This window comes from Planotetraspora kaengkrachanensis, from assembly GCF_016862895.1.
Lineage (GTDB): Bacteria > Actinomycetota > Actinomycetes > Streptosporangiales > Streptosporangiaceae > Planotetraspora > Planotetraspora kaengkrachanensis.
The window spans coordinates 1-57,671 of sequence record NZ_BONV01000007.1 but is presented as its reverse complement, the minus strand read 5'-3'; the positions used below and the strand labels follow the sequence as shown (position 1 = coordinate 57,671).

Sequence of the window (57,671 nt, the reverse complement as noted above, 5' to 3'; positions counted from 1 at the left end):
CGCCGTCGTCACGGATTCCACCGCGTATCTGGGCGCGGCGGAGACGGCCGTTCAGGGCATCGCCGTCGTCACGCTGCGGGTCGCCTATGACGGCAGGATCATCGAGGACCGGACGCCGATCGACACGGCCGTCGTGGCCGACGCCCTGCGCGGCGGCGCCACCACGTCGCGGCCCGCGCCGCAGCTGTTCGCTGACGCCTACGGGCAGGCGGCCGCGCAGGGGGCGACGGGCGTCGTCTCCGTCCACTTGTCCGGTGAGTTGTCGGGCACGGTGGACTCCGCCCTCGTCTCCGCGCGGGAGGCGCCGATCCCCGTCGAGGTGATCGACAGCCGGTCCATCGCCATGGGGCTCGGATTCCCCGTGCTGGCAGCGGCACAGGCGGCCGGGCGGGGAGCGGCCCTCGCCGAGGTCGCGTCCGCGGCGCGGCGTTGTGCCGACCTCACGCGGACGTTCTTCTACGTCGACACGCTCGAACACCTCCGGCGGAGCGGCCGCATCGGCGCCGCCGCCAATCTCGTGGGCTCCGCTCTGGCGATCAAGCCGCTCATGCGCCTCGGCGACGGCCCGCTCACCGTTCTGGAGAAGGTCCGTACGGCGAGCCGCGCGATAGCCCGCCTCGAGGATTTGGCGGTCGAGGCGGCCGCCGACACACCGGTGAACGTGGCGGTGCAGCACCTGATGGCCGCCGCCCGGGCCGACGCGCTCGCGGAGCGCCTGAGCGCGCGGTTGCCCGGACTCGTCCGCATGATGGTCGTCGAGGTCGGGCCGGCGCTGGGCGCCCATGTCGGCCCCGGCCTGCTCGGCGTGACGATCTCCCCGGTGACCGGCTGAACGGCCCGCGTTTCCACAGCTTTCGCGTCATCCACAGAGCGCCGTTCCGATGGGGGCGGACGCGTCGCGGCGACCTAGCGTCTCCCGGGTGCGAACCACGCAGCAGGCGGCCCAACGCGTCGCGGTAGAGGCTCGTCTGCGCCGTCTGACGGCATCGGCGGAGTCCGGGCCGCCTGCTGCCCGGCAGCCCGCCCTTCCCGGTCCGCCGCCGTCGTTCGGGTCACCCCACGAGGCCCGTCACGTGGCTCGTACGGCTGCCGCGGGGCGTGAGCCGTACGAACCGGTCCTGCCCGAGGAGGAATCGCCTGCCGTGGACTCACTCGGGGCGCGGATGCGGGGCCGCTTGGCGGGCGCGGTTCCGGCGCTCGATCCGGGGGTGCCGGGCCTGCGCGTGCTCGTCGTCCTGGGCACGCTCGCGGCGATCGTGGCGGGCGTCCTCGCATGGCGTGCGCGACCGGTGGCCGAGCCGCTGGCGCCTCCCATGCCGGTGGGCGCCGCCTCGGCTGTCGCGGCGATCCCGTCTCCTTCGCCGACGGTGAGCGTCGTCGTGTACGTGACGGGCAAGGTGCGGCGACCGGGGGTGTTGTCACTGGCGACGGGGTCAAGGGTCGCCGACGCCATCGACGCCGCAGGCGGGATCCGGCCGGGTGCGAAACCGGGCGCCCTGAATCTCGCGCGGCGTCTTGTGGACGGCGAGCAGATTATGGTGGGCGCTCCCACCCCGGCGACTCCCGGAGACGGCGGGCCGGCCGGCTCGGGCGGGGGTGGCCTCATCAGCCTCAATTCGGCGACGGCGGATCAGCTCAACGGCCTGCCGGGCGTCGGTGACGTGCTCACCGAACGGATCATCGAGTTCCGCGAGGCGAACGGCGGCTTCCAGAGCGTCGAACAACTCCGTGAGGTTTCCGGGTTCGGGGAAAAACGGTTCGCCGAGATCAAGGACAAGGTCGCCCTGTGACGGCCGGAGCCGCGCATCACGGAGCCCGGCCGGAGCCTGAGACGGGGACGTCGCACGCGCTGCCGTTGGCCGCGCCCGCCCTGGCGTCCTGGGCGGTGGCGATCGTCCTGCTGGGATGCCCGGCCGTGGCCGGTGTGCTGACGGCGGTCACCGCCGCCGTCGCCGCGGCGGTGTGCTGGGCCGCGCGCCCGTCCAGGCCACCGCGTGCACGCGTTCACACGCCCTCCAGGGCGCGAACGCCCGGGGTACGGCGGTGGGCCGGGAGCGCGAGGTCTCCGGGCGCCAGGAACGTGGTGGTGGGGACCCTCGCGTGCCTGTCGGCCACCGCCGCGGTCGTGGCCTTCAAGGTCCAGGCCGTCACCAGCGGCCCGGTGCCCGAACTGGCGGCGCGGCACGCCTCGGTGACCGCCGACGTCGTGATCACCGACGACCCCCGTGTGCGGCCCCACCGCGGTGGAGTCGTCCGGCGGGACAGCGTCGTGGTCGAGGCGCGCACGGTGTCGGTGACCTCCGCCACGGAGCGTTTCGCCGTGGCCGTGCCGATCGTGATCTTCGGCTCGGGGGAGGGGTGGAGCACGCTGCTGCCCAGCCAGGAGGTGAGGGTCCGGGGACGGCTCGGGCCTGCGGATGAGGGTGAGCCGACCGCCGCGGTCCTGCTCGTCCGGGGGAGGCCGGAGCCCCTCGCCGATCCGTCGGCCGCGCAGACCGCGGCGGGGGAGTTGCGCGCCGGCCTCAGGGAGGCGAGCGACGTGCTGCCGCCCGGCCAGCGGGGGCTGCTTCCCGGCCTGGTGGTGGGCGACGTGTCCCGGATGGACGACCAGATCAAGCAGGACTTCACCGCGGCCGGGCTCAGCCACCTGACCGCGGTCTCGGGAGCGAACCTCGCGCTGATCGCTGGAGCCGTCCTCGCCCTCGCGAGGATCGCGGGACTACCGCTTCCCCTCCGCGCTCTTCTCATGATCGTCGCGATGCTCGGGTTCGCCGTGGTCGCGAGGCCGTCGCCCAGCGTGCTGAGGGCGCTTGTCATGGGATCGATCGCCGCTGTCGCGCTCGGCGCCGGCCGGCCGAAGGACGGGGTGGCCGTGTTGTCCGCCACCGTGCTCGGCCTGATCCTCTTCGATCCGGGACTCGCCAGGCAGTACGGCTTCGCCCTCTCGGTCTTCGCGACCGGCGGCATCCTGGTGCTCGCTCCGCGCTGGCGCGAACGGCTGGCGGAGCGTATGCCGATGCTCGCGGCGGAGGCGGTCGCGGTGCCCGCCGCGGCGCAGGCGGCCGTGACACCTGTGCTGGTGCTCATGTCCGGCAGGCTCGACCTCGTGGCCGTCCCGGCGAACTTGCTCGCGGGGCCGGCCGTCGCGCCGGCCACCGTGCTCGGCTTCGCCGCTGCGGTCGTCGCCCCGCTGAGCATGGGAGCGGCCCAGATCCTGGTCCGTCCCGCGGGCTGGGCCGCCGGCTGGATCATCGTCGTCGCCGAGCACGCCGCCGCGGTTCCCATGGCGACGATCGGCTGGCCCGCCGGGCCCGCGGGCCTCGTGCTGCTGGCGGCCGCCGCCGTGACGGTGTGGGCGGTGATGAGGCGACGGGCCTACCGGCGGGCGGGGCTCGCCGTGCTGGCCGGCGCCCTGGTCGCCGTCCTGGTCGCGGGGCCCGTGAGCTCGCCGTGGCCGCCGCCCGGCTGGTTGCTCGTCGCCTGCGACGTGGGCCAGGGTGACGCGCTGGCCGTGTCCGCGGGCCCCGGCAGGGCCATAGTGATCGACACGGGACCCGAGCCAGGACCGGTCGACCGATGCCTGCGTGATCTCGACGTCCGGCAGGTGCCGCTGATGGTGCTCACGCATCCCCATCTCGACCACGTGGGGGGCCTGGAGGGGGCCATGCGGGGCCGGGCGGTGGGCGCCGTGCTGGTGAGCCCCGGGCGCGTCCCCGAGCGGGAGAGCGCCCGAGTCTCCTCGCGGTTGCGGACGAGGGGAGTCCCCGAGTGGGTGACGCCTCCGGGGACGCGGTGGCGGTTCGGGGACACGGAGATCACCGTCGTCGCCCCGTCCTCGGCCGCCCCTCGGCAGGGGCCGGGGGAGGGCGCCGTCGCCAACAACGCCAGCGTCGTGCTGCTCGTCCGCTGGCTCACACCGGCGGGAAGGCTCATCGGGTCCGCGTTGCTCGCTGGAGACCTCGAGACCGAGTCGCAGGCCGTCCTGGCACGTGCCGGAGTCCCGTCCGTCGACGTTCTCAAGGTCCCCCACCACGGATCGCGGCGGCAGGATCCGGCGTTCCTGGCCGCCACCCGGGCGCGGGCCGCGCTGATCAGCGTCGGCGCCGTCAACGACTACGGTCATCCGGCCCCGCTGACGACGCACCGGCTCGGCATGCTCGGCATGCGGGTCTACCGCACCGACCTGTCCGGCGACCTCGCGGTGACCTCCCAGGAGGGCAGGCTCGGGATCGTGCCGAGGAAGGGATGAGGTCCGTGCTCCGGCGGATGTGCCACGCCCGGGCCGGCGTGGCATGCTGCCAGACATGGCGAATCCAGCTCCCGTGACCCTTGTCGTCGGCGACGAGGAGTTCCTCGTGGACCGCGCCGTCGGGGCCGTCGTCTCCGCGGTGCGCGGCGCCGATCCCGAGGCCGAGGTGCACGACCTCGTGGGAGGGAAGGTCGAGGTCGGGGAGCTGACCCGGCTCGCCTCGCCGTCCCTCTTCGAGGACCGGTCCGTCGTCGTGATCCGGTCGGCCCAGGATCTCCAGAAGGACGTCGTCGCCGAGATCGTGAAGTACACCGCGCACCCGGCGGACGACACCGTGCTGATCCTCGCCCACCCCGGCGGGGTCAAGGGGAAGGCCCTCGTCGACGGCGTCAAGAAGGCGGGCGCCGAGGTCGTCACGGTGGCCAAGCCGACCAAGCCGGGAGAACGGCTGGACTTCATCAAGGCCGAGGTGAAGCGGCACGGCCGGACGATCGCCCCCGCCGCCGCCCAGACTCTGCTCGACGCCGTGGGCAGCGACCTGCGTGAACTGGCCGCCGCCTGCGGCCAGCTGGCGTTCGACACCTCGGGGAAGACGATCGACGAGGCCGCGGTCGCCCGCTACCACCGCGGCAGGGCCGAGGTCACCGGGTTCGCCATCTCCGACCTCGCCATCGAGGGACGGCTCGGCGAGGCGCTTGAGCAGCTCCGCTGGGCCGTGGCCACCGGGGTGGCGCCGGTGCTGATCGTCAGCGCCCTCGCCGGCGGCCTCCGCTCCCTGGCGAAGGTGGGAGGCGCGCCCCGCAACCTGCGTGGAGCCCAGCTCGCCGGGCATGTCGGGATGCCACCCTGGAAGGTCGACCGGGTCAAGCGCCAGCTGAGCGGATGGGGACCAGAGGGCATCTCCATCGCCATGCAGGCGGTCGCGTCGGCCGACGAGCAGGTCAAGGGCGCCGGCACGGATCCGGCGTACGCGCTGGAACATGCCGTCCAGGTCATCGTCGCCAGCCGCACCGGCCGCTGAGCCCTGGACCGCTGAGCCCTGGACCGCTGCGCCGCTGGACCGCTGCGCCGTTGAACAGCCGAACCGCTGAGCCGCCGAACCCGCCGTCCGGCGACCGGGCTCACGCCTGCGGAGCCGAAGGAGAGCCGGGCTCCTCGACCTGGAGCAGCATCCGCTTCAGCAGAGCGGCCAGCACCTCCTGATCGGCGCGGGTGAGAACGCCGACCATGTCGTCCTCGGCCTCGCCGCGCACGCCCATGGCCTTCAGCCACGTCGCGCGCCCCTCGTCGGTGAGCTCGACGTCCACCCGCCGGCGGTCCTCCTCGCTGCGCACCCGCCGTACGAGGCCGGCCTTCTCCAGCGTGTCGAGCCTGCCCGTCATGCCCGCCGGGGACAGCTTGAGCTCCGCCGCGAGCTCGGAAGGGGTGGCCCCGCCGCCCTCTCCTCGGGACGCGAGCCGGTGCAGGGTCTCGAACTCGAAGTCCTGCAGGCCCACCATCGCCAGCGCGGCGTCCTTGCCGCGGGACAGGTGCCTCACCAGGAACTGCATCCGGGTGACGATCGCCTCCACCCGCTCGTCGAAGGGGGCCTTGCCGCGCCAGCGGGCAATGTGCCGGTCCACCGAGTCGTCCACGCGTCGATCATACGTCACGATATATTTTGTTGACGAATTATTCGATGACGAATTAATTTCAGGACCATGATTGCTCGACTACTCATCGGCCGGGCGGTCGCCGCTCTGGCCACCGCGCTCATCCCCACCGGGCTGACGCTCGCCGTCATCCGGGCCACGGGCTCGGCCGTCGATCTCGGCATCGTCCTCGCCGCCGAAACGATTCCGATGGTGCTGCTGTTGCCGATCGGCGGGGTGCTGGCGGACCGGCTGCCGCCGAGACGCGTGATCCTCGTCGCGGACCTCGCGCGATGCGCGACCCAGACGGTGATCGGCGCGAGGCTTCTCCTCGGTGATCCCTCGGTCGGCGAGATCGCCGGACTCGCCGCGCTGACCGGCGTGGCCGTGGCGTTCGGCATTCCGGCCGTGTCACCACTGGTCGTGGGGGTGGCCCCGCCCGAGGGGAGGCTCCAGCTCAACGCGCGGCTGGGAATGGTCAACGGATTCGCCCAGATCGGCGGACCCGCCCTCGCCGGAGGGCTCACCCTCTGGGCCGGAGCGGGCTGGTCGTTCGTGATCACGGGGGTGCTGTTCGCCGGCTCGGCTCTCACCTTGGGCGGGATCGTCACGTCCGTGCCCAGTGGTACCCGGCGGCGCTTCCTGACCGACCTGCATGAGGGCTGGCGCGAGGCCAGGCGCCACCGGTGGTTCCTCACCAGCGTGCTCGGTCACGGCGTTTGGCACCTCTGCGCGGGATTCCTGCTCACCCTCGGCCCCGTCATCGCCGTGCGCAGCCTGGGCGGGGAGTCCGCGTGGATCGTCATCGCCCAGGCCGGCACCGTGGCGACGGTCGCGGGCGTGCTCCTCACGCCGAGGCTTCCGATCGCCCGGCCGCTGGCTGTGACCAGCGCCTCAGCCGCTCTCTATGCCGTCCCGCTGGCCGCACTGTCGATTCCGGCGCCGCTCGTCGTGGTCGCGTGCGCCTACTTCGTCGCGATGTTCGGCCTCGGCCTGCTGATCCCGCTGTGGGAAACCATCATGCAGCAGCGGATCCCGCAGGAGGCGCTCGGCCGGGTCGGGTCGTTCGACGCGCTGATCTCGTTCGTGGCGCGCCCACTCGGCCTCGCCGTCGCGGCTCCGCTCGCCGCCTGGACGGGGACCGCGATCCCGCTGCTCACCGCCGCGGTGCTCGTCGCCACGGCCAACCTGGCCGTCCTCGCCCTGCCCGACGTCCGCGCCCGTACGGATCACGAGGGCGGGCCCGCGGACGTCCCCGCCCAGCCGGATGCGGCCGTCCCGAAACGGCCGCGAACCGGTCGTGAAGCAGCCGTGCCCGGAACGGCGGCGAACCGCTCGTGAAGCCGTTCCCGGAAGGGCAGTGAACCGGAGTGACGCCCTACATGGCGGCCTGGGGCACGGCCTCCTCGAGCACGCCGTCACGCAGTTCGAGCACCCGGTCCGCCAGCGCGATCAGGGCGAGGTCGTGCGTCGCGACGATCGCGGTGACCCCCTCGCTCCGCACGAGGGCGCGGATCAGCTCCATGATCTGGCGGGCCGTCTGGGAGTCCAGCTGCCCGGTCGGCTCGTCGGCGATCAGTACGCGCGGCCGGTTGGCCAGTGCCCGGGCGATCGCCACCCGCTGCTGCTGGCCGCCGGACAGCTCATAGGGCCGCTGGTTGACGTGATCGGCCAGGCCCACCAGGGACAGCAGCACCCGGACCCGCTCCTCGCGGTCCCGCGGCGCCGCCTTCGCCAGCCGGAGCGGCACGCCCACGTTCTCGGCCGCCGACAACACCGGCACCAGGCCGAAGGTCTGGAAGACGAACCCGACCACGTCCCGGCGCAGCTCCACCAGCCCCGACTCCGCCATGTCCGTGACGGAGCGGCCCGCGATGGAGACCCGTCCCGCGTCCGGCCGGTCCAGCCCGCCCACCAGGTTGAGAAGGGTGGTCTTGCCCGAGCCTGACCGGCCCCTGATGGCGATCAGCTCGCCGGGGAACGCCTCGAACGAGACGTCCTTCAGCGCGGCGACCTCCCTGGGGCCCTTCTGGTAGGTCTTGCGCAGACCCTCTACGACGACCAGCGGCTCAGTCATTCGGCTCATCCTCGCGATCGGCCGGCCACACACCGATGTGGTCCCGTTCGAGTTCCAGGCGGACCCGGCGCTCCATCTCCAGTTCGGTCATGAAGTCGCGGGGCAACTGCAGCCGGCCGGCGCGGTCGAGCACGGCGTACTCCTCCGCGATCACTCCGCCGTCCTGCGACGTGCGGCGCAGGGTCTCGCTCGACGTGCGCCCGTCGCGGATGCCGATGGTCCGGTCCACCTGCTCCGACACCGTCGGGTCGTGCGTCACGATGACGCAGGTGACGCCCAGCTCCCGGTTGGCGCCGCGCAGTGCGGCGAAGACCTCCTCGGAGGTGTCGCTGTCGAGCTCTCCCGTCGGCTCGTCGGCGAGGATCACCTCGGGGGAGTTGGCCAGGGCCACGGCGATGGCGACCCGCTGCTGCTGGCCCCCGGACAGCTCGCCGGGCCGCCGGGCCGCGCAGTCGGCGACGCCGAGAAGCTCGAGCAGGTCGCCCGCCCGCGACTTGTCGGCCCGGCGTCCGGCCAGCTTCATCGGGAGCGTCACGTTCTCCCGCGCGGTCAGGTACGGCAGGAGGTTGCGGGCCGTCTGCTGCCAGATGAATCCCACGATGGAGCGGCGGAACCGCAGCCGGTCGCGGGAGGTCATCGACAGCAGGTCCATGCCGGCGACGCGGGCGAGGCCCGCGGTCGGGATGTCGAGCCCGGAGAGCACGTTGAGGAGGGTGGACTTGCCCGAGCCGGAAGCGCCCACGATGGCGACCAGCTCACCCTTGTCGATCAGCAGGTCGAGGCCCTGCAGGGCGACCACCTCGACGGAGGCGCTGCGATCGGAGCCGCGGGACGAGCCTTCCGTCTTGTAGATGCGGACCAGGTTGTCGCACAGGATGTGCGCGTTCGCGCCGAAGGCGGGACTTGTGGCTCCCGCCTGAGCCTCAAGATCGGCCAGACTTGGCATGACCACCTCCAAGGTAGGAGCCTACGAGGGCGATGAGGACGACGCAGACCGCGAACACCAGCGCGGGCGTCTGAGAGGCGAGTGACGGGGTGCCGGGCGGCAGCCCGGCGTAGGCGGCGAGATCGACGCCGCCTCCGAGCAGTTTGGGCAGGCCGAGGCCCAGGGCGATTCCCGCGCAGGTCGTCAGCACGAGCAGCGGGGCCACCTCCAGGAGGGTGAGGAACCTCGTCTGCCGTCCGGTCACGCCGAGCACGGCCAGCAGCGCGTGGGCCCGGCTCCGCTCCGGCGCCCGGGACACGAAGGCGATGGCCACGCCGATCAGCGCGTACACGGCCAGGGCGAGGGTGATCACCTTCAGGCCGGTGAGCAGGGCGGCCGCGAGCGGCTCGGCGGAGACGGCGGCGAACTCGCCGTCCACGGTCCTGACCACCGCGCCGCTCGGGATCCCGGTCTTGACGGCCGCTCTGACCGCGTCGGCGTCGCCCCGGACGAGCAGGGTGTTGGCCTTTCCCTTCACGGGGGGAACCACGATGAGCTCCTGCCCCGCGACGTCCACGCCGGGGAACGACGCGACGGTTCCCTTGGGCACCACGGAGATGTGCGTCGGCCAGGCGACGTCGAAGCTCTCCATGCCCGACAGGTTGCGGCTGACGAGCGCTCCGGAGTCCGGCGCCCGCGGCAGGGTCAGCGGGCTGCCGGCGACCAGTCGGCGGTAGGCCTCCAGGTCGACGGCGACCAGGGTCGCCGGCCGCCCGCCGAAGCCCACCTCGGCCGTGGTCCCGCCCACAGAGGCCGGCACCACCGCGTCGACGCCTGGTGTCCGCTGGATCTTGTCCACCACGCCGGCGGGGATGTTCCGGTCCACCTCCACCCGGATCTCCGCGCCGATCCGCTGCCACGCGGCCTGCCGCTGTGCGGCGTCGATGCCCTGGACGGTGGCCGCGCCGTACGCGCCGATGGACAGGGCGGGAACCAGCGTCAGCACCGGCAGGGCCACACTCGCCGCCGCACGCGCCGCCATGGTCAGGCCCAGGTACGGCGAGGCGGTGCGGCCGCGCGCTGTCAGTCCGACCAGCGCCCGCAGCGGCAGGGGATAGACCCGCAGCGTCACGATCGCGACGGCGAGCGCGAGGAGCATGGGGGCGAACGCGAGGAGCGGGTCGCCGGTGCCGAGTCCTCGGCTGCGCAGCAGTTGCACGCCTCCCACGCCCAGCGCGACCACGAGCACCTCGAAGGCGATCCGCCGCGGGGAGGGGCGTGCCGCCACGATGTCGTCCCTGCGCTGGTCCAGCGGCTTGCGGTGCGCGCCGGCCACCCAGGCGGCGCAGAAGGCGACGGCCGCCGCGGCGAGCAACGCGGGCCCGATGTGGACGATCGGCGTGACGGGGCCCGGCACGGCGTAGGAGATCAGGTAGCCGGCGAGAGCCGCGGGCACGGCCATGAGGGCGGCTGCTCCGGTGGCCATGAGGACGACCTGGCGGAGTGAGGCGCCGCGGGCGCGCATCAGCGTGAGATCGCCGCGCACGCGTTCGGTGAGCAGGCGTACGGCCAGGGCGTTCGTGCCGACGCAGACCACGATGAGGGCGCCGAGGAGCACCGACATGAGCGCCCGCGTCAGGGAGAGCCTGTCCAGGAACTGCGTCATGAGCCGGTCGAGGTTGGTGGACAGGGAGACGCCGGCGCCGTCGTCGGTGACGCGATGGCCGAAGTCGGTGACCCCGGCGCGTACGGCTTCCGCGTTGCGGGCCGTGACCGCTTCGGGTTTCAGGGTCATGGACCACCGGTAGACGGGCCGGGTGTGCGAGGAGGCCAGGCTGTCGCCGTCGGTGAGGCCCGCGAGGTACATCTGCTCTTCCATCGCCCCGCGAGGAAGGTCCTTGATGACGCGGCCGAGCGCGTCGTAGTGGGCCCAGAACGCCTTGGCACCGGTGATCGGCTCGTAGAGCCCGGTGACCCTCGCGGTGAGGCCGTCGAGCCGCAGGACGTCGCCCACCTTGATGCCGACTTGCGCGGCCACGGACGACGCGAAGGCGACGTCGAACCTCGTCCCCTTCTTGGGGCCCGGCGGTCTGCCCTTGACGTAGCGGACGGCGGAGTCGGAGGAGGAGACCCACAGGAGAGTCAGGTGGTGATTGCGCTTGTTCCAGATCTGCCTGCGCTCGGACTCGATGCTGACCAGCTTCTCGTCGCTCGTCACCTGCCGCAACGCGGGTGGGAGCGCGGCGCGCCATTCCCCGTCCTTGGCGACGGCCTGCTGGGCGGTCTCCAGCGGCTGGGCCCAGTAGCTCGTGCTCAGGCTGACGGTGAGCGACGTGAGCTGCGGAGGATTGCTCGACAGCAACCGGTGGGCGGCCTCGTCGTAGGAGGCCTCCAGCATCCGGGGAAGGGCGGCGATGAGCAGGGACACGCTCAGCACCAGCACGGACAGCAGCGCCGCCACGCCCTTGTGGGCGTTCAGCAGCCTGATCATCGGTCCTCCCCGGATCGCAGCACGCCGCCTGGTCCCCGCCGGTGCAGCGACCGCGCGAGCCCGCCGACCACCACCAGGAGACTCACCATGATCGCCAGGATGAGAACGGCCACGGTCGGCCACGGGATGTCCAGCAGCACCGGGGGCGTGACGGCGGTCGCCTGCCCGGTCAGCACGATGGCCGGCACCACGACCGCGGCGACGACCCCCGCGAGGAGGACTCCGCCCGCCAGCGAAAGCGCGATGACGAACGACTGCTCGACCACCAGCAGGGCGATCATCTGCCTGAACGTCACGCCGAGTGCCCGGAGCAGGGCGAACTCCGCCCGGCGCTCTCTGGCCGACACCGCCGCGTTGACGAGGAAACCCAGGAGTGCGAAGGCGAGTGCGGCGGCGAAGCCGAGCGTCAGCGCCCCCTGGAGCCCGGCGGCCAGCGGGTCGCCGCCGAGCTGCCGGTCGAGCGCGGCCAGATCGGTCACGGTCTCCTCGGGGTCGGCTCCCAGTGCGGCCACCGCACGTGAGGTGTCGTGATCCTTGACGGAGATCCACCATTCCGTTGGCTCCCCGGGGACCTTCGCCGTCCGCAACGCCGACAGGTCGGCGAGCACGGCGGGGGTACCGGCGGCCGTGCCGGGCATGGCGGCGGTCGTCCCCACCACGTGGACGGGGAGCGCCTGGGAGCCGATCGTGATCGTCCTGAGGTCGGCCAGGCCGGAGGTGACCACGACAGGAAGGGCGGTGCCCGGCTGTGAGAGCCGCGAGGTCAGCGCGGCGAGCGGGGTCGCCGACAGGTCGGGCCGGAGCAGCATGATCGTGCCGAGCTTCGCGGCGTCCGCGCCGAGAAGCGTGACGTCTGCCCCGCCCATGGACGCCACGCTCCGGTGGACGGCGGCCACGGCGGTCACCCCGGGCAACGTCTTGTAGGTCGACTCCCTGCCGTCGCCTCCCGGAGGGACGGCCACGCGGAGGTCGGCCCCGGCCAGATGCCGCGCCTGGTCGTCCTGGGACAACCGCCAGGTCGAGCCCGTGGCCAGCGAGAGCACCCCGATGGCGACCGCCATGGTCAGCAGCAGGGTGGGGCCGGAGTATCTGGTCGGGCGACGGCTCACCTGACGCGACCCGAGAGCCGACGCGAGCCCGGTGCCGCGTGCGGTGAATCGCTCGACGAGGGCCGAGATCGGGCTGAGCAGACGCAGGCCGAGCATTCCCCCGCACAGCAGCGCGAGCGCCGGCCCCGCCACGATCAGCGGGTCGATCCCCAGGCCGCCGCCCGCTGTCGAGGTCACCGGGGCTCCGTAGTGGCGCATCTGCCAGATCGCGAGACCGGCCAGCACCAGCAGGACCACGTCGGCGCCGGCTCTCTGCAGGATCCCCTGACGCGCTCCGCGGCCGCGCGATCCGCTTTCCTCGACGTAGGTGCGGCGGGTGCTCCTGATGGCGGGCAGTGCAAGGAGGACGGCACACGCCAGCGCCACCAGCACGGAGACCGCGAACATGGCCGCCGTCGACGGCGGCGAGAGCCGTACGTCGGTCGCGCTGGTCAGCTGGAGCAGGGCGGGGGCGAGGAACGGCGCCGCGACGGCACAGGGCAGTGCGACAAGCAGCGCCTCAGCCCCGGCGAGTACGGCGAGGCGGACCGAGCCGCCGCCTCGCGACCGGAGCAGCGCGACCTCCATCCCCCGGTGGTCGGACAGCAGGCGGGCGGTGAGCGTCAGCGCGTAGGCCGCGAGGACCAGCAGTTGCAGGACCGGGACGAGCATCGTCGACCTGGCCACCAGTGCGGCCCGGTCGAGCTGGGTGAGCATCCCTGGCAGGACGCTCGAGAAGACGCAGTCCGGGCAGTCGGTCCTGACTCCCGGCTCGATCGCGGCGACCGACCCGGCGAAGGAGCTCAGGCGCTCCCGCGGAAGGCCGCCCAGATCGGGTACGGCGTGCCAGTTCGCGGAGACCGACGTCGTGAACCGGTCGAGGAAGGTGCCTGCGGACACGACGAGCGGGCCGTAGGTGGTGTAGTCGGCGTTCTGGACGCCGGTCACGAGCAACTCGTCGCCGACGCCGTCGGCGCCGTACAGGTCGCCGGGGCGGAACACTCCCGTGATCTGCACCGTGACCCGCCGGCCGTCGAGCCGCCCCACGACGCTGAGCCGGTCGCCCGCCGTCAGGCTCATCGCGCGCGCCGCGGCCTCGGAGATCGCCGCCTGGACGATCCGGCTCGACGCGCCGCCTTCCACCGGCCACTTCCCGCTCAGAAGCGTGGCATTCCGGTCGAGGCCCTCATACGTGGCGAACCGGGTCAGTTCGGGGCGTTCGGCCTTCTCTTGGCCCGGCATGGCGTAGGAGTCGGAAAGCGCGCTCGACGTCATCTGAACGGGCACGCCGCCGAAGTGATCGGCGACCTGCTTGCGGACGAGCCCGTCGATCCGGGGGAAGTCACGCGCCGTGACGGATGTGGTGACCGTGACCGCGCGAGTGGCCACCGGGGCGGTCTCCATGGCCCGGCGGACGCCGTCCTCGGTCACGGAGACCGCGTAGACCATGAGCGCGACGAGGGTGGTGGTCGCGAGCAGGACCGAGCCGAGCGCGGCGACCAGCAGCAGTGGCTCGCTCAGCGCGCGCCGGATGACCATCGGTGTTCGCCCCCGCATAACCGTCCCTGTGCGCGCCGGAATCCAGAGCTTGTCACTTTAGGGACTCGGAAGGGGCGGCGGATGATCAGTAATCGAGCCGATACGGTGCGGGGATGCCGTTGTGATATCGAAATCGAGACACGAACCGGACATTCCCTGTCCGTCTTCGCGGGACAAGGCGGAGCGGTGATCCGCCTCGCGGGCTCAGCTGGAGCGGGAACGCCAAAACGCCGCATCCCGAACCGGGATGCGGCGTGGACGTCCGTCGCGGAGCGCTACTTGGCAGCCTGCAGAGCGGCGGCGCGCTTGGCGATGGCCGACTTGCGGTTGGCGGCCTGGTTCTTGTGGATGACGCCCTTGCTGACGGCCTTGTCGAGCTGACGGGAGGCGGCCTGGAGGGCAGCCACCGTCGCATCGACGTCGCCCTGGTCCGCGGCCTCGCGGAACTTGCGTACCGCCGTCTTCAGGGACGACTTGACGGCCTTGTTGCGCAGCCGGGCCTTCTCGTTCTGCCTGTTGCGCTTGATCTGGGACTTGATGTTCGCCACGAAGAAGCCTCGGTGAAGTCTTGGTCGGATGGGGCGCGCGGGCTCGAGAGAGGGCGCGCCACACGCAGAGAAACAGAGTATCAACAGGCCTGCTCGGCGCTCAAATCGCGCATGAAGCATGGCCTGCGTCTGAATCGTACCCTGCCCCGGCGTGACGGGGGCTGAAGCCGGCATCCGCGATTCCGGATCGGCCATGATCGCGGCAGCCGTCCGTCCGGGACGGACCTAGGCGTGAACCACGGCCGGGCCGACCGGATGCCGTCTATCCGGGCCTATCAGGGCCTATTCGGGCCGGACCCAGGTCGTCTCGTACTCCTTCCAGTCCTCCTCCGTGGCCGCGAAGTCCACATACAGGGCGAGGCCCAGGTTGGATCGAGGGCCGTCCTCGGTGAGGGCGAGCCTGACGCCGTCGGCGGCGGACCCGACACTCTCGGCGAAGTCGCTCAGGGCGACGAGGTGGTCGTGGTAGGCGGGCGCGCCGATCAGGACGGTCTTGTTCTCGGGCACCAGGCCCATGGCCAGTTTCGTCTGCCGTACGACGTGGCCGCCGTAGAGCGACGGCAGGGGGGTCCAGGAGTCGTAAGTCATGATCGCGACCTGGTCGGTGAGGTCCGCGACCTGCCGGAAGTATCCGGGTGTCCAGTACTTGTCGTGGCCGATGGCGAGGCGGAGGGGGAACCGCATGCCGGGCAAGGGCTCGATCTGCTGCGTGGCCGCCGACAGGAGTTTGGCGCCGATGGCCCCGCGGGTCTGGGTCAGCACGTCAAGGAAGGACTGATCGCCGTCGGAAACGGGCTCGAAGTCGTAGTGGACGCCGTCGAATCCGAGATCGGCCAGCGCCTTCGCCCCGGCGACGACCCTCGCCCGGGTCGCCGGGTCGGCGAGGTTCAGGGTGCCGCCGGAGCCGTCTCCCACGACCTGGCCGAGCCAGGCGGACACCCGTACGCCGGGCAGCTTCTCCTTCCACCACTTCAGGAAGTCCGCCGCGCCGGGGTATTTGTCGGCGCGGAGCGTGCCGTCGGCCTCGAAGGGGCCGCTGTGCACGTAGACGTCCCGGATCCCGCTCTGCCGTAATCGGAGGGCCAGCGCGTCGACGTCGGCGGCGGTCTTCCTGCCGTCCACCCAGGCGTGCCCCATCCACAGGGCGTCGTGCCCCGTCGTCCTCGCCCACGCCGCCGGAGAGCCGGCGAACTCGATCCGCAGCGCGGCCGCCGCGATCACCCCCAGGGCCAGCAGAACGGCCAGGACGATCACCGCCCAGCGGGTAACGCGCCTGATGGTCCCTCTGATGGTCAAGGCAAGCATCCGGACATGCCACCATGGAGGGTGGCTGCTTCGCCAGCCCCGACCGGAGAGCGCGCTGAGCGTGAGGCGAGGCGGTTCGGCCGATCGGGCCACACCCACCTTTGTTGAACCTTGTTGAAACGGACTTCGGTGCGCACCCAGCCTGGCCAGACCGACCCCGCGTTGATCCGCAACTTCTGCATCATCGCGCATATCGACCATGGCAAGTCGACTCTCGCCGACCGGATGCTCCAGCTCACCGGCGTGGTCGACGACAGGTCCATGCGCGCGCAGTATCTCGACCGGATGGACATCGAGCGCGAGCGCGGCATCACGATCAAGTCGCAGGCCGTCCGGCTCCCGTGGGACGGCCACGTGCTCAACATGATCGACACCCCCGGCCACGTCGACTTCACCTACGAGGTGTCGCGGTCGCTGGAGGCGTGTGAGGGCGCGATCCTGCTGGTCGACGCCGCCCAGGGCATCGAGGCGCAGACGCTGGCCAACCTCTACCTGGCCATGAACGCCGACCTGCACATCATCCCGGTGCTCAACAAGATCGACCTGCCCGCCGCGCAGCCGGACAAGTACGCCGAGGAGATCGCCGGGCTGATCGGCTGTGAACCCGGCGACGTCATGCGGGTGTCGGGCAAGACCGGCGTCGGGGTCAAGGAGCTGCTCGACCACGTCGTGGAGCACGTGCCCGCGCCGGTGGGCGAGGCGAACCGGGCGTCGCGTGCGCTGATCTTCGACTCGGTCTACGACACCTACCGCGGCGTGGTGACCTACGTCCGCGTCATCGACGGGCACCTGTCCAAGCGCGAGCGGGTCCTCATGATGTCCACCGCGGCCCAGCACGAACTGCTGGAGATCGGCGTGATCTCGCCGGAGGCCGTGCCGTCCGACAAGGGCCTCGGCGTCGGCGAGGTCGGCTACCTGATCACCGGGGTGAAGGACGTCCGCCAGTCGCGCGTCGGCGACACGGTCACCAGCGCGACGAAGCCCGCGACCGACCCGCTCGGCGGCTACGACCACCCGAAGCCGATGGTCTACTCGGGCCTGTATCCGATCGACGGCGACGACTACCCCGAGCTCCGTGAGGCCCTCGACAAGCTCAGGCTGAACGACGCCGCGCTGGTCTACGAGCCGGAGACCTCCGCGGCGCTGGGCTTCGGCTTCCGCTGCGGCTTCCTCGGCCTGCTCCACATGGAGATCGTCCGTGAGCGGCTGGAGCGGGAGTTCAACCTCTCCCTGATCTCCACCTCGCCCAACGTGATCTACCGCGTGCTGATGGAGGACGGGCGGGAGCTGGTGGTCACCAACCCCTCCGAGTTCCCCGGAGGGAAGATCGCCGAGATCCACGAGCCGGTCGTGAAGGCCACCGTGCTGGCCCCCTCCGAGTTCATCGGCGCCATCATGGAGCTCTGCCAGGGCCGCCGCGGCCAACTCCAGGGCATGGACTACCTGTCCGAGGACCGGGTCGAGATCCGTTACACGCTCCCGCTCGGCGAGATCATCTTCGACTTCTTCGACCAGCTGAAGTCGAAGACGCGCGGATACGCCTCGCTCGACTACGAGCCGTTGGGCGAGCAGGAGGCCGATCTCGTCAAGGTCGACATCCTCCTGCAGGGTGAGCCCGTCGACGCCTTCAGCGCCATCGTCCACAGGGAGAAGGCCTACGCGTACGGCGTCGAGATGGCCAAGAAGCTCAAGGACCTCATCCCGCGCCAGCAGTTCGAGGTGCCCATCCAGGCCGCCATCGGCGCCCGGGTGATCGCCCGGGAGAACATCCGGGCCATGCGCAAGGACGTCCTCGCCAAGTGCTACGGCGGTGACATCAGCCGTAAGCGCAAGCTGCTGGAGAAGCAGAAGGAAGGCAAGAAGCGCATGAAGATGGTCGGCCGGGTCGAGGTGCCCCAGGAGGCCTTCGTCGCGGCGCTGTCCACAGACTCCAGCGCGGACAAGGCCAAGAAGTAACGCGCCGGCGGAACCCGGCACGATCGGACGGCCGGTGGTCGGCCGGCCGGCCCCGGTTGCTCCCGTCGGCCGCACCGGCGTGGTGACGTCGGCCGTGGCGCCGGGTGGTCACGCCGGCACCTCAAGGTGCACACGGAACACGCCGTCGCGTTCGCCCGCCTCCAGGCGGCCTCCGATCAGCTCGGCCCGCTCCCGCATGCCCGCCATTCCGTAACCGCTGCCGGGCGTACCCGGCGACGCGGCCAGCTCGTTGGTCACATCGAGCGAACACGACGCCGGGCCGAAGGTGAGCCGGACGTCCGGGGCGACGCCGGGTGCGTGCCGCCGTACGTTGGTGAGCGCCTCCTGGGCCGTACGGATGATCGCGAGCTCGGCCTCCGGATCGAGGCGGCGGGTCTCGCCCGCCATCGTGAGCTCGCAGCCCACCCCCGTCGCGGCCTGGAACTCCCCGGTCAGGGCGGAGACCGCCTCGGCCAGCGGAGGGACGTCCCCACGCAGTGCCGTGATCGCCCGGCGCGTCTCCTCCAGCCCCTGCTTGGCCATGTCCCTTGCCAGCTCCACCCGCTGCAGCGCCTCGCCGGCCCGGTCGGCGCGCAACAGGAGCCTGGCCCCTTCCAGGTGGAGGAGCTGGGCCGACAACGAGTGCGCGAGGATGTCGTGGATGTCCCTGGCGATGCGCGTGCGCTCCGCGAGGACGGCCTCCCGATCCTCGGCCGCGCGTGCCGCGAGGGTCGTCCGCCGCACGTAGGCGATCAGGTAGATGACCACACTGAAGGCGATCACCGCCCACGAGGCCTCCCGGCCCTGCGCCAGGTCGCCCACGGTGATCACGGCCAGCGCGGCCCCGGTGACCGGCAGGGAGTGGGCGGGCGGCAGTCGTACGGCGACGACGCCGATTGACACGAACACAGCGGTCAGCGCGGGGCCGTTGGGCGCGTTGATCTGGAGTGCGACTGCCAGGGCGACCATCGCGTACGCCGTCAGGAGCACGACGGGCAACGGGCGGGCGCGCCGCCAGAGGGACAGGAACACCAGTATCACGAAGGCGGCCGCGAGTAGTCCGTGGATCACGTGCAGCCAGGTGAACGCGGGTTCCGGCCGGTCGCGCACCACGGCGAGCGTGAACGCCGCCACGGCCGCGAGCCGCAACGCGGACATCATGCCGCGGGCCTGTTTCACCCCTCGACGTTAACCGCGAGCGCGGAGTCCATCGATCGTGCGCGGTGGGCGACCACCACGGCCTGGACGACGAGGGAGAGCCCGAGGAAGATCAGGATCGAACCCGTCTCGAAGGCCACCCCGGCGGCGCTTCCCACGGCCACGAAGCCGAAGCGCGCCGCGATCGCGACCAGCCAGGCGAGGATCGTCCATGCCGTGCCCCTGCGCCACAGCGTGCCCCGGGTGTCACGCCAGACCCGCATCGTGTAGGCGCGGACGATGCCGAGCGCGGCGCCGACGAGCAGTTCCGCCGTGAGCAGCGCGATGCTCATCGAGGCGTGCGCGGAGTCGACGAGATGTCCCTGGAGGACGCCGATGACGACGAGCACGAACGGCAGGGTGAGCGCGCGCCCCTCGTTGACGGGACGGACGCGCATCTGGCGGTAGACGGCGAGGGCGAGAATGGCGAGGGCCAGCACGGCGGCGAGCAGTTCGTTCATGGGACCCGACGTTATGGAGGGTCCGGGTGCCGGCGGATCGGAGCACGGGTGGAGATCCCAGGCTCCACCCGTGGGTGGGGATTCACACCCGGCTCGCGGAAAACCCGCTGGTCGTGGAGATGAGGATTCACTAGCGTCAGGATCATGCACATCGTCTCGGTTAACGTGGGCCGTGCCGTCTCCGCCGAATGGGCGGGCAGGCTCCGGCGGACCGCCATCGACAAGAGGCCGGCCGAGGGCCGCGTCGCCGTCCACGTGAACGGCCTGGCGGGGGACGAGCGGGCCGACCTCGTCAATCACGGGCACCCCGACCAGGCGGTCTACGCGTACGCGCGGGAGGACCACGACTGGTGGCAGGCCGAACTGGGCGGGGAGCGGGGCAACGGCTCGTTCGGGGAGAACCTCACGACGTGGGGAGCCGACGTGACGGACGCGCTCATCGGGGAGCGGTGGCGGATCGGGACCGCCGTGATCGAGGTGACGGCGCCCCGGGTCCCCTGCGTGACGTTCCGCGGGTGGATGGGGGAGCCCGGCTGGGTGAGGCGCTTCACCCGGGCCGCCCGTCCAGGCGCGTACTTCCGGGTCGTCGAACAGGGCGAGTTGGGCGCGGGCGACGCGATCGAGGTGATCGACTGGCCTCGTGACGGGGTGACGATCCGCGAGGCGTTCGCCGCCTATCACGGGGACAGGGACCTGATGCTCAGGCTCCTCGCCCATCCCGGTCACAGCGAGAAGTGGGACTGGATCGCGGAGCGGGTGCTCAAGAGCGGGTCGTGACACGGGAAAGGGGGCCGGAGCTCGACCCAGGAGCTCCGGCCCCCTCCCTCACCCGTCCGTGCTGCGGCGGACGGGCCCACCCCCGCAGGTGGTTCGGGGATCAGCGCAGCACGGAGTACAGCGCCGAGGTGAGGGACGCCTTGGCGTCGTCCTGGTCGATGGACCACAACATCGAGCCGCCGAGCCCCTTGAGCCTGATGTAGGCGGCCTTCTCGACCATGACGGCCGGGTCGTCGTAGGACCAGAACTCGTTGCCGTCGTAGAGCCAGAGCGTGCCGGTCAGCAGGTCGCGGTAGCGCTTGCCCGGCTTGTTCACGAGGTTCTTGTAGTCGTCGCTGCCGGGTGCCCAGGTGCCCGGGGCGGGTCCGGTCGCCGGAGCGTAGAGGCCGTTGCCCTTGGACGTCACGCCGGTCCAGCCCTGACCGTACGCGGGGACTCCCACGACGATCTTCTTGGCGGGAGCTCCGCGGCTCATGTAGTCGCGGACCGTCTGATCGACGCTGTAGCGGACGGGGTTGGGGTCACGCCGGTCGGTGAACAGATTGCCGTTGTGCCCGGTCTGGAGCTCCCACGAGCCGCGCAGGTCGTAGCCCTGGATGGTGGCGAAGTCGAGCTGGCTGAAGACCTTCTTGACCTCGAAGCCGGCGTCGATCTTGGTGGCCGCCGCGGGGAGGAAGGCGGTGAGCTCCGACTTCCGGTCGGCCGCCTTCATCTGGCGGCGCAGCTCGGTGAGGAAGAGCGTGAAGTTCTGCTTGTCCTCCGGGCGGATGATGTTGCCGTCGTTGCCGGAGGAGCCTGGCCACTCCCAGTCGAGGTCGATGCCGTCGAACACGCCGGCTCCCGCGCCTGCGGGCAGGTCGGGGAGGTTGCCCTTCATCCACAGGTCGACGCAGGAGGCGGCCAGCTTGGCCCGCGACGCGGGGGTGAGGACGGCGTCGGAGAAGTACTTGGATCCGGTCCAGCCGCCGAGCGAGATCAGGACCTTGAGGCCGGGGTGCTCGGCCTTGAGCTTCCTGAGCTGGTTGAGGTTGCCCTTGAGCGGCTGGGCGTCGGCGTCGGCGACGCCGTCCACGCTCTGCTCGGCGGGCACCGGACGCTGCCAGTCGGCCCAAGGGTCGGCGGAGTAACACGTGCCCTCGGGCCCCACGAACCCGAACGCGTAGTTGATGTGGGTGAGCTTGGCGGCGGCGCCGCTGGTCTCGAGATCCTTGACGTGGTAGTTCCGCCCGTAGATGCCCCACTGGATGAAGTAGGCGACCCGCTTGTAGCGGTCGCTCTTGCCTGTCTGGGCCTGGGCCGCGGGCGGCACCGCGACGGCCGCGAGGCCGACGGCGACCGTCGCGACGAGGAGGTTCTTCAGGAATCGGCGCACGTTGTGTCTCCTGCTGTCGTGTGGCACAACTATTAGGAAACTTTCTTGTAAATTGTCGCCGATCGTAGACCGGGGTGATCGGGCCGTCAATGGCTTCGCGGCGGCCGAGTTCGGCGGGACCCGCGTCGCGCGCGTGGCGTGGCGCCCACGGCGTCGTCGGCATGGCGGGACTGGCGGCAGACTGGAGGTGTGCCTTCCGCTCTTCCCGACGGCGATCCCGTCCCCGCGTCCGGCGGCCTGCCGCAGTCGGCGCTCGACGGGCTCGGTTCACGTCAGTTCGGCTTCTACGTGCATGTCCCGTTCTGCGCCACGCGGTGCGGCTACTGCGACTTCAACACCTACACCGCCGCCGAGCTCGGCCAGGGGGCGTCACAGCGCGACTACGCCGCGACGGCGATCGACGAGGTGCGGCTCGCCAGGCGCGTGCTCGGGGATGCCGCCCTGCCCGTGGAGACCGTGTTCTTCGGCGGGGGAACGCCGACCCTGCTGCCCGCGGCCGACCTCGTGCGGCTGCTCCGTGCGATCGACGACGAATTCGGCCTCGCGCCCGGCGCCGAGGTGACCACCGAGGCCAATCCCGAGTCGGTCGACCAGGCCTACCTGGAGGAACTCCGGGAGGGCGGCTTCACCCGGATGAGCTTCGGCATGCAGAGCGCCAGCGAGCACGTGCTCAGGGTGCTCGACCGCAGGCACACCCGGGGCCGGCCGGAGCAGGCCGTACGGGAGGCGAGGAAGGCCGGGTTCGACCACGTCAACCTGGACCTGATCTACAGCACGCCGGGGGAGACCGACGACGACTGGCGCGACTCGCTGGCGGCGGCCCTGGCGGCCGAACCCGACCACGTCTCGGCCTACTCGCTGATCGTCGAGGACGGCACCCGGCTGGCCGCGCGGATCCGCCGCGGCGAACTGCCGATGCCCGACGACGACGTGGCTGCCGACCGTTACCTCATCGCGGAGGAGATGCTCTCGGCCGCCGGTCTGGAGTGGTACGAGGTCTCCAACTGGGCGGCCGAACAGGACGCCCGCTGCCGCCACAACCTGCTCTACTGGACCGGCGGTGACTGGTGGGGCGTCGGCCCCGGAGCGCACAGCCACGTCGGCGGCACCCGCTGGTGGAACGTCAAGCATCCGGCGGCGTACGCGTCCCGCCTGGCCTCTGGGACCTCTCCCGGGCACGCCAGGGAGGAGCTGACCGCCGAGGACCGTGCGGTCGAGCGGATCATGCTGGAGCTCCGGCTCGCGTCCGGCTTCCCGCTGTCCGATCTGCCCCCGCAGGCGCGTACGGCGTGCGCCAGGGCGCTGGGGGACGGCCTGCTCGAGGTGGAGCCGTTCAAGCGGGGGCAGGCCGTGCTCACCCTGCGCGGACGGCTGCTCGCCGACGCCCTGGTCCGGGACCTGACGCCGTAGCCGGTGCGTGCATGATCACAGATGGTTTCTGTGCAGGTCGGGCAGGCTGTCGCCGAAGGCGTGCATGATCACCGCGAGGGTTTGCGCCGGTCGGGCGCCATGTCGCCGAAGGCGTGCATGATCACGGCGAGGGTTCGCGCCGGTCGGGCCGCCTCCGGCCGAAGGTGTGCATGATCACGCGGGGGGTTGGGCGGTGACGAAGTCGATCAGCTCTTCGACGCGTCCGAGGAGCTGAGGCTCGAGGTCGGCGAAGGTCTCGACCCGCCCGAGGATGTGCCGCCACGCCTCCTGCGGGTCCATCCGCCAGCCCAGGGCGGCGATCACGCCTTCCTTCCACGGGATCCCGCGAGGGACGTCCGGCCACTCCTCGATGCCGAGGGCCGCCGGCTTGACCGCCTGCCAGATGTCCACGTACGGGTGTCCCACGATCAGCACGTGGTCCCCGGTCACCTGGGCCGCGATCCTGCTCTCCTTGGAGCTCGGCACGAGATGGTCGACCAGCACCCCCAGGCGCCTGCCGGGTTCTGGGGCGAACTCCGCCACGATGGCGGGCAGATCGTCGACGCCTTCGAGGAACTCGACCACCACGCCTTCCACGCGAAGGTCGTGGCCCCAGATCTTCTCGACGAGGGAGGCGTCGTGCACGCCCTCGACGTAGATCCTGCTCTCCCTCGCCACCTTGGCGCGCAGGCCCTCCACCGCGATGGAGCCGGAGGCGCTCCGCCTCGCGCCCTGGGGCGCGGCGGCGGGCCGCACCAGCGTCACCGGCTTGCCGTCAAGGAGGAACCCGGCGGGGGCGAGGGGGAAGACGCGCCGCCGCCCGAACCGGTCCTCCAGTGTCACGGCCTCCTTGTCACAGGCCACGACGGCGCCGCAGAAGCGGCCTTCCGCGTCCTCGACGACGAGGTCGGGTTCCGCGGGGACCTTGGGGATCTGCCCCCGCCGGGGGCGCCGCCAGTCTCCGGAAAGCACGTCCTGCCCGTACATGCCGGGAACGCTAGCAAACGGCGGGCGTGCGCGGCGTGCGGTCGCGGGTGCTCCGGATCACGGGGCGCGGATCACGGGGCGCGCAACGAGATGCCGCGATCGGGCTCGGACCTCAGGAAGCGGGTATTTCAGTCTTGTGGCATAAGGGCGATCACCTGGTGGTCTGTCCATGGCATCGTCTGTGTTATCGCACCCCGTGAGCCGTGGCCGTACACTTGGCACTCGGGAACACAGAGTGCCAGAGCCCGTGTTCCTCGCACAGGGAGGTGACACATTGCTCGACGACCGCAAGCTGGCCGTGCTGCGTGCCATCGTCGAAGACTACGTGTCCACCAATGAGCCGGTGGGCTCCAAGGCCCTTGCCGACAGGCACAATCTCGGCGTCTCACCTGCGACGATCCGCAACGACATGGCCGCGCTCGAGGAGCAGGGGTACATCCACCAGCCCCACACGAGCGCGGGCAGGGTGCCGACGGACAAGGGGTATCGCCTGTTCGTCGACCGTCTCTCACAGGTGAAGCCGCTGTCGGGCGCCGAACGCCGGGCGATCGAGACGTTCCTCGCGGGAGCGGTGGACCTCGACGAGATCGTCATGCGCACCGTGCGCCTGCTGGCACAGCTCACCCGTCAGGTCGCGGTGGTGCAGTATCCGTCGCTGACCAGGTCGACGGTCCGGCACGTGGAAATCGTGCCCGTCGGCGAGCGGCGGGTCATGCTCGTGCTGATCACCAACACCGGCAGGGTCGAGCAGCGCGTGATCGAACTGGTCGAGGACGTGGCGGAGGACCGGATCGCGAACCTGCGGGCCGTGCTCAACACGTGCCTCGACGGCTGTGGCCTGTCCAGCGTCCCGGAGACGGTCGCGGAGCTGCCGGAACGGCTTCCACAGGAGGACAGGCCGGTCGCTGCGACCATCCTGTCCGTCCTCCTCGAGACGCTCGTCGAGCGGCACGAGGAGAAACTCGTCTTCGCCGGGACCGCCAACCTCGCGGCGGCCGACTTCAGCGTCGGCCTTCGCGACGTGCTGGAGGCGCTGGAGGAGCAGGTCGTCCTCATGCGCCTTCTCGGCGAGACAGGCGGACTGTCCGAGCTGACCGTGCGGATCGGCTCGGAGAACCCGTATACCGGACTTCGTGGCACCTCTATCGTGGCCGCGGGCTACGGTTCGGGCGACAAGGAACTGGCCCGGCTCGGAGTGCTGGGCCCGACTCGAATGGACTATCCCGTGACGATGGGTGCGGTGCGCGCCGTGGCGCGATACGTGGGCCAGATCCTGGCGGGGTCATAAGTGGCCCAGGACTATTACGCGACCCTCGGGGTACGCCGTGACGCCAGCCAGGAAGAGATCAAGAAGGCGTACCGCCGTCTCGCCCGGGCGCTGCACCCTGATGTGAACCCGGACCCGGAGACCCAGGAACGGTTCAAGGAGGTCACCCAGGCGTACGAGGTGCTCTCGGACACGAGCAAGCGCCAGATGTACGACCTGGGCGGCGACCCCTTCAGCAGCGGCGCGGGCGCCGGTGCGGGCGGCTTCGGCGCCGGGTTCCCGTTCAGCGACATCATGGACGCCTTCTTCGGGTCCGCGGGAGGCTCGCGAGGACCGCGATCCCGGGCCCGGAGGGGGCGCAACGCGACAATCCGGGTCGAACTCGACCTCGCGGAGTCGGGGTTCGGCACCACGCGTGAGCTGGTCGTGGACACGGCCGTTTTGTGCGAGGTCTGCCAGGGTTCCGGCGCGGCGGCGGGCACCCACCCCGACACCTGTGACATGTGCCACGGACGCGGTGAGGTCTCGCAGGTCACCCGGTCGTTCCTCGGCCAGGTCATGACCTCGCGTCCCTGCCCGCAGTGCGGCGGCTTCGGCAGCGTGATCCGCCACCCGTGCATGGAGTGCTCCGGCGAGGGCCGCGTCCGCACCCGCCGTACGATCAAGGTGCGCATCCCCGCCGGCGTCGAGGACGGCACCCACATCCAGCTCGCGGGTGAAGGCGAGGTCGGCCCCGGAGGCGGACCCGCCGGCGACCTCTTCCTGGAGATCGTCGAACGCCCCCACCAGATCTTCGAGCGGCGCGGCGACGACCTCCACTGCACCGTGCAGATCCCCATGACGGCCGCCGCCCTCGGCACCTCGCTCACCGTCGAGACGCTCGACGGCGCCGAGGAGATCGACGTGCGCCCCGGCACGCAGGCGGGACAGGTCATCCCCCTGTACGGCAGGGGCGTCCAGCGGCTCAACGAGACGGGCCGCGGCGACCTGCTGATCCACGTCACCGTGGAGACGCCGACCAAGCTGGACCCCCAGCAGGAGGAACTGCTCAAGGAGCTGTCGAAGCTGCGGGGCGAGGAGCGGCCACCGGGCAAGTTCACGCCCGGGCAGCAGGGCTTCTTCTCCCGGCTGCGAGACGCCTTCAACGGCCGCTGACCCCATGGTGAGCGGCACATGAGCGTTCCCGTGTTCCTGGCCGACCGGGCCGACCTCGAGGCGGACCGCGTCGTGCTCGGCGGCCCGGAGGGGCGGCACGCGGCCGCCGTCCGCAGGATGCGCGCGGGCGAGCGGATCGACCTCACCGACGGCGCCGGGTTCGTCGCCGAGTGCGTGGTGCTCGACGCGGGCAAGGACTCGGTCGCCGCCGAGGTGGTCGGGCGTCATCACGTCGATGCGCCCGCGCTCCGCCTGGTCGTGGTGCAGGGCCTGCCGAAGGGCGACCGTGGCGAACTCGCGGTCGAGATGATGACCGAGGTCGGCGTGGACGTCGTCGTGCCCTGGGCGGCGGCCCGGTGCGTGACCCAATGGAAGGGCGACCGCGCCGCGAAGGGGACGGCCCGCTGGCGGAGCACCGCACGTGAAGCCGGCAAGCAGGCCCGCCGTTTCCATCTCCCCGAGGTGACGGAACAGGCCACGACCGGCCAGGTCGCGGAACTGATCTCACGGGCGGCGCTCGGGATCGTCCTCCACGAGGAGGCGGAGGCCCCGCTGACCGGACTCCCGCTGCCCGCCGAGGGCGACGTCGTGATCGTGGTCGGCCCCGAGGGCGGTGTCACCGGCGAGGAACTGGCCAGGTTCACGCAGGCGGGAGCCGTACCGGCCCTGCTGGGGCCGACGGTGTTGCGGACCTCGACGGCGGGGGTGGCGGCCGCCTCGGTGCTGCTGTCGCGCTGCGGGCGCTGGTGACGCCCTCAGGCCGGCGAGGTCGTCAGGAGGCCGGCGCGGTGTCGTCGACCGCCGAGTTGGTCGTGGCCGTCTCCGTGGGTGTGGGAGTCGGCGTGGGCGTGGGGGTGTCGGACGGCGTGGGGGTCGGCGACACCGTCGCGGGCGTGGTCACCGGGGGCGTGGGCGTCTGCTGCTCCGGGGGGCAGGACGGTGGGGCGGGGGTCTGACCCGCGCCGCGCGTCGCGCAGGGCGACGTCTTGGGCGGGGTCGGCCGCACGCTCGTGCTCGGCTTGTGCGAGGGAGTCGGCGACAGCTGCGAGTGCGGCGTCGCGCTCGGGGTGATCACGGGGGTGGGAATCGTGCCCGCGGGGGGCCGTCCCGTCGAGGAGGTGTCGGGAAGCTCGGTGCCGTCGGCTCCCGCGACCGAGATGCCCGTGCTCTGGCTCACCTGGGTCCGAAGGTCGGGGACCAGCATGACGACCGTGCCGGCCACCAGGACGGCCCCGGCTACGGAGACTCCGGCTCGCCACCAAAACGTGCCCCGCAGGCCGCGCTTCTCGATCCGGCCGCGGATGATGTTCAGTCCCTCGGGAGACGGCACGACGGAGTCCGCCTCCGCGCGCATGGAAGCGCGGAGCAACTCCTCGAAGTCGTCGTCGGGGAAGGTCATGAGAACTGCTCCAGTGCCATCCGTAGTGCGGCCATGCCGCGGGCCGTGTGACTTTTCACCGCGCCCTTGCTGATTCCCATCGCGTTGGCGATCTCAGCCTCGGACAGGTCGCCGTAGTAGCGCAGGACGAGCGCCTCCCGCTGCCGTGTGGGCAGGCCGCGAAGTGCCTCGATCACCGCCGTGCGCTCCAGTTCGCCGATCGCGCCGTTCTCCGCGCTCGGCGCGTCGGGCAGGCCCTTGGGGGCGTATCTCTCGACGACGGCACGATGGCGCAGCACGGACCGTGATCGGTTGACGACCGACTGGCGGAGGTAGGCGAGTGCCTTGTCGGTGTCGCGAAGCCGTCGCCACGCGCCATGAATGGCGACGAAGGCGTCCTGCACGACTTCTTCCGCGCTGGCCACATCACGGACCAGCAACACCGCGAGACGCACCAATGACCGATAGTGAGCGCTGTACAGCGCCGTCACGGCCATGTCGGCATCCCACCCGACGGGCACCGCCCCCAGCGACCTGTCGGCCACGAGGGTTTCGGTGGTCACGTCAGTAGGACGCTCGTCACTCCCGGGAAGTTTACGTTCTTCCGAATCATTAGGGGGCATGACCCAGTGGTGTCCTCGCCCGACACTAGGGGTGTTTTTTCGGTGCAGTGTCGCACACACAGACTATCTACGGGGATCTTTCCACGGCATCACTGATTGGCAACGGCTACTCTGTCGCTCGTGACCGACTGCCTGTTCTGCAAGATAGCGGCCAAGGAGATTCCCGCGGAAATCGTCCTGGAAACCGCGCGGGCGCTGGCGTTCCGCGACATCAACCCCCAGGCCCCCACGCACGTGCTGGTGATCTCCAAGAGCCACCACGCGAACGCGGCCGCGCTGGCGGAGGCCGACGACGGCCTGGCCGACGATCTCCTCAAGGCGTGTCACGCGGTCGCCGTGCAGGAGGGCGTGGCAGAAACCGGCTACCGCGTGGTCTTCAACACCGGCCCGGGTGCCGGGCAGACCGTCTTCCACGTCCACGCGCACGTTCTCGGGGGCAGGAGTCTCCAATGGCCGCCGGGGTGAGCGGCTAGCATGACGGTAGGAAAAGAGGGAGGCGAGCAGGCCGTAGGGCCGCCCATGTCCGAATCACAGGAATTCCATAAAACCCAGGCCAAGGTGGTCATCCCCGATGGGCAGCCGATGGTCAGCCTGCTCGGCTCACGCGACGAGCTGCTGCGGGTCATAGAGAAGGCCTTCCGCGCCGACATCCACGTGCGCGGCAACGAGATCACCGTCACCGGCAGCCCCGAGGAGAGCGGGGTCGTCGTGCGCCTGTTCGAGGAGCTGGTCGAGCTGGCCGCCTCGGGCGCGGTGCTCACGCCGGACTCGGTGGAGCGCAGCATCGCAATGCTGCGGATGACCACCGACCGTCCCGCAGAGGTGCTCTCACTCGACATCCTCTCGTCGCGCGGCCGGACGATCCGGCCCAAGACGGTCAACCAGAAGCGGTACGTCGACGCGATCGACAAGCACACGGTCGTCTTCGGCATCGGTCCCGCCGGCACCGGCAAGACCTACCTGGCGATGGCCAAGGCCGTCAAAGCCCTGCAGAACAAGCACGTCAACCGGATCATCCTGACCCGGCCAGCCGTCGAGGCGGGGGAGCGGCTGGGGTTCCTGCCGGGCACCCTCTACGAGAAGATCGACCCGTACCTGCGGCCGCTCTACGACGCCCTGCACGACATGCTCGACCCGGACTCGATCCCGCGCCTGATGGCCGCGGGCACGATCGAGGTCGCGCCGCTGGCGTACATGCGCGGGCGCACACTCAACGACGCCTTCATCATCCTCGACGAGGCGCAGAACACCTCGCCCGAGCAGATGAAGATGTTCCTGACCCGGCTGGGCTTCAACTCGAAGATCGTCGTCACGGGTGACGTGACCCAGATCGACCTGCCCGGCGGCCAGGAGAGCGGCCTCAAGGTCGTCCAGACCATCCTCGAGGGCATCGAGGACATTCATTTCAGCAGGTTGACCAGCGCCGACGTGGTACGTCACCGGCTGGTCAGCGACATCGTGGACGCGTACGGACGTTATGACGCGGCGATCGCGTCCGAGCCCCGCGAGATCGCCAAGCGATCCAGAGGCAGACGATGACGAACGCGCGTGTGAAGGAGATCCGGTGAGCATCGAGGTGGCCAACGAGTCCGGCGTCGAGGTCGACGAGTCGGCACTCGTCGAGCTGGCCGGTCACGTGCTCGGACGCATGGGCATCCACCCCCTCGCCGAGCTGTCGATCCTGATCATCGACGAGGCGGCGATGGCCGTCCTGCACGAGCAGTGGATGGGGGAGCCGGGGCCGACCGACGTCCTGGCCTTCCCCATGGACGAGTTGCGGCCCAACTCCGGCGGCGGTCGCGAGGACGACGCAGCCGCCGATCCCGCGCTGCTCGGCGACGTGGTGCTCTGCCCCCAGGTCGCCGCCAAGCAGGCCGCGGAGGCCGGGCACGGAGCCCAGGACGAGCTGGAGATGCTCTGCACCCACGGCATCCTCCACCTGCTGGGCTATGACCATGCGGAACCGGAGGAACACGCCGAGATGTTCGGCCTGCAGGGCGAACTGCTCGAGGCGTGGCGGGAGGTGCGGCGGAAGCCGTGAACAACGGCTGGCTGATCTCGGCCGTCATCCTGATCGTGGTCGGCGGCCTGCTGGCGAGTGCGGAAACGGCTCTCACGCGCATCTCCAGGGTGCGCGCGGAGGAGTTCGTCAAGGAGGGCCGCCGCGGCGCCGTGCGCCTCCAGGCGATCGTCGCCGACCCGCCGCGCTACCTCAACCTGCTGCTCCTGCTCCGGTTGAGCTGCGAGCTCGTGGCCACCGTCATCGCCACCCTGCTGACCGTCGACTGGCTCGGCGACCAGGGGCAGGCGTACGCGGTGGCGGCCGCCATCATGATCGTGGTGAGCTACGTCATCGTCGGCGTCTCCCCGCGCACCCTCGGCCGGCAGCACGCCGAGCCGGTCGCGCTGGCGGGCGCCCCGATCGTGTACGGCCTGACACGGATCTTCGGGCCGCTGCCGACGCTGCTGATCCTGCTGGGCAACGCCCTCACGCCGGGCCGGGGGTTCCGGGAGGGGCCGTTCACCTCCGAGGCCGAACTGCGTGATCTCGTCGACCTCGCCGAACAGCGCAGGGTGATCGAGCCCGACGAGCGGGAAATGATCCACTCGGTGTTCGAGCTGGGCGACACGCTCGTGCGCGAGGTCATGGTGCCGCGCACCGACATCATCTTCATCGAGCGCGGCAAGACGCTGAGCCAGGCGCTGTCGCTGGCGCTGCGCAGCGGCTTCTCCCGCATCCCCGTCGTCGGAGAGAACGAGGACGACGTCGTCGGCATCGCGTATCTCAAGGACATCGTCAGGCGGATACAGGACAACGGCGACACGGGCGCCCGGGTCGACGGGTTCATGCGCCCGGCCACCTACGTCCCCGACAGCAAGCCGATCGACGAGTTGCTGCGCGAGATGCAGGCGCGGCAGATCCACCTGGCGATCGTGATCGACGAGTACGGCGGCACCGCCGGCCTGGTCACGATCGAGGACGTGCTCGAGGAGATCGTGGGCGAGATCGCGGACGAGTACGACCAGGAGGCGCCCCGGGTCGAATGGCTCGACGGCGGTGCCGTACGGGTGACGGCGCGGCTGCCGATCGACGAGCTGGGCGAGCTGTTCGACACCGAGATCGAGGTCGAGGACGTCGACACCGTGGGCGGCCTGCTGGCGCACGCGCTGGGACGCGTGCCCATCGCGGGCTCCGAGGCCACGGTCGGCGGCCTCAGATTGACGGCCGAGACCCTGGCCGGGCGCCGCAACCGCATCAGCACCGTGGTGGTCCGGCCGATCAAGCAGGCCTCCGAGGACGACGTCGTCAGGGCGTCGGCCGAGCGGGAGTAGCCGTGCCGATTGCCGGATTTGTGTCGCATGCGGCATCGGCGGCAAGCGTCCGTTAAGCGTTCTGCAAGTCGGCTGGGCCACAGTTCTCGCAAGGCGTCCGGGAGGGGTTCGGGACGCCGAAAGGGGGGAGGACCGGCGCGCCGGAAGGGGTTCGCGGCGCACCGGCACCCTCGCTCGGGGGTCGTGGGGGCTCTCACCCGGCCGGAACGGGTGGGAGCGCCCATTTTCATCACTGTTCGTCGTCGCCCGTCACTCCTGGTGGTTGTCGATTTCCGTCCGAGGGAAGGAACGGGTCGGCGGAGGAGACGACGGTATGCGGATCATCCACGCGGCCCTCGTGTGCGGGCTGATCGCGATGACGGGAGCGTGCGGGACCGAGGACGTGATTCACGCACGCGCGAGATCCACAGCCGAGACCGTCCGGATGCGCGCCGCGCTCGCCACCATGGAGACCCTGCCGGCCGGATTCTCCGATCGGGCCAGAGACGGATGGCGACCCCCGTTCCGGCCGAAGAAGCCGGCGTGCCGGGTGCTCTTCGACGCCGTGGCGGGAAAGCCGCCCCTGGACGGCCTCGGCGGCACGGCCGCGGTCACCTACCAGGGTGACCGCATAGGGGAGCTGGCCGGAGTCGGGCTGGCGGTCTATCTGGGAGGCCAGGCCGCGGACCACCTCGAGGAGCTGCGCGAGGCCATGGGGGAGTGCGTCACCGCCCAGAGTGGCGGCGCCGGAGGGCGGGACCGGCTGGTGTCCTCCGAATTCCCGATCGAGGACGTCGGCGACGACGTCGAGGCCCGCCGGCTGACCGGCCGCGTCGGGGGATACCCGTACGAGATGCATCTGGTCGTCGCGAACGTCAACCACACCCTCGTCGCCCTCGTCCACGCCGGCCTGGCGCCGCCCGACGCCCGCCGTACCGAGGAACTGGTCCGGTCGCTGGTCCGCGAGGTCGGTAGCCTTGACCCGTGACAGAGACGCTGGACCCCGAGGACGCAAAGATCATCACACTGGCGCGTTCGGTCCGCGCCCGTAACGGCTCCACCGAGGGAGCCGCGGTGCGCGACGAGACCGGGCGGACATATGCCGCGAGCGGGGTCGACCTGCCCTCCCTTCAGCTGACGGCGGTCCAGGTCGCGGTGGCGATGGCCGTGACGAGCGGTGCGAAGGCCCTGGAGGCGACCGCGCTGGTCACCGAGGCGGACGGCCCGGCGGAGCAGGACCTGTCGGTCATGGAGGACCTCCACAACGGGACGCTCCTCCTGGCCGGGCCCGACGGCTCACTGAAGGGCCGGCATGTCTGACCCGAGCGCCGACTTCCACGCAGGGTTCGCCTGCTTCGTCGGCAGGCCGAACGTCGGCAAGTCGACCCTGATGAACGCGCTCGTCGGCACGAAGGTGGCGATCACCTCGTCGAAGCCGCAGACGACCCGGCGGGCCATCCGCGGCATCGTGCACCGCCCAGAGGCGCAGCTCGTGATCGTGGACACCCCCGGCTTCCACCGGCCCCGCACGCTTCTCGGCGAGCGGCTGGACAGCCTCGTGTTGTCCACCCTGACCGAGGTCGACGTGATCGGCTTCTGCGTGCCGGCCAACGACCCGATCGGCAAGGGCGACAGGTTCATCGTCGAGAAGCTGGCCGCCGTGAAGAAGACCCCGGTGGTCGCGGTCGTGACCAAGTGCGACCTCGCCTCGCGCGAGCAGGTCGCCCGTCAGCTGCTCGCGGTGTCGGAGCTGGCCGAGTTCGCGGAGATCGTCCCGGTGTCGGCCGAGAGCGGGGAACAGCTCGACGTGCTCGCCGACCAGCTCATCGCCCGCCTGCCCGAGTCGCCGCCGCTGTACGCCGGGGGCGAGCTGACCGACGAGCCGGAGCAGATCCTGGTCGCCGAGCTCATCAGGGAGGCGGCGCTCGAGGGGGTCCGCGACGAACTGCCGCACTCCATCGCGGTCGTGGTGGAGGAGATGGGGCCGCGTGAGGGCCGCGACGACCTCCTGGACATCTACGCGTTCATGTACGTGGAGCGGCCGTCGCAGAAGGCGATCGTGATCGGGCCCGGCGGCTCCCGGCTGAAGGACGTCGGCACCCGTGCCCGGCAGCAGATCGAGGCGCTGCTCGGCAACCGCGTCTATCTCGACCTGCGCATCAAGGTCGCCAAGGAGTGGCAGCGCGACCCCAAGCAGCTGCGCCGCCTGGGCTTCTACGACTGACGCGCCCGCGTGGCCGCCCGGCCACCGCGCCGACACCGAGGGACGACTCCGAGGTCGCCGACAGTTCACTGTGTGATCATCGTCACATCGTGCCCGGGGGAGCGGCCGCGGGGGCTGCTCGGATGCCGAGGGCGAGTGCCGTTCCGATGCCGGGCAGGGCGTTAACCGTACGCTCACCAACCGATTGATCGTGACTATCGTCCGATCCGTTCGATCCGTTACAGGCTTACTCGTGGGATCACAGAAAGTGGCTTTACGGCTGTTAGTCACGTTCCATACGATCAGTGCGTTTTGTCGCTCCTGATCTTGTAACGGGGTTTGTGTGCGTTCATCCTGGCTACGGCCTATTTCCCCCAAATTGGCAACGCATCGAGATCATCTGCTCTCCGGGCGCCGACCGGCCGTCCGGAGAGCCGCCGCGAGCCTGGCGGCGTTCACCCTCGTCATGACCTCGGCGGTCGCGTTCGTTCCGGCGGCGGCCTCCGCGACGTCGGGCGGACCGTCGAAGGCCGGCCCCCAGTCCGGCTCCCAGTTTGGCCACGTGTCCGCGATGGACGAGGCGTCCGCGTCGGCACTGGCACGTTCCACGGGCACGGAGGTGGCCGTCGACGGCGCGACGACGTCCTCGTCACGGACGGTGGCGCTGCCGGACGGCTCGTTCCGGCTCGAGGTGTCCAGCGGGCCGACGCGCGTCCGACGGTCCGGCGGCTGGGTGGACATCGACACCACCTTGGTGAAGTCCGGCGGAGCCCTGCGCCCCCGCGCCTCGGCCGCCGACCTCACGGTCGGCTCCGGTGGCGCCGCGCCGTTCGCGCTCCTGCGGTCGGGCGCGAGCGCGTACGGACTGTCGTGGCCAGCGACGCTGCCCGAACCGGTCGTGCACGGCGACACCGCGACGTACCGAGGGGTGCGTCTGCCTTCGGGCCAGCCTGCCGACCTGGCCGTGACGGCGCTGAAGACCGGGTTCGCGCACACCGTGGTCCTGCGGGACCGGCCGGCGCGGCCGGTGGAGATCCGGCTGCCGGTCGTGAGCGCGGGCGGCGTGCGGCTGACGCTGGACGCGCGTACGGGCTCGCTTGAGCTGCGGGATCCCGCGGGCAGGCTGGTGGCCTCCGCGCCCGCTCCTCAGATGTGGGACGCCTCGAGCGACGCGGACGGCGACTCCGCCATGGTGCGGGTGGACGCCGCGGTGGAGGACACCGCCGCGGGACAGGCGCTGGTGCTGCGCCCGGACATGGACTTCCTCACGTCCCCCGATCGCCGTTATCCGGTGACGATCGACCCGACGACGTCGCTCTACGCGGCGACCGACGTGTGGACGAGCAACGCGTCGTCCGTGACCCGGCAGGGGTCGGACGTGCTCAAGGCCGGGCACAAGGCCGAGTCGCGGCGCTGCCCTGACGGGTGCACGGCACGGTCGTACCTGAAGTTCGGCGCCTCGTCGCTCGTGGGCACGCGGATCGTGGACGCCGACCTGTGGCTGTACTCCTGGCGTGCGTCCAGCTGCACCGAGGGCGCGGGCCTGGAGGTCAGCCGGGTGACCGGCGAATGGGACCCGGCCACGCTGACCTGGTCCGCACAGCCCCCGGTCACCACCGCGGACGCCGTCACCAACCGGGAACGGCACGGCCACTCCGCTGCCTGCCCCGCCGACTACATGGGCTGGGACATCGACTCCATCGTCTCCGCATGGGCGGCGGGCGCTCCCGACTACGGGCTCCGGCTGGCCGCGGCCGACGAGAGCGACCCCGACTCGTGGGCGAAGTTCTACTCGGCGAACAAGTACTCCGGCGCGGACGCCCGCGAACCCCGGCTGATCATCACGTACGAGAACCCGCCTCCGGCGCCTACGGCCGCCGACCTGTCGTCCGACCCGGGCGGAGCCTGTGCGACCGACGCCGCGGCTCCGGCTCTGTCGAGCACGGCCACGCCCATCCTGACGGCGGTTCTGCGCGACCCCGACAACCGGGTCGGGGGGACGATCGAATGGTGGGACGGCCAGACCCTGAAGGGCAGCAGGAACTTCCCGCCCATCACGAACTCGCGGATCTCGTCCGGGTTGCCGTTCTCCGCGACGGTTCCCGCCGGGTCGTTCACCGACGGGCAGACGATCGCCTGGCGGGCACGGTCGTCGGATGAGAACGCGACGTCGGGCTGGTCGGCCTGGTGCCATCTGAAGATCTCCACCGCGTCGCCGGGAGCGCCGCAGGTCACGTCCGCCGATTACCCGGACGACGGGCAGGCCCACGGCGGCGTCGGCAAGCCGGGTGACTTCACCTTCACTCCGGGCAGCCCGGATGTGGTCGCCTACGAGTACACCTTCGTAGGCCAGGCGCCGGTGACCGAGAGCGTCGCACCGGGCGAGTCGCTGACGGTCACATGGGCTCCGGCGAGCGTGGGAAGCCAGACCCTGCAGGTGCGTAACAGGAACGCGGCCGGCCGCTGGAGCTCACGGGTGAGCTACGGGTTCAGCGTGGCGGCGGGCGGCGGGAACGGAGGACCGGGCGGTGGTGAGTTCACGCTGAGCTCCTACTGGCCGTTCGACGAAGGAAGCGGCACGAGCGCGGCGAACGCCGTACCGGGGGCTCCCGACATGACGCTGCGGTCGGACGCGACGTGGCAGCCGTCGTTCGAGGACGGCGGCCTGGGCGGACGGATGGGCGCATCCGACCTGGTCGTCGACGCGCAGTCCGGCGGTTATGCCGACACGTCGAGCGGAGCCGTCTCCACCGGCGGCTCGTTCTCGGTCATGGCCTGGGCCAAGCCCACTGTGTTGCCGGAGACGCCGGACGACCGCATGGTCGTGGTGAGCCAGTTCGGAGAGACGAACACCGGCTACAGCATCGAAGAGCGGATCAGTCCAGACGATCCGGAGCCGATCGCGCGCTGGGCGCTGGTGACGTCCGGAGGCGATTCCGACGGGAAGGTCGTGGTCTGGTCGTCCGACCCCGTCGACCCGTGGGGGTGGGCACACCTGACCGCGGTCTACGACGCGGTGAGTCACACGGCACGCCTGTACGTGGACGGCAACTGCTCCGAGGCCGTTCCCGGAGTCGGGCCGATCGCCGGCTGCCCGCCGATCGATGCGCCGGACATGATCGACGCAACCGGGCCGGTCACCGTGGGCCGGGGGCAGACGGGATCGGCGCCGGGCCGGTACTTCACCGGCGACATCGACGAGGTCCGCCTCTACGACGGAGTGGTCTCCCAGACGGAGATCGCACAGCGGCAGGTCTCCTGACCCACGCGCCGGCGTTTCTCACACGTGGCACGCGGCGGGAAAGTGTTCCCGCCGCGTGCCCCGGCTCAACGCCTGGGTCTATGCCGCGTGGGTGTCGGTCCCGCGCAGGATATATAGATCATCGCCGAACACAGCCGAGATCTGGATCTGGCCGCCGAGTACAGCTCTTCCGCTTGGGGGATTCAGCGGCGGCGGATGAGGGAGGCGGCGGCCAGCACGGCGACGACGACGGAGGAGAGCAGGCCCGCGAACCAGCCGTACTCGATCGTGGGATGGACGTCGACCAGCCCCGGGACGCGGAAGTTCAGCCGGTCGGCCAGGTCCTGGGGGTCCATGAGGAACATCGCGAGGGAGAAGGCGGCGACCGCGCCCGGCAGGATCGCGAACCCGGTGAACAGCCAGCTCCGCACCACGCCGAGGACCCCGAGTAACATCGCCACCAGCCCGGCGACCATGACGGCCCAGCCCGCTCCGTCGCCCACGCCGCGCACCACGTGGCCTACCTCGGTGTCCAGCACGTTGAACCGCGCCGTCACCCCCGCCCACGGCAGCAGCGCCGTCACGGCCAGTGCGAGCCCGGCGATGATCACACCGATGGCAAGCAGCAGACTGGGGGTGCTCCGGCCCGGCATTCCGTAGCCGGGCAGGGTGGGTTCAGACACGATCACCAGGCTACGGCCCGACGTCCACCACTGGTGTCCGTTGCGGCATGGCAGGCACCGATTTCTCCGCTCATGAAATCGCGAGGAGGGCGGCCGCGCTCTCGGCGCGTTCGAGCCGCGACCGCAATTCCACGGTGTCCCCGGCGAGGGCGGAGGCGAGCACTCCCGGCCCCGCGAGGGGCATCGCGGCCCATCCGTCGCCGATCGTGGCGCGGCGCTCCTGCTTCCGATCACGCGCGGCGTCCCACCGCTGCCCCGCGATGAGAGTGGAGCCGACGCAGCGGGCGTCGCCGTACACCGCGGGGCCGGCGTCGACCGCCGGATCCCCGATGAGAAGCTCCTGCCTCAGCAGCGGCCGTCCGGCGACGGTGGCGTCGAACCTGGTACGGCAGCGGCCGGGCCGTTCGCCGTGCCGTCCGAAGACGATCTCCTCGCGCCAGAAGAGCGTGGCGTCGTCGGCGAGCGAGAGCCGTACGGCCATGCGGTGCGAGCAGCCGGCGGCGAGCACGGTCGGCTCCGGCGAGAAACGCAACGACGCGCCGGCTCCGACGCGGGCGTCGATCAGCATGACCGAGCCCGCGGGGGAGGAGCCGGGGAGCACCAGAGTGGACGCCACAGAACGCACCTCCAGATCGGTGCCGGGGGCGACGTCGATCGTGAGCTCCAGGCGGTCCCCGCCGAGCGGGCCGGCTCCCGTCGAGACGAGGTGCACGAGGCCGGGGCCCGTCTGGCGCAGCGTCAGCGGTGGATCGGACCGCAACGTCTCCAGCCGCGTCCGCCCGTCCGACAACTCCGTCGCGATGACCGCTCGTGCCGTCACCGACGCCGTTCGCGACGCAGCAGGGCTCCTGAGCGGTGTCGTCATGGCGCTCAGGCGGCCGTCGTCGGAGTCGTGCGCGTGTGGTCGTGGGCTTGGTCGTTGGAGTGCTTCCACGTGTTCACCAGACTGGTGACCCATTCGGCGACGGAGTGGGCGCTGCGGTCCTCCCTGATCGACGTGAACAACACCGGCCTGCCGTCCCGTACGGCCGCGGCGTCGCGGGACATCACGGTCAGGTCGGCCCCGACGAGCGGCGCTAGGTCGGTCTTGTTGATCACGAGGAGGTCGGCCGTGATGACCCCCGGGCCGCCCTTGCGGGGCACCTTGTCGCCGCCCGAGACGTCGAGCACGAAGATCTGCCGGTCGGCCAGGCCCCGGCTGAAGGTCGCCGTCAGGTTGTCGCCCCCGCTCTCGACGATCACGAGGTCGAGGGGACCGAAACGCTCCTCCAGCGTCTCCACCGCGTCGAGGTTCGCGGCGATGTCATCACGGATGGCGGTGTGCGGGCAGCAGCCGGTCTGCACCGCGAGGATCCGCTCGGGGTCGAGGACACCCGCGCGGCGCAGGAACTCGGCGTCCTCGGTCGTGTAGATGTCGTTGGTCACCACCCCCAGGCGCATCGACGGACCGAGACTTCTGCACAGCGCCGCCACCAGGGCGGTCTTGCCGCTGCCCACGGGCCCGCCGATGCCGAGCCGCAGTGCTCGCCCATGCGGGTCGGCCGCGTCGTGGAGGTCGTCGTGCTGAGCGCCCATATGTGGCCCGTCCTTCGGCTTCGGAGGTGATGCGGCAGGGTGTCGGTTCTCGGTTCGGAGGGTGACCTCGTCAGGAGACGAAGAGTTTCATCGGGTTGCCGCGATGGCCTTCCGCGAGGAGGTCCAGTGCAGGAGCGGCATGGCCGGGCAGGGCAGGCCATGCCGATCCGAGCGCCTTCGCGGCCGGGCCGTCCGCCGAGCCGGTGTGCGTCGGTCCGGAGTTCGTGGCGCCGCCGTGGTGTGGGGGGTCGTCGCGTTTGGCCCCGTCCTGCGTGGCTGTGTTCTGCGCCGGTCCCTGGTGGCCTCCGGCTCCGTTCTGTGCGACGCCGTGGACGACGTCGTCGATGAGCGACGCGCAGGCCGCGTGTGCGGCGTCGTTCAGCGCCGGGGCCAGGTCGGCGAGCAGCCGGTGCACGGTCACCGGGTCAAGCCCGAGGAGCCGCACCGCCGCCGTGGCCGGGCCCGTCACCGAGTTGTACGCCGCCGCCAGCGCCGCCTGATACGGGTCGCAGCCCGCGGCGGCCGCCGCGGCCCCGAGGGCGATGGGATGGTGCGCGCCCTCCGGTACGGCTTTCGCCAGCTCGTCGAGCACGGCCGACGGCCAGATCCTGCGGGCGGAGCGGACGAGCAGTCGTCCCTGGACCCGGCTGGCCTCCCGCTGGGCGGGCGAGGCCGTCCGGGCGTCGGCCTCGGCGTCGAGCCGCCGCCAGAGCGCGGCCGGATCGGCGTCCGGGTCCGGGCCGGCGTGGCCGTACGGCCCTGCCGGGTGATCCGCGGTGGCGGCGGCGAACTCGCAGGCGGCGGCGGCCAGCGCGGCGCTGACCAGCCCCGCCGTCGCGAGCCGGCCACGGAGGAACCGCGCCAGATCCTCCGGGCCGGTGATCGTGCCGAGCCGCACCGCCTCCTCGGCGCCGCCCGAGTGGGCGTGACCGCCCGCGGGGAGCCGGGAGTCGGCCAGCAGCAGCAACGCCGCGTCGCCGGTCGGCCTGTCGCGCATCCCGTCTCCTCTCCCGTCCGCTCGCATCGCAGGGTTCCTCCGGCTCAGAAGAGGAAGTAGCGCTGCGCCATCGGCAGCCGTTCGGCGGGGGCGGGCTCGATCAGCTCACCGTCGACGCGGACGGTGAACGTGTCCGGATCCACCTCGATCGCCGGCAGGGCGTCGTTGAGGGGCATCGAGTCCTTGCGCCGGTTCCGCACGTCGGCGACCGGCGCAAGGCGACGCCGTACGGCCAGGCGGTCGGCCAGGCCGTCCTCGATGGCCAGCGGTGCCACGAAGTGCAGCGATGTCGCGGCCGCGGTCGTGGGAGCCGCCCCGAACATCGGCCGGGGGAGGACCGGTTGCGGGGTCGGGATGGAGGCGTTCGCGTCGCCCATCTGGGCGTAGGCGATCACACCGCCCTTGACGACGAGATCGGGCTTCACACCGAAGAAGGCGGGGCTCCAGAGCACGAGGTCCGCCAGTTTGCCGACCTCGACCGAGCCGATCTCCGCGTCAAGCCCATGCGCGATCGCCGGATTGATCGTGTATTTCGCGACGTAGCGGCGGGCGCGAAGATTGTCCGCTGGATTGCCCGGTTCGCCGCCCAGCGTGCCGCGCCGGGCCTTCATGACGTGCGCTGTCTGCCAGGTACGGATGATCGTCTCGCCGACCCGGCCCATCGCCTGCGAGTCCGAGCCGATCATGGAGATCGCGCCGATGTCGTGGAGCACATCCTCGGCGGCCATCGTGGCGGGCCGGATGCGCGACTCGGCGAACGCCAGGTCCTCGGGGATCGACGGGTTCAGGTGGTGGCAGACCATGAGCATGTCGAGGTGCTCGTGATGGGTGTTGACCGTGTGCGGCCGCGTGGGATTGGTGGAGGACGGCAGCACGTTGGCGTGGGAAGCGATCTTGATGATGTCCGGGGCGTGCCCGCCGCCCGCGCCCTCGGTGTGATACGCGTGGACGGCCCGGCCGCCGATGGCCTTCAACGTCGACTCGACGAACCCCGCCTCGTTCAGCGTGTCCGTGTGGATGGCGACCTGTACGCCGGTGGCGTCGCAGACGGCCAGGCAGGCGTCGATCGCCGCCGGGGTGGTGCCCCAGTCCTCGTGCAGCTTGAATCCGGACGCCCCGGCGCGCAGCTGCTCCAGCAGGCCCTCGGTGCTGACCGTGTTGCCCTTGCCGAGGAGGGCGACGTTGACCGGGTAGGAGTCCAGAGTCTCCAGCATCCGGGCCAGGTACCAGGTCCCGGTCACGGTGGTCGCCTTGGTGCCCTCGGCCGGGCCCGTGCCGCCGCCGACGATCGTGGTGATGCCGGAGGCGAGCGCCTCGTCGAGGATCTGCGGGGCGATGAGGTGGACGTGGGAGTCGACGCCCCCGGCCGTGATGATCTTGCCGTTGCCCGCGAGGATCTCGGTCGACGGGCCGATGACCAGGTCGGGGTGCACGTTGTCCATGGTGTCGGGGTTGCCGGCCTTGCCGATGGCGGCGATCCGCCCGTCCCGCACGCCGATGTCGGCCTTGACGACCCCCCAGTGGTCGACGATCACCGCGCCGGTGATCACGAGGTCGGGCGCGCCTTCCGCCCGCGTCGTGCGGGCCTGGCCCATCGACTCGCGGATGACCTTGCCGCCGCCGAAGACCACCTCGTCGCCCGCTCCCGAGGGGCCCATCGACAGATCTTCGGTGACCTCGACGAACAGGTCGGTGTCGGCCAGCCTGACCCGGTCGCCGGTGGTCGGGCCGTACAGGGCCGCGTAACGCGATCGCTCGATGTCAGCCACGGGCGCCGCCGTCGAGCGGGCCGGCCCACTCCGGGCGCAGTCCGGGCACGATGCGGTTGCCGGCGATCGGCACGAGCGTGACGTCGCGCTCGACGCCCGGCTCGAATCGGACCGCGGTTCCGGCGGGGACGTCCAGACGCGTGCCCCACGCCGCCCGCCTGTCGAACTCCAGGCCCGGGTTGGCCGCCGCGAAGTGATAGTGGGAGCCCACCTGGACGGGTCTGTCGGCGGTGTTGACCACGCGGAGGATCACGCGTTCCCTGCCCTGGTTCAGCGGGACGGGCGCGTCGCCGTACACGATCTCGCCGGGCACGCCGAGCGTCCTGGGCTCACCGGGCACGCCCGGTGTGGTGGCCGCTCCGGGCGAGTCCGGCGTGTCGGGTGTGCTCGCGCTGCTCATCGGCCGCGGCCTCATGTGATCGGATTGTGAACGGTGACGAGTTTGGTGCCGTCCGGGAACGTGGCCTCGATCTGGACGGAGTCGAGCATCTCGGGCACGCCTTCCATGACGTCGTCGCGGCGGAGCACCTTGCGGCCGGCGTCCATCAGGTCCGCCACGCTCCTGCCGTCGCGCGCACCCTCCAGCAGGAAGGACGCGATCATCGCGGTCGCCTCGGGATGGTTGAGCCGCAGGCCCCGCTCCTTGCGGTCGCGGGCCACGCCGGCGGCGACGTGAATGAGGAGGCGTTCCTGTTCGTGTGGGGTCAGCCGCATGGCGGGACCATAAATACTCGCCGTTTCTCTCGCGTTACCTGTTCATTTCCAGCGTGTATCGGAATCGTCGGCCGTGACGGCGGATGAGTTGTTAACTTTCTGGAGCTTTTCGAGAAATCTCACGCTAGCACCATGGTCGCAGGCGGACCGGCCGCCAGCCGTATCGGCAAGGAGCAATGATTGCGCAATTCGGCCCGAAGGTTGAACCCTCGTCGCTAATTCGGCGACGATGCCCGCCTACGGCGGAAGTGCCGTACCAGGGCCGGTGACCGGGCTCGACTGAGGTGCCCGGCGGAGCCTGAGAGCCGGAAAGCCCGCCGTGCATTTTTCTGCAGGGATGAGACCAGGAATCGGCAGATCGTGCCCTGCCTTGGCCATCTCGGGGAACTGGAGAAACAAGAAACGGGATCTCTCCGGCGGTGACCACGTGGTTCCCCGGAAAGGCCGGAGAATCACCGGACGCCTCGGTCGCGGCGAACGGTGCGAAGGTTCTCGCCGAGGAATGCACCCTGAGGCGAACGAAATCGCCGAGGCCGGATAGGCCGAACTGGTCAGGCCGGATTCGCGGGTACAGGGGATCCATCGGGGGTGGGCACGCGAGGAGGCCGATGATGTTGTGCGTTGAGGGGCTCGAGGCCGGGTACGGCGGCGCACGGGTGCTCTTCGGCGTCTCCATGGAGGTCGGCCGAGGCCGGCTGACCTGCGTGATGGGCCGGGGCGGCGTGGGCAAGACGACCCTGCTCAACGTCGTCATGGGGGTCCTGCCGGCCTCGGGCGGGTCGGTGACCTTCGAGGGCAGGTCGCTGACCGGTCTCAGGCCGGACGAGCGGGTACGGCTCGGCATGGGTTACGTGCCTCATGGCCACGACACCTTCCCCCAGCTCAGCGTGATGGGGAACCTGATGGTCACGGTGGAGGCCTCGCCGCACAAGGACGCGACGGCCGTCGACGACGCCCTGGAGGTCTTCCCCCTGCTCAAGCCGGTGCTGAACAGACCGGCCGGATCCCTGTCCAGCGGGCAGCAACGGCGGCTCGCGATGGCCAGGGCCCTGGTGACCCGGCCCCGGCTACTGATCCTGGACGAGCCGGCCGAGGGCGTCGAGGCGTCGGTCGTCTTCGAGATCGGGGAGGCCATCGAGCGGCTGCGCGCATCCGGGCTCGCGATGTTGCTGGTGGAGCGGTATCTCGACCTCGCCCTCCGCCTGGCCGACGACTTCGTGATCCTCGACGCGGGCAGGGTGGCGCGCTCAGGAACCGCGGAAGAGCTCAAGGGCGAGGACGTCCACCGGCTGCTCGAGGTCTGACAGAGCGGTGTGCGGAGCGATCAGAAGCCGTGCGACGGGGTCACGGCCGCAGTCACGACGGCTGGAGTTATGGTCGAAGGGAGGAAGCGATCGAATGCATGAACGCCTCTGGCCTCGCCGGGACTGATCGACAACAGCCCTGTGTACTTGGCCTTGCGCATGGCCGATTCGCTTCCTCATCGATGTGCCGACGCGGGGGGCCTGCCGCGGCTCAGACGCGCAGTTGCCACTCGTTCCACAGGTCGAGCACCTGGTAGCCCAGCTTCTCGTTGATGCCGAGCATGTGGCTGTTCGACGTCGAGTTCCACGTCACCACCCGCTCCACGGACGGCTCGCAGGCATGGAACCACGCGAGGTTGGCGAGCTTCAGGATGAGGCCCAGCCGCCGGCCCCGATGAGGGCGCAGCACGGCGGTCTCGTGTTGCCGGGCCCAGCCCTCCGGCTCGTGGGCGTCGACCGCGATCCGGGTGAATCCCGCCGGCTCGCCGGTGCCCGTGTGCCGCGCGACCATCGTGTACGCCCGGAGTCCCGCCGCGACCGTCGACTGATCGTGCGCGCGCACCCTGGCGGGATCCCAGCGCTGGTTCTCGATGTCCAGGTCGCCGAGCGGCTCGTCGTTCATGCCGCTCATGAGCTCCGCCATCTCCCCGAGTTGCTCCTCGCCCACCGGGCCGGCCCAGCGTTCGAGCTGATAGTCCCGCGCGTGCCGTACCGCGTCGCCTCGCATGAGTTCGAAGCCGGACCAGTCGGCCGTGCGCAGGTCGAGGACCCGCCGAGCCTCCGTGGCGGCGGGGGAGAAGCCGAAGGCGGCGGCGAAGGCCGCGCCCGGCCGGTCGGCGGCCGCCTCACCGAGGATCACCCGCCGTCCCTCGGCTCTGGCCCGCTCGATCGCGTGGCGCAGCAGCGCCCCGCCCACGCCGTTGCGCCTGTGATCAGGGTGTACGGCCAGCACGCGGATCAGTGCCAGATGCGTGTTGTCCGACTGGGGGTAGTGGAGGGCGTACCCGCCGGCGATCTCTCCCGAGCGGCGGGCCACCCAGGCCTCGCTGCGCTCGTCGGACCAGCCGTGCTCGATCACTACCTGGAAATGGCGGAACGACATTCGCGGCCCCGGCCCGGGGTCGGCGCGATCTGCCGCGTACAGGCCGGACATGCGGTCGCCGGGGACGATGAAGTCGACGGGTTCGATCCGCATGTCGTCCTGCATCCGTCAAGACAATCGCACCGCCGTCCACAGCGCGAGAGGTTTTCGGCTGGTGAGACGGCGGATGACGTGCGGCGGCCCGGGGGCTACTGCAGGTAGTTCTCGACCTCGCCGACCGGGCGGGCGGTCGCGTCGTCAGGGTCCTCACCCGCGCCGCGGCGGGCCCGGCGCTGGCGCAGCAGATCCCAGCAGCGGTCGAGCGACTCCTCGAGATCGCGGATCCTGGTGTGCTCGTCCTCCGAGTTCAGCTCACCCGCGGCGAGGCGCCGGCGCAGGGTGTGTTCCTCGTCGATGAGCTCACCGATCTGATCGAGGATCTCGTTGTCCTTCATCCCAACCCCCTTCGTTGTGAGTCACCCTAGCGTGCGGGGAATCCCACCTATTTGGCCGCATATGCGGGTCCGGGAGAGCCGTCTGTGGCGCAGGAGGCGGGGGGTGGGGCGCATCGGGGTCGCCGTCCGGGCGGGGTTCAGGCGTCTGCTAGTCTCCTTGGCATGCTGCGCGGGCTCCTTCTTATCCGCCGCGTCGAGGGCCTGTAAGAGGTCGGCTCCCTCGTCGCGGTGAGGCTCACGCGCGTCGGCCGTCAATGATCTCTCTCACTGGCGACGCCTCTCTCATCTGATCGGACTATGTCCCTCGCGTCGTCGTGTGCCCGACGAGGAGCATGATGAATTCCCAGCAGCCCAGCCCCATGCCGTTCCACCGCTACACGCCGTTCGAACCGATCCGGCTGACCGACCGCACCTGGCCCGACAAGGTCATCACCAAGGCGCCCCGGTGGTGCGCCGTCGATCTCCGCGACGGCAACCAGGCACTGATCGACCCCATGGACGCCGACCGGAAGCTCAAGATGTTCGAGCTGCTGGTACGGATGGGATACAAGGAGATCGAGGTCGGCTTCCCCGCGGCGTCGCAGACCGATTTCGACTTCATCCGCAAGATCATCGAAGAGGACCGCATCCCCTCCGATGTCGTCATCCAGGTCCTCACGCAGGCCAGGCCCGAGCTGATCGAGCGCACCTTCGAGTCGGTGCGCGGCGCCCGCCAGGCCATCGTCCACCTGTACAACTCGACCTCGACCCTCCAGCGCCGGGTCGTCTTCGGCCTGGACAAGGACGGCATCACCGCGATCGCGGTCGAGGGCGCCAAGCTGTGTAAGAAGCTGGCCGCCCAGATGGACGACACCGAGATCTTCTTCCAGTACTCGCCGGAATCGTTCACCGGCACCGAGCTGGAGTACGCGGTCGAGGTCTGCAACGCCGTCAACGACGTCTGGCAGCCCACGCCCGACCGCAAGGTGATCATCAACCTGCCGGCGACCGTCGAGATGGCCACGCCCAACGTGTACGCGGACCAGATCGAGTGGATGAACCGCCACCTGGCGTACCGGGACTCCGTGGTGCTGTCGCTGCACCCCCACAACGACCGGGGAACGGCCGTCGCCGCCGCCGAGCTCGGCTATATGGCGGGAGCCGACCGCATCGAGGGCTGCCTGTTCGGCAACGGCGAGCGGACCGGCAATGTCTGCCTGGTCACCCTGGGGATGAACCTCTTCTCCCAGGGCGTCGACCCCGAGGTCGACATCTCGGACATGGACGAGATCCGGCGGGTCGTCGAGTACTGCAACCAACTGCCCGTCCACCCCCGCCACCCCTGGGGCGGCGAGCTGGTCTACACGGCCTTCTCCGGCTCCCACCAGGACGCCATCAAGAAGGGCTTCGACCACCTCGAGCGCGACGCCGCGGCCGCCGGGGTCCCGGTCGACCAGTTCACCTGGGCCGTGCCGTACCTGCCGATCGACCCCAAGGACATCGGCCGGTCGTACGAGGCCGTGATCCGCGTCAACAGCCAGTCGGGCAAGGGTGGCGTGGCCTACATCATGAAGGCCGACCACCAGCTCGACCTGCCCCGCCGGCTGCAGATCGAGTTCTCCCGCGTCATCCAGGCGTACACCGACGCCCAGGGGGGCGAGGTCACGGCGGCGGCGATGTGGGAGGCGTTCGCCGACGAGTACCTGCCCAACCCGGACAAGCCGTGGGGCCGTCTCGGCCTGCTGGCCCACCGTCACTCCTCGACGGTCGACGACAAGGACCTGATCAGCGCCGATGTGCGGATCGACGGTCAGATCCGCGAGATCGAGGGGGTCGGCAACGGCCCGATCTCGGCCTTCTGCGACGCGCTGGAAGGGGTCGGGGTCGTGGTGCGGGTGCTCGACTACACCGAGCACGCGATGAGCGCGGGGGCCGACGCCAAGGCCGCGTCCTACGTGGAGTGCGAGGTCATGGGACCGAACGGCGCGGTCGTGCTGTGGGGGGTCGGCATCGACGCCAACACCACGACCGCCTCCCTCAAGGCCATCATCTCCGCAGCCAACCGGGCAACCCACCCCTAACCGCCCCCCTGGGCGTGATCATGCACAGACCTTCTGGGTGTGAGGCCTCCTGGGGTGATCATGCACAGGTTCGTGGACATGCGCGCCGACCAGCGCCACCACTGGAGGTGATCATGCACAGGTTCGTGGATAAGGACGTTGACCAGCCCGAACACTGTGCGTGATCATGCACGAATTCGGCGACATGCCGACCCACTTGCGAAAACCCCGGTCGTGATCATGCACGAATTCGTGAAGATGCGCGCTGACCTGCAGCGACGGTGTTCGTGATCGCGCAGTGATGGCCAATCGCCGGGCTGAGCAGGATCCGCCCGGCGCGCGGTCGGCGGTGACGCGTGGTGGTCGAAGCGCAGAAGGCGGCACTCCCATGCCGGGGTGCCGCCTTCTCTGCATGATCACGAAGTTCGTTTCCCCGGGCTGAACGGCCGGCCGCCGAATTCGCGCATGATCACGATGCGCGTGATCGCAGGTGAAACGGGGTTTGCCCGAACCCGTGCATGATCACGGACGGCGTTCGGGCTGGTCGGTATCCTTCTCCACGAACCTGTGCATGATCACCCCCAGTGGTGAGGCAGGTCGGCGGGCATGATCCCGAACCTGTGCATGATCACGCGGGGAGGCCGAGGAGGGCGGCCAGGCAGAGCATGTTGTGCTCGAAAAGCTCCCTCCGGTGTCTGATCACATTGTTGAACTGGCCGAACAGCTCGAAGTTCACCATTCCGAACAGTCCGGTCCAGGCGACGACGCCCCGCGCCACCACGTCGTCGGAGACGCCGGGCATGACACTGCGCACCGCGTCGGCGTCGGACGACAGCAGCCCGGGGGGAGCCGGGCACATGGCGGGCGGATTCAGCCGGCCCGCCGCCTGCGCCTCCGAGATGATCCGCCCGTAGACCATCGTGTCCCGGGAGGCCGGGCCGATCGTGTCCTCCGGCGCCTGGTAGCCCGGCACCGGCGAGCCGTACAGCAGGGCGTACTCGTGGGGGTGGTCCAGGGCCCAGGTTCGTACGGCATGGCAGACGGCCAGCCAGCGCCCGGTGAAGTCGTCTCGCGCGCATGCCGCGTCGGCGGTCTCCACGGCCTCGCCGATGGCGTTGTACCCGTCGATGATCAGTGCCGTCAGCAGGTCGTCGCGGCTCGGGAAGTACCGGTAGATCGCCGACGACACCATCCCCATGTCCCTGGCGACGGCGCGGAGCGACAGCCCGCCCGCTCCCTCCGTCGCGAGCCGGCGGCGCGCGATGTCCGTGATCTCCCGGATCAGCTCCGCTCGGACCCGCTCTCTGGCGGTACGGCTCGCGTTCATGCCCGCAGGCTATCAGAGCGGTGCCACAAAAAGAGAGCACTGCTCTTGACGAGCAATGCTCTCAAGCGAGAGCATTGCTCTCGCAAGCCTGTTGACAACGCGTAAACGGAGGCGGAAATGGCCAAGTGGGCGAACGCCGCGCTGATGTTCTTTCTGGAGCTCGGGGTCCTGTTCTCGGTCGGCTACTGGGGTTTCACGGTGAGCGAGAGCCTGGCGCTCCGCCTGTTGGCCGGGATCGGCGCCCCTGCTCTGTTCATCGCGGTGTGGGCGGTCTTCGGGGCCGCCAACAACCCGCCCGTCCCGCTCAAGGGCGTCGCCCGCGCCGTGCTGGAGATCCTCTGGTTCGGGGGAGGGGCCGCGGCTCTGATCGCCTCCGGGCTGGTCACCGCCGGCACCGTTTTCGCGGTCGTCTACATCGTCAACGCCGTACTGCGGCTCATGTGGCACCAGGTCTGAGGAGGAAATCGTCATGGGGAAGCACGTCATCGTCGGAGCAGGACAGGTCGGCGGGCACGTCGCGCGGTCGCTGGCGGAGCAGGGGCACGAGGTCGTCGTCGTCACGCGCTCGGGTTCCGGCCCGGAGCACCCGCGGATCCGCCGTGTCGCGGGACATGCCGCGGACTCGGCCGCGATGCGCCGGCTCGCGGACGGAGCCGACGCGCTCTACAACTGCATGAACCCGAAGTACCACCAGTGGGTCCAGGACTGGCCGCCCGTCGCGGCGGCGCTCCTCGAGGCCGCGGAGGCCACCGGAGCCGTCCTCGCCACGATCGGCAACCTGTACGGCTACGGGCCCGTCGACGGCCCGATGACGGAGGACCTGCCGCTGGCGTCCACCGGCACGAAGGGCAGCGTGCGGGCCGAGATGTGGGCGCAGGCCCTGGCCGCCCACCAGGCGGGACGGGTACGAGTCACCGAGGTCAGGGGGTCCGACTACTTCGGCCCCGGATCGTCGGACCAGTCGTACCTGGGCGGGCGGTTCCTCACGCCGGTACTGGACGGCAAGCCGGCCATGGTGCTGAGCGACCCGGACATCCCGCACAGCTGGACCTACATTCCCGACGTCGCCCGGGCGCTGATGGCGGCGGCGGTCGAGGAGAAGGCATGGGGCCACGCGTGGCACGTGCCGACGACCCCGCCCCTCGCGCTGAGGGAGATCGCCGAGAGGTTGGCCGCACTGGCCGGAGCCCCCGCCCCGCGCCTGCGGCGCGTCCCAGGGTGGGTGCTCCACGCCGCGGGGGTGGCCGTCCCGTTCCTCAAGGAACTGCGGGAGACCCGCTACCAGTTCGACCGGCCGTTCGTTCTCGACTCGTCGGCGTCGGAGGCCGTTCTCGGCTTCGGCCCCACCCCGATGGAGGACGCGCTGAAGGCCACCATGGCCTGGTGGCGCGAGCAGTGACCCAGCGGGTCAGTCGCATAACGGTACGAAGGCGAAGAACAGGCCGAACTGTGACAGGGTGATCCGCGTGACTGAACGAGCAACCGAACCGACGACCTCGCATCAGGACGCCGCACGCAGGCCACGCGTGGCGGTGATCGGGCTCGGGGACATCGCGCAGAAGGCCTATCTCCCGGTGCTCGGTGCGACGCCAGGCCTGGACCTGCTCTTCTGCACACGGGATCGGCCGACGCTGGACCGGTTGGGCGACGCCTACCGGGTGGCCGAGAGGTTCACCTCGGTCGGCGAGGTCGTCGCGGCGGGGATCGACGCCGCCTTCGTGCACGCCGCGACGCCCGCCCACGTGGACATCGTGACGGAGCTCATCGAGGCGGGAGTCCACGTCTACGTGGACAAGCCGCTCGCGTACGACCTCGCCGACGCGGAGAAGCTCGTACGGCTGGCGGGGGAACGCCGCCGCTCGCTCATGGTCGGGTTCAACCGGAGATACGCGCCGGACTACGCGGCGCTGCGCGACCTGCCGCGCGACCTCGTGGTCATGCAGAAGAACCGGGCCGGTCATCCGGACGACCCGCGCCGTGTGGTGTTCGACGACTTCATCCACGTGGTCGACACGTTGCGGTTCCTCGCGCCGGGTGAGGTCGCCGACGTGTCGATCGACGTACGGGTGCGGGACGGGCTGCTGGAGCACGTCGTCCTCCACCTGCGCGGCTCCAGCGGGGCCCACGAGGCGGCGAACACGGACTTCACCGCGATCGGGATCATGAGCAGGGTCAGCGGCGCGAGCGAGGAGAGCTGCGAGGTCATCGGCGGAGGCGCCAAGCGCAGGGTCGTCAACCTGGCCGGAGTCGTCGACTACTCGGGCACGGAGGCGGTCGGCCACCGGGGCGACTGGGTGCCGGTGGCCCGTCAGCGCGGCATCGAGCAGGCCTGCCAGGAGTTCCTCGCGTCGGTGCGCGAAGGCCGCCTGATCACCGCCGACGACGCGTTGCGAACCCACGCCCTGTGCGAGGACATCGTGGCCGCCGCGGGTTAGGTCCCGGCTCGCGGGAGGCGAAACGGCCACGGCCCACCTTTCGTACGGCGCAGCGCCGTACGAAAGGTGGGCCGTTCTGCCTTCCGATGCACGCCACTCAGCGGGAGGACAGGTACTCCTCGCCGAGCGTGCGGAGACGGCTGTGCGCCGACTCGTAGATCTCAGGACCGCGCAGGTACGCCTTCGGCAGCTTGGCGACCATCGTGTAGTTGGTGTCGCACACGTTGCCCACGGGGGCCTCGCCGCCCTGGCTGACCAGTTGGTAGGCGTCGAGCTGGTCGAGGCCGGTGAGCGAGGAGGCCCAGGTGACGAGGTCGTGCTGGCTGATGCGGTAGGCGTCCTCCAGCGGCCGCGCCGACCCGGTCGACATGAGGTGCTCGTCGTCCTCGAGCCGCGGCCAGGGCGTGGCCACGCCCTTGATCAGCTCGACGGCGACGACGGTGTTCATCGCGGCCTCGACCGCGGTGCCGCAGACCTCGCCGTGCCCCTGGCGGCAGTGGCCGTCGCCGACGGCGAACAGGCCGCCCTCGACGTTCACCCCGAGGTAGACCGTCACGCCCGCACGCAGCTCGGGGGTGTCCATGTTGCCGCCGTGGGCGTCCGGCGTGATCGTCATCCGCGCCTCGGACGCGGCGGGCGCGACGCCCACCGTCCCGTGCATGGGGTCGAGCGGCATCTCCACGGTGAAGTCGCCCCGCCGCGCGTGGTAGCGGACGATCCGCTTTTCGGCGTCGACCTCGTAGAGCCACACGACCTCGTCGAGCGGCGGGTGCAACATCGCGGTCGTGTGCGTGGCCGTCAACGCGCCGAAGTGCGGGAACGTGGTCGAGACCGCCCAGTCGCGGGCCGGCTCGATGGAGACGAAGTGCAGCGCGAGCGTGTCGCCCGGCTCGGCGCCCTCCACGTGGAAGGGGCCGGTGACGGGGTTCAGGTAGGGGAACTCGCACACCTGCGAGGGCAGGTCGTCCACCCCCCGCACGCGGCCGCCGAAGCAGTCCTCGGTGAACATTTCCACCACCGTGCCCGGGGTGATCCTGGCCACCGCCGGACGGCCGCCGAAGGTGTAGGACAGCTCCTCTGGCGCCGGTCGGTAGGAGAAGACGTTCACTCGTTGACCTCCGAGTTGATTCCGGAAAGGGTGGGTCGCCTGCCCATCAGGTAGGAGACGACGAGGATCACCACTCCGATCGCGAGCCAGACGAAGCCCAGCGTCTGGGCGGCGATGCTGGCGTTGATCACGACGTAGAGCAGGATGAGGAAGCCGATGGCCGGCGCGATCAGGTGGCGCCACCAGTCGCGGCTGCCCTGCCGTACGAGGTAGTGCACGACGACGGACACGTGCAGCGCGAGGAAGGCGGTCATCGCGCCGAAGTTCACCAGCTGGGTGAGCAGCGTGAGGCCGTCGTCACGCGAGTTCATGTACAGGCCGAAGCCCAGGGACACCGCGGCCACCACGAAGGTGGCGTTGACCGGCACCTTGTGCCTGGGGTGGATCTTGCCGAGGAAGCTCGGGAGCTGCTTGTCGCGGGCCATGGCGAACAGCAGCCGGGAGGTCGCCGCCTGGGCGACCAGCGAGTTGGCGAAACCCCATGCGATGGCGGTCGCGACGGCGGTGAGCACGCTCAGCCAGTGCCCTCCGGCGTACTCGGCCGTGTCGTAGAACGCCGAGCCGGCCGGGTCTCCGTTGGCGATCAGGTCGGCGCGGTTCGGCACGAGCAGCGCCGCCACCCAGGTCTGGACGACGAACAACAGGCCCGCGAGGCCGAGCGCGGCGATCATGGAACGGCCGAGGCGGCGAGTGCTCTCCCGGCTCTCCTCGGCGAGCATCGAGATGCCGTCGAAGCCGAGGAACGACAGCACCGCCACGGACACCGCACCGAAGACCAGTGACGAGGAGAACGTCGAGGAGTCGAACAACGGGGTGAACGCGCCGCCGTGCCCCTTGCCCTGGGCGAGGGCGACGACGCCGATCACCAGGAAGATCGCCAGCACGATCAGCTCGGCCACCAGCATGATCTTGTTCAGGCGGGCGGTCATCTCGATGCCGAGGTAGTTCACCACGGTGTTGAGCACGATGAAGCCGATCAGCCAGGCCCAGATCGGGATGGCGGGCACGAACGACGCCATGGCGGCGCTCGCGATCAGGTACAGCAGCGCGGGAACGAGCACGTAGTCGAGCAGGATGACCCAGCCGGCGAGGAAGCCGACCGGGGCGGCGATGCCGCGGCCCGCGTAGGTGTAGACGGAGCCCGCCATCGGGAAGGCCTTGGCCATCTCCGAGTACGACAGCGCGGTGAAGGCCATCGCCACCATGCCGATGATGTAGACGAGCGCCACCATGCCGCCGGACGCCTGGAAGACGCTGCCGAAGATGCCGAACGGCGCGATCGGGACCATGAAGATCAGGCCGTAGATCAGCAGGTCGGTGAAGGTCAGCGAACGCCGCAGCTCCTGCTTGTAGCCGAACTGCTCGACGCCGGCCGCAGATGGTGGTGCGGGTGATGGGGAGGCCTCAGAGGGAGAGGACATTGACGGCTCCTTAACACGCGGGATCAGAGCCGTACGATAGATCTAACCCTTCAGGACGAAAAGGTTTCGTTTGAAAGTTTTACGTGACGGTCATAACACCGCGATCCGGACACCGGTTTGCCGCAGGTCAGGCCGAGGCGATGACGGAGAAGTCGAGGCCCTCGGCACGCCCGACGTAGACCCGCTGCAGGACGTGACGGTCGCGGAGCGTCAGCAGTCCCCGGCCGGTGGTGACGGTGGCGCCGTCGGCCACCGCCTCGACGGCGGGAACGGACAGCGTCCCCGCCCGGCCCGCCAGAGCCGCCAGCATGAGGACCCCCTCGTAGCAGCCGTGCCCGTGACCGTTGAGCGACGGGGCCTGCGGTCCGAACATCCGGGCGTAGCGTTCTCCCAGGCCGAGGTTGGCCTCGGTGACGAGGCTGCCGAAATAGCCCATGGCCGCGTAGAGCTCCCCTGTGGTGTCGCCCCCGACGGCGAGCAGTCCGTGCTCCTCCAGCGCCCCGCACAGACGCGCACAGCGCAGGCCGCTCGCCGCGAACGCCCGGTTGAACGCGACCAGGTCGCTGCCGATCAGGTTGAGCAGCACCGCGTCGGGCCGCGCCGCCGCGACCTCCTCGATCAGCGCGTCCATCGCCGTGGTGCCGGACGGGACCAGCCGTTCGCCGACGATCCGCGCGGACAACGCGCGCAGATGCCTGCGGGCCGAGGCGTGCACCAGCCGGGGCCAGACGTAGTCGTTGCCGAGCAGGAACCACCGCCTGGCCCTCCGGTGCTCGACCAGCCAGTCGAGCCCCGGTCCCACCTGCTGGGACGCCGGTTCGCCGAGGTAGTACACCCCCGGTTTGCGGGCGCCTCCCTCGTAGGGCGGCGTGTAGACGAAGGGCGCCGAGCCCGACAGCGAACGTTCGACGGCCACGCGGACGTCACTGGCGTGGGTGCCCACGACCGCCTGCACGACTCCGGCGCGCACCAGCCCGGATATCTCGCGGGCGACCTCCGCCGGGGACCTTCCCCCGTCGACGAGCACGAGCTCCACCGGCCTGCCCAGGACGCCGCCCGCGGCGTTGACCTCGGCGGCTCCGAGCATCGCGCAGTTGATCGCGCACGGCCCGAGCAGGCCGAGCACACCGGAGACGGGCACCACCAGGCCGACGCGGAGCGTCTCGGCCCGCACCAGGTGCGCTTCGAGGGGGTCGATGACCACCGTGACAGGATCAGCCACGTGCATGAGTATGGCCCTTGCGCGCTCGTGAACGAAGGGAGCCCACTGTGGTGACGGCGGGACCCGACGGCGGGCGCGAGGCACCCCTTCCCCCTGTGCGTCCGGACGCTGGTAGCGGGTCCCCTCCGGCGGGCAACGGGCTCGGTTCCTCCCTCGCCTATTTGCTGAGCCGGGCCGAGCGGAGCGTGAACCGGGCGCTGGCCGCCGCGCTCGCAGCCGAGGACGTGTCCGTCGAGCAGTGGCGCATCCTCCAGGCGCTCGCGGACGGGCGCGGTCATTCGATGGGCGACCTCGCCGAGGCCGCGCTGATGCCGCATCCCACACTGACCAAGGCCGTCGACCGGCTCGTCGAGCGTGCCGTCGTCTACCGCGGGGCCGACCCGGCCGATCGGCGGAAGGTGGCGGTATTCCTGGCGGATCGGGGAAGTGACCTCCTTGGCCGTCTCGAAGCGGGGATCGCCGAGCATCATCGGGCGATCCTCGCTTCGTACGGCACGGCGAGGACCGGGGAGCTCATGCGCGAGTTGGAGAACCTCGTGCGGGCGCTGGAAGGCTGACCGCGGCCTTTCCCGGGCCCGGCCTGCCGGATCGACGACCTGCGACCCTCGAGGAGGTCATGTGCCCGACTTACTTGTGGGGCCGATGCTGCGCCACGTCGACGGGACGAGCGCGTCCATATGGGTGGAGACGAGCGAGCCGTGTGAGGTCGCCGTCGGCCTGGGCGGCGAGCGCGCAACGGAGCCGACCTTCACCGTGCACGGCCATCACTACGCGATCGTCGATGTCGACGTTGATGGAGAAGACGCGGGGGACTACACCGTCGAGCTGGACGGACGGCCCGTCTGGCCGATCGAGGGACTCCCGCCGAGCCGGGTCCGTCCGCTCACGGAGCTGGGCAGGGTCGTCTTCGGCTCCTGCCGTACGAGCGTGCCGCACGACGAGGCGTACGAGAAGGTCCACGGGCCCGACGTGCTCCGGGAGTACGGCCTGCGCCTGATGGCGGGGGAAGACCCGCCGAGCCTGCTGCTCTTCCTCGGCGACCAGGTCTACGCGGACGAGCCTTCGCCGGAGATGATCGACTTCATCCGGGCCCGGCGGCAGGACGGGCCGGACGAGATCGTGGACTTCGAGGAGTACGCCGAGCTGTACCGGCGGGCCTGGACCGAACCGGTGGTCCGCTGGGTCCTGTCCACCGTGCCGACAGCGATGATCTTCGACGATCACGACGTGCGTGACGACTGGAACACGTCCGCGGCGTGGCGGAGCCAGATGGCCGAGGTGCCCTGGTGGCCGTCACGGGTGGTGGCCGGGCTCGGCGCGTACTGGGTCTACCAGCACCTCGGGAACCTCTCGCCGTCCGAACGCAAGGCCGATCCCACGTTCGAGGCGATCCGGGCGGCCGACGGCGACGGCGCGGCGATCCTCGACGCGTTCGCGAAGCGGGCCGACGAGGAGCCCCCATCGACACGCTGGAGCTATGCCCGCGACGTCGGCCGAACCCGCCTGATCATGCTGGACACGCGGTGTGCCAGGAACCTCGAACCCGGACGCCGCAGGATGGTCGACGACGAGGAGTGGTCCTGGTTCACCGGCCAGGCCACGGGCGACGTCGATCACCTGCTCGTCGGATCCTCGGTGCCGGTGTTCCTGCCGAGCGGCATCTTCGACGTGGAGAGCTGGAACGAGGCCCTGGCCGACGGGGCGTGGGGACGCCGCGCGGCGAACTGGGGGGAGAAGGTCCGCCAGGGTCTCGACCTCGAACACTGGGGCGCGTTCCGCCGGTCCTTCGACGACCTCGGCCGCCTGCTCGTCGACGTCGCCGCCGGACGCCGGGGGCGTGCGCCCGCCACCATCGTGCTGCTCTCCGGCGACGTGCACTACTCGTATCTCGCAGCGGCCGGCCCCGCCTCCGCCGACCTCGACGCGGCGCGGATCTACCAGGCGGTGTGCTCGCCGATCCGCAATCCGCTGAGCCGCACCCTAAGACTCGCCAACGTGGTCGCGTCGTTCGGCGTCGCGGGGCTCGCGGGGTCGGTATTGGCGCGCATGGTGCGACTGCCCCGGCGGTCCTTCCGGTGGAAGATCACCGACGGCCCGTGGTTCCCCAACGCGCTGGCCGCCCTGGACCTCGACGGCCGGTCGGCCGTCGTGCGCTGGTACGCGGCGCGGCCCGCCTTCGGGGAGACGGCCCGGGTACAGCTGGCGCCCTGAGCGCCTTGCAGTACGCGGGCTGGGCGGGGACTGCCGGTCGGGTGTCTGAGCGTGATGGGCGCCCGATCGTGCGCGTGCTCGCCCACAGCGAACGGATAGAAATTCTGTTCGAGATCTGTAGCGGGTCGGTTACGGTGT

52 protein-coding genes (1 of these 52 running past the window's edge) are annotated in these 57,671 nt (G+C 70.6%); 26 read left to right on the top strand and 26 right to left on the bottom strand.

The genetic code is table 11. The features are described from left to right. The 4 genes from Pka01_RS11395 to holA all read left to right on the top strand — a co-directional run. Positions 1–832 carry the 3' portion of a DegV family protein gene (locus Pka01_RS11395; protein ID WP_203882645.1) on the top strand. 14 nt of this gene lie to the left of the window's left edge, so only the last 832 of its 846 coding nucleotides appear in the window; the start codon falls outside the window, past its left edge; its stop codon occupies positions 830–832. An 88-nt stretch (positions 833–920) separates the two neighbouring features. Then, complete coding sequence (locus Pka01_RS11390) at positions 921–1,790, top strand: ComEA family DNA-binding protein (RefSeq protein ID WP_239114901.1); 870 nt, start codon at positions 921–923, stop codon at positions 1,788–1,790. Beyond that, positions 1,787–4,249: a ComEC/Rec2 family competence protein gene (locus Pka01_RS11385; protein WP_203882644.1), complete on the top strand. Its 2,463-nt coding sequence runs from the start codon at positions 1,787–1,789 to the stop codon at positions 4,247–4,249. Before Pka01_RS11390 ends, Pka01_RS11385 begins: the two co-directional genes overlap by 4 nt. A 55-nt stretch (positions 4,250–4,304) precedes the next feature. Further along, complete coding sequence (gene holA, locus Pka01_RS11380; protein ID WP_203882643.1) at positions 4,305–5,270, top strand: DNA polymerase III subunit delta; 966 nt, start codon at positions 4,305–4,307, stop codon at positions 5,268–5,270. A 100-nt stretch (positions 5,271–5,370) separates the two neighbouring features. On the opposite strand, the gene Pka01_RS11375 is transcribed toward holA, so the two are convergent. Beyond that, positions 5,371–5,883 carry a MarR family winged helix-turn-helix transcriptional regulator gene (locus Pka01_RS11375; protein ID WP_203882642.1) on the bottom strand — a complete coding sequence of 171 codons (513 nt, stop codon included), beginning with the start codon at positions 5,881–5,883 and terminating at the stop codon, positions 5,371–5,373. Between the two features lie 66 nt (positions 5,884–5,949). Here Pka01_RS11375 and Pka01_RS11370 point away from each other — a divergent pair, with 66 nt between their 5' ends. Next, entirely contained in the window at positions 5,950–7,221 is a 1,272-nt protein-coding gene (locus tag Pka01_RS11370; RefSeq protein WP_203882641.1) for an MFS transporter, read from the top strand. A gap of 37 nt (positions 7,222–7,258) precedes the next feature. On the opposite strand, the gene Pka01_RS11365 is transcribed toward Pka01_RS11370, so the two are convergent. From Pka01_RS11365 to Pka01_RS11340, 6 genes are all read right to left on the bottom strand, one after another. Continuing rightward, on the bottom strand, positions 7,259–7,957 hold the full coding sequence (locus Pka01_RS11365; RefSeq protein ID WP_239114900.1) for an ABC transporter ATP-binding protein: 699 nt from the start codon (positions 7,955–7,957) through the stop codon (positions 7,259–7,261). Continuing rightward, positions 7,950–8,903, bottom strand: coding sequence for an ABC transporter ATP-binding protein (locus tag Pka01_RS11360; RefSeq protein ID WP_203882640.1), 954 nt, complete (start codon positions 8,901–8,903; stop codon positions 7,950–7,952). Before Pka01_RS11360 ends, Pka01_RS11365 begins: the two co-directional genes overlap by 8 nt. Further along, entirely contained in the window at positions 8,881–11,373 is a 2,493-nt protein-coding gene (locus Pka01_RS11355) for an FtsX-like permease family protein (protein WP_203882639.1), read from the bottom strand. Before Pka01_RS11355 ends, Pka01_RS11360 begins: the two co-directional genes overlap by 23 nt. Beyond that, positions 11,370–14,000, bottom strand: a complete 2,631-nt coding sequence (locus tag Pka01_RS11350; RefSeq protein WP_203882638.1) for an ABC transporter permease — start codon at positions 13,998–14,000, stop codon at positions 11,370–11,372. Before Pka01_RS11350 ends, Pka01_RS11355 begins: the two co-directional genes overlap by 4 nt. 275 nt (positions 14,001–14,275) lie before the next feature. After that, complete coding sequence (rpsT, locus tag Pka01_RS11345) at positions 14,276–14,548, bottom strand: 30S ribosomal protein S20 (RefSeq protein ID WP_203882637.1); 273 nt, start codon at positions 14,546–14,548, stop codon at positions 14,276–14,278. Between the two features lie 282 nt (positions 14,549–14,830). Beyond that, the gene (locus Pka01_RS11340; RefSeq protein ID WP_203882636.1) at positions 14,831–15,853 is read right to left on the bottom strand and encodes a glycoside hydrolase family 18 protein; all 1,023 of its coding nucleotides are present in this window, start codon (positions 15,851–15,853) and stop codon (positions 14,831–14,833) included. A gap of 129 nt (positions 15,854–15,982) precedes the next feature. Here Pka01_RS11340 and lepA point away from each other — a divergent pair, with 129 nt between their 5' ends. Then, positions 15,983–17,809 carry a translation elongation factor 4 gene (gene lepA, locus Pka01_RS11335; RefSeq protein WP_203882635.1) on the top strand — a complete coding sequence of 609 codons (1,827 nt, stop codon included), beginning with the start codon at positions 15,983–15,985 and terminating at the stop codon, positions 17,807–17,809. Between the two features lie 108 nt (positions 17,810–17,917). On the opposite strand, the gene Pka01_RS11330 is transcribed toward lepA, so the two are convergent. After that, positions 17,918–18,988 carry a sensor histidine kinase gene (locus Pka01_RS11330; RefSeq protein ID WP_203882634.1) on the bottom strand — a complete coding sequence of 357 codons (1,071 nt, stop codon included), beginning with the start codon at positions 18,986–18,988 and terminating at the stop codon, positions 17,918–17,920. Then, a complete protein-coding gene (locus Pka01_RS11325; protein ID WP_203882633.1) occupies positions 18,985–19,467 on the bottom strand; it encodes a hypothetical protein in 483 nt (160 codons plus the stop codon). The genes Pka01_RS11330 and Pka01_RS11325 overlap by 4 nt, the downstream gene beginning before the upstream one ends. Before the next feature lie 144 nt (positions 19,468–19,611). On the opposite strand from Pka01_RS11325, the gene Pka01_RS11320 reads away from it, so the two are divergent. After that, positions 19,612–20,244 (top strand): MOSC domain-containing protein, encoded by a 633-nt coding sequence (locus tag Pka01_RS11320; RefSeq protein WP_203882632.1) that lies wholly within the window; start codon positions 19,612–19,614, stop codon positions 20,242–20,244. Positions 20,245–20,344: 100 nt separating this feature from the next. Here Pka01_RS11320 and Pka01_RS11315 read toward each other — a convergent pair whose 3' ends face one another. Beyond that, positions 20,345–21,616 carry a glycoside hydrolase family 18 protein gene (locus Pka01_RS11315; protein WP_203882631.1) on the bottom strand — a complete coding sequence of 424 codons (1,272 nt, stop codon included), beginning with the start codon at positions 21,614–21,616 and terminating at the stop codon, positions 20,345–20,347. A gap of 189 nt (positions 21,617–21,805) precedes the next feature. Between Pka01_RS11315 and hemW the strand changes: the two genes are divergently transcribed. After that, positions 21,806–23,026 (top strand): radical SAM family heme chaperone HemW, encoded by a 1,221-nt coding sequence (gene hemW / locus Pka01_RS11310; protein WP_203882630.1) that lies wholly within the window; start codon positions 21,806–21,808, stop codon positions 23,024–23,026. Between the two features lie 174 nt (positions 23,027–23,200). Here the strand turns inward: hemW and Pka01_RS11305 are convergent, their stop codons facing one another. Continuing rightward, positions 23,201–24,013: a DUF3097 domain-containing protein gene (locus Pka01_RS11305; RefSeq protein WP_203882629.1), complete on the bottom strand. Its 813-nt coding sequence runs from the start codon at positions 24,011–24,013 to the stop codon at positions 23,201–23,203. Between the two features lie 274 nt (positions 24,014–24,287). On the opposite strand from Pka01_RS11305, the gene hrcA reads away from it, so the two are divergent. The 3 genes from hrcA to Pka01_RS11290 are packed head-to-tail and all read left to right on the top strand — an operon-like array spanning position 24,288 to position 27,185. Continuing rightward, positions 24,288–25,301, top strand: a complete 1,014-nt coding sequence (gene hrcA / locus Pka01_RS11300) for a heat-inducible transcriptional repressor HrcA (RefSeq protein ID WP_203882704.1) — start codon at positions 24,288–24,290, stop codon at positions 25,299–25,301. Beyond that, a complete protein-coding gene (gene dnaJ / locus Pka01_RS11295; RefSeq protein ID WP_203882628.1) occupies positions 25,302–26,435 on the top strand; it encodes a molecular chaperone DnaJ in 1,134 nt (377 codons plus the stop codon). It abuts the gene before it with no gap. A gap of 18 nt (positions 26,436–26,453) precedes the next feature. Further along, complete coding sequence (locus tag Pka01_RS11290) at positions 26,454–27,185, top strand: 16S rRNA (uracil(1498)-N(3))-methyltransferase (protein ID WP_203882627.1); 732 nt, start codon at positions 26,454–26,456, stop codon at positions 27,183–27,185. Positions 27,186–27,207: 22 nt separating this feature from the next. On the opposite strand, the gene Pka01_RS11285 is transcribed toward Pka01_RS11290, so the two are convergent. Together Pka01_RS11285 and Pka01_RS11280 are read right to left on the bottom strand one after the other, a co-directional pair. Then, on the bottom strand, positions 27,208–27,834 hold the full coding sequence (locus Pka01_RS11285; protein ID WP_203882626.1) for a hypothetical protein: 627 nt from the start codon (positions 27,832–27,834) through the stop codon (positions 27,208–27,210). Beyond that, on the bottom strand, positions 27,831–28,310 hold the full coding sequence (locus Pka01_RS11280) for a SigE family RNA polymerase sigma factor (protein ID WP_203882703.1): 480 nt from the start codon (positions 28,308–28,310) through the stop codon (positions 27,831–27,833). Before Pka01_RS11280 ends, Pka01_RS11285 begins: the two co-directional genes overlap by 4 nt. 246 nt (positions 28,311–28,556) lie before the next feature. Between Pka01_RS11280 and Pka01_RS11275 the strand changes: the two genes are divergently transcribed. The 8 genes from Pka01_RS11275 to Pka01_RS11240 all read left to right on the top strand — a co-directional run bounded on the left by Pka01_RS11275 (position 28,557) and on the right by Pka01_RS11240 (position 37,213). Then, the gene (locus Pka01_RS11275; protein WP_203882625.1) at positions 28,557–28,901 is read left to right on the top strand and encodes a histidine triad nucleotide-binding protein; all 345 of its coding nucleotides are present in this window, start codon (positions 28,557–28,559) and stop codon (positions 28,899–28,901) included. Positions 28,902–28,955: 54 nt separating this feature from the next. After that, complete coding sequence (locus tag Pka01_RS11270) at positions 28,956–29,975, top strand: PhoH family protein (RefSeq protein ID WP_203882624.1); 1,020 nt, start codon at positions 28,956–28,958, stop codon at positions 29,973–29,975. 25 nt (positions 29,976–30,000) lie between these two features. Beyond that, on the top strand, positions 30,001–30,477 hold the full coding sequence (gene ybeY, locus Pka01_RS11265; protein ID WP_203882623.1) for an rRNA maturation RNase YbeY: 477 nt from the start codon (positions 30,001–30,003) through the stop codon (positions 30,475–30,477). Further along, positions 30,474–31,769 (top strand): hemolysin family protein, encoded by a 1,296-nt coding sequence (locus tag Pka01_RS11260; protein WP_203882622.1) that lies wholly within the window; start codon positions 30,474–30,476, stop codon positions 31,767–31,769. Before ybeY ends, Pka01_RS11260 begins: the two co-directional genes overlap by 4 nt. A gap of 313 nt (positions 31,770–32,082) precedes the next feature. Further along, positions 32,083–32,736 (top strand): hypothetical protein, encoded by a 654-nt coding sequence (locus Pka01_RS11255; protein ID WP_203882621.1) that lies wholly within the window; start codon positions 32,083–32,085, stop codon positions 32,734–32,736. Continuing rightward, positions 32,733–33,068, top strand: a complete 336-nt coding sequence (locus Pka01_RS11250; protein ID WP_203882620.1) for a cytidine deaminase-like protein — start codon at positions 32,733–32,735, stop codon at positions 33,066–33,068. The genes Pka01_RS11255 and Pka01_RS11250 overlap by 4 nt, the downstream gene beginning before the upstream one ends. Continuing rightward, entirely contained in the window at positions 33,061–33,972 is a 912-nt protein-coding gene (gene era / locus Pka01_RS11245; protein WP_203882619.1) for a GTPase Era, read from the top strand. The genes Pka01_RS11250 and era overlap by 8 nt, the downstream gene beginning before the upstream one ends. Positions 33,973–34,330: 358 nt before the next feature. Beyond that, on the top strand, positions 34,331–37,213 hold the full coding sequence (locus Pka01_RS11240) for a DNRLRE domain-containing protein (protein WP_203882618.1): 2,883 nt from the start codon (positions 34,331–34,333) through the stop codon (positions 37,211–37,213). A 182-nt stretch (positions 37,214–37,395) separates the two neighbouring features. On the opposite strand, the gene Pka01_RS11235 is transcribed toward Pka01_RS11240, so the two are convergent. From Pka01_RS11235 to Pka01_RS11205, 7 genes are all read right to left on the bottom strand, one after another. Next, positions 37,396–37,875, bottom strand: a complete 480-nt coding sequence (locus Pka01_RS11235; RefSeq protein WP_203882617.1) for a hypothetical protein — start codon at positions 37,873–37,875, stop codon at positions 37,396–37,398. Between the two features lie 70 nt (positions 37,876–37,945). Further along, entirely contained in the window at positions 37,946–38,695 is a 750-nt protein-coding gene (locus tag Pka01_RS11230; RefSeq protein WP_239114899.1) for an urease accessory protein UreD, read from the bottom strand. A 50-nt stretch (positions 38,696–38,745) separates the two neighbouring features. Beyond that, complete coding sequence (ureG, locus tag Pka01_RS11225; protein WP_203882615.1) at positions 38,746–39,450, bottom strand: urease accessory protein UreG; 705 nt, start codon at positions 39,448–39,450, stop codon at positions 38,746–38,748. A gap of 70 nt (positions 39,451–39,520) precedes the next feature. Beyond that, the gene (locus Pka01_RS11220) at positions 39,521–40,447 is read right to left on the bottom strand and encodes an urease accessory protein UreF (RefSeq protein ID WP_203882614.1); all 927 of its coding nucleotides are present in this window, start codon (positions 40,445–40,447) and stop codon (positions 39,521–39,523) included. A gap of 44 nt (positions 40,448–40,491) precedes the next feature. Further along, on the bottom strand, positions 40,492–42,216 hold the full coding sequence (locus Pka01_RS11215) for an urease subunit alpha (protein ID WP_203882613.1): 1,725 nt from the start codon (positions 42,214–42,216) through the stop codon (positions 40,492–40,494). Further along, positions 42,209–42,616 (bottom strand): urease subunit beta, encoded by a 408-nt coding sequence (locus Pka01_RS11210; RefSeq protein WP_308442233.1) that lies wholly within the window; start codon positions 42,614–42,616, stop codon positions 42,209–42,211. The genes Pka01_RS11215 and Pka01_RS11210 overlap by 8 nt, the downstream gene beginning before the upstream one ends. 11 nt (positions 42,617–42,627) lie before the next feature. After that, positions 42,628–42,930, bottom strand: a complete 303-nt coding sequence (locus Pka01_RS11205) for an urease subunit gamma (protein ID WP_203882612.1) — start codon at positions 42,928–42,930, stop codon at positions 42,628–42,630. Positions 42,931–43,538: 608 nt separating this feature from the next. Here Pka01_RS11205 and Pka01_RS11200 point away from each other — a divergent pair. Next, entirely contained in the window at positions 43,539–44,234 is a 696-nt protein-coding gene (locus Pka01_RS11200) for an ATP-binding cassette domain-containing protein (RefSeq protein ID WP_308442232.1), read from the top strand. Positions 44,235–44,445: 211 nt separating this feature from the next. Here Pka01_RS11200 and Pka01_RS11195 read toward each other — a convergent pair whose 3' ends face one another. Together Pka01_RS11195 and Pka01_RS11190 are read right to left on the bottom strand one after the other, a co-directional pair. Continuing rightward, positions 44,446–45,429 carry a GNAT family N-acetyltransferase gene (locus tag Pka01_RS11195; RefSeq protein WP_203882611.1) on the bottom strand — a complete coding sequence of 328 codons (984 nt, stop codon included), beginning with the start codon at positions 45,427–45,429 and terminating at the stop codon, positions 44,446–44,448. A 95-nt stretch (positions 45,430–45,524) separates the two neighbouring features. Next, positions 45,525–45,770 (bottom strand): DUF2630 family protein, encoded by a 246-nt coding sequence (locus tag Pka01_RS11190; RefSeq protein WP_203882610.1) that lies wholly within the window; start codon positions 45,768–45,770, stop codon positions 45,525–45,527. Positions 45,771–46,102: 332 nt separating this feature from the next. Here Pka01_RS11190 and leuA point away from each other — a divergent pair, with 332 nt between their 5' ends. Beyond that, complete coding sequence (leuA, locus tag Pka01_RS11185; RefSeq protein WP_203882609.1) at positions 46,103–47,830, top strand: 2-isopropylmalate synthase; 1,728 nt, start codon at positions 46,103–46,105, stop codon at positions 47,828–47,830. A gap of 607 nt (positions 47,831–48,437) precedes the next feature. Here the strand turns inward: leuA and Pka01_RS11180 are convergent. Then, positions 48,438–49,136: a TetR/AcrR family transcriptional regulator gene (locus Pka01_RS11180; RefSeq protein ID WP_203882608.1), complete on the bottom strand. Its 699-nt coding sequence runs from the start codon at positions 49,134–49,136 to the stop codon at positions 48,438–48,440. A gap of 117 nt (positions 49,137–49,253) precedes the next feature. On the opposite strand from Pka01_RS11180, the gene Pka01_RS11175 reads away from it, so the two are divergent. The 3 genes from Pka01_RS11175 (at position 49,254) to Pka01_RS11165 (ending at position 51,571) form a co-directional block, all read left to right on the top strand. Continuing rightward, the gene (locus Pka01_RS11175) at positions 49,254–49,592 is read left to right on the top strand and encodes a YrdB family protein (RefSeq protein ID WP_203882607.1); all 339 of its coding nucleotides are present in this window, start codon (positions 49,254–49,256) and stop codon (positions 49,590–49,592) included. 13 nt (positions 49,593–49,605) lie between these two features. Continuing rightward, positions 49,606–50,535, top strand: coding sequence for an NAD-dependent epimerase/dehydratase family protein (locus Pka01_RS11170; RefSeq protein WP_203882606.1), 930 nt, complete (start codon positions 49,606–49,608; stop codon positions 50,533–50,535). A 67-nt stretch (positions 50,536–50,602) separates the two neighbouring features. After that, positions 50,603–51,571 (top strand): Gfo/Idh/MocA family protein, encoded by a 969-nt coding sequence (locus tag Pka01_RS11165; protein WP_239114898.1) that lies wholly within the window; start codon positions 50,603–50,605, stop codon positions 51,569–51,571. Between the two features lie 97 nt (positions 51,572–51,668). Here the strand turns inward: Pka01_RS11165 and Pka01_RS11160 are convergent, their stop codons facing one another. From Pka01_RS11160 to Pka01_RS11150, 3 genes are all read right to left on the bottom strand, one after another. Then, positions 51,669–52,679: an acetamidase/formamidase family protein gene (locus tag Pka01_RS11160; RefSeq protein ID WP_203882605.1), complete on the bottom strand. Its 1,011-nt coding sequence runs from the start codon at positions 52,677–52,679 to the stop codon at positions 51,669–51,671. After that, on the bottom strand, positions 52,676–54,100 hold the full coding sequence (locus Pka01_RS11155; protein WP_203882604.1) for an APC family permease: 1,425 nt from the start codon (positions 54,098–54,100) through the stop codon (positions 52,676–52,678). The genes Pka01_RS11160 and Pka01_RS11155 overlap by 4 nt, the downstream gene beginning before the upstream one ends. Positions 54,101–54,227: 127 nt before the next feature. Next, on the bottom strand, positions 54,228–55,322 hold the full coding sequence (locus tag Pka01_RS11150) for a substrate-binding domain-containing protein (protein ID WP_203882603.1): 1,095 nt from the start codon (positions 55,320–55,322) through the stop codon (positions 54,228–54,230). Positions 55,323–55,372: 50 nt separating this feature from the next. Between Pka01_RS11150 and Pka01_RS11145 the strand changes: the two genes are divergently transcribed. Together Pka01_RS11145 and Pka01_RS11140 are read left to right on the top strand one after the other, a co-directional pair. Then, a complete protein-coding gene (locus tag Pka01_RS11145; RefSeq protein ID WP_239114897.1) occupies positions 55,373–55,879 on the top strand; it encodes a MarR family winged helix-turn-helix transcriptional regulator in 507 nt (168 codons plus the stop codon). 61 nt (positions 55,880–55,940) lie between these two features. After that, positions 55,941–57,533, top strand: a complete 1,593-nt coding sequence (locus Pka01_RS11140; protein WP_203882602.1) for an alkaline phosphatase D family protein — start codon at positions 55,941–55,943, stop codon at positions 57,531–57,533. Positions 57,534–57,671: the final 138 nt, after the last annotated feature.

Coding starts and splice junctions, on each gene's coding strand:
- holA (WP_203882643.1), top strand. CDS start 4,305: ATGGCGAATCCAGCTCCCGTGACCCTTGTCGTCGGCGACGAGGAGTTC.
- Pka01_RS11370 (WP_203882641.1), top strand. CDS start 5,950: ATGATTGCTCGACTACTCATCGGCCGGGCGGTCGCCGCTCTGGCCACC.
- Pka01_RS11365 (WP_239114900.1), bottom strand. CDS start 7,957: ATGACTGAGCCGCTGGTCGTCGTAGAGGGTCTGCGCAAGACCTACCAG.
- Pka01_RS11360 (WP_203882640.1), bottom strand. CDS start 8,903: ATGCCAAGTCTGGCCGATCTTGAGGCTCAGGCGGGAGCCACAAGTCCC.
- Pka01_RS11355 (WP_203882639.1), bottom strand. CDS start 11,373: ATGATCAGGCTGCTGAACGCCCACAAGGGCGTGGCGGCGCTGCTGTCC.
- Pka01_RS11350 (WP_203882638.1), bottom strand. CDS start 14,000: ATGGTCATCCGGCGCGCGCTGAGCGAGCCACTGCTGCTGGTCGCCGCG.
- Pka01_RS11340 (WP_203882636.1), bottom strand. CDS start 15,853: ATGCTTGCCTTGACCATCAGAGGGACCATCAGGCGCGTTACCCGCTGG.
- Pka01_RS11325 (WP_203882633.1), bottom strand. CDS start 19,467: ATGAACGAACTGCTCGCCGCCGTGCTGGCCCTCGCCATTCTCGCCCTC.
- Pka01_RS11320 (WP_203882632.1), top strand. CDS start 19,612: ATGCACATCGTCTCGGTTAACGTGGGCCGTGCCGTCTCCGCCGAATGG.
- Pka01_RS11305 (WP_203882629.1), bottom strand. CDS start 24,013: ATGTACGGGCAGGACGTGCTTTCCGGAGACTGGCGGCGCCCCCGGCGG.
- Pka01_RS11290 (WP_203882627.1), top strand. CDS start 26,454: ATGAGCGTTCCCGTGTTCCTGGCCGACCGGGCCGACCTCGAGGCGGAC.
- Pka01_RS11285 (WP_203882626.1), bottom strand. CDS start 27,834: ATGACCTTCCCCGACGACGACTTCGAGGAGTTGCTCCGCGCTTCCATG.
- Pka01_RS11280 (WP_203882703.1), bottom strand. CDS start 28,310: ATGGCCGTGACGGCGCTGTACAGCGCTCACTATCGGTCATTGGTGCGT.
- Pka01_RS11270 (WP_203882624.1), top strand. CDS start 28,956: ATGTCCGAATCACAGGAATTCCATAAAACCCAGGCCAAGGTGGTCATC.
- Pka01_RS11255 (WP_203882621.1), top strand. CDS start 32,083: ATGCGGATCATCCACGCGGCCCTCGTGTGCGGGCTGATCGCGATGACG.
- era (WP_203882619.1), top strand. CDS start 33,061: ATGTCTGACCCGAGCGCCGACTTCCACGCAGGGTTCGCCTGCTTCGTC.
- ureG (WP_203882615.1), bottom strand. CDS start 39,450: ATGGGCGCTCAGCACGACGACCTCCACGACGCGGCCGACCCGCATGGG.
- Pka01_RS11220 (WP_203882614.1), bottom strand. CDS start 40,447: ATGCGCGACAGGCCGACCGGCGACGCGGCGTTGCTGCTGCTGGCCGAC.
- Pka01_RS11210 (WP_308442233.1), bottom strand. CDS start 42,616: ATGAGCAGCGCGAGCACACCCGACACGCCGGACTCGCCCGGAGCGGCC.
- Pka01_RS11205 (WP_203882612.1), bottom strand. CDS start 42,930: ATGCGGCTGACCCCACACGAACAGGAACGCCTCCTCATTCACGTCGCC.
- Pka01_RS11200 (WP_308442232.1), top strand. CDS start 43,539: ATGATGTTGTGCGTTGAGGGGCTCGAGGCCGGGTACGGCGGCGCACGG.
- Pka01_RS11195 (WP_203882611.1), bottom strand. CDS start 45,429: ATGCGGATCGAACCCGTCGACTTCATCGTCCCCGGCGACCGCATGTCC.
- Pka01_RS11190 (WP_203882610.1), bottom strand. CDS start 45,770: ATGAAGGACAACGAGATCCTCGATCAGATCGGTGAGCTCATCGACGAG.
- leuA (WP_203882609.1), top strand. CDS start 46,103: ATGATGAATTCCCAGCAGCCCAGCCCCATGCCGTTCCACCGCTACACG.
- Pka01_RS11180 (WP_203882608.1), bottom strand. CDS start 49,136: ATGAACGCGAGCCGTACCGCCAGAGAGCGGGTCCGAGCGGAGCTGATC.
- Pka01_RS11175 (WP_203882607.1), top strand. CDS start 49,254: ATGGCCAAGTGGGCGAACGCCGCGCTGATGTTCTTTCTGGAGCTCGGG.
- Pka01_RS11170 (WP_203882606.1), top strand. CDS start 49,606: ATGGGGAAGCACGTCATCGTCGGAGCAGGACAGGTCGGCGGGCACGTC.
- Pka01_RS11155 (WP_203882604.1), bottom strand. CDS start 54,100: ATGTCCTCTCCCTCTGAGGCCTCCCCATCACCCGCACCACCATCTGCG.